A 54066-nucleotide genomic window follows, 5' to 3' on the forward strand; every position below is an offset into this window, starting at 1 on the left:
ACGGTGAGGTCGAGGCCAAAGTCAAAACCGAAGTCGCAAACCTCTGCGCCAGATTCCCTATCTATCCAAACTTGTAAGAATTCAGTCATCCAAGAACAAAACGGCGCCAATCCGGCGCCGTTTTTTTTGTGGTCAGATAAGCCCCTGCCACAACATGAAGATCAGCAACAAAGCAGAAAAGGCCAACAGGTTAAAAGTCAGCCCGCCCAGCATTCCCAGAAACCATCCCATCCTCCGATCCGCCAAATTGATACCCCCCAGATGTTTTTGAACCTCTTCCGAGGCCTGGATCAGTTTTGGATTGTCCAGCACAAGTCGCAGTTTTGGATGGGCCGCCATCTGCTCTGCTTGAGCCAGGACCATTGCCTGTTTGTATATCCGGCGCGGCAGTTGCCTTTTGGCCTTTTTGACCGAGGCGGTCAGCGTTTTGTCGCGCACACCCAACTTGTCACGCAACAGCTGTATGGTCTGCGCAATTTGGGTTTGTATATCTGTGTCTTGCGGCATGCTGCGGCCTCCTGAGCTGACAGTTTACCCATGTGGAACAGGAGCCACAATGGGGCTGGCCGTTTCAGATTGCGGCGGGTATCACGGCTATATGCTGAACACGATCATACATGGTGAACCTACCGACAAGCCCCCTTTGCTGATCGCCCATGGCCTATATGGCTCGGCCCGGAACTGGGGGGTCATCGCCCGCCGGCTATCTGACGAGCGGCAAGTTGTGGCGGTTGATATGCGCAACCACGCAAACAGCATGTGGACGCATGACCATGGGTATTCCGATCTAGCAAATGATCTGGCCGAAGTTATCGACCAGTTCGGCGGACAGGCAGATGTCGTCGGACATTCGATGGGCGGCAAGGCATCCATGACTTTAGCCCTGCTGCACAGCGCAAAGCTGCGCAAACTGGTGGTGGCAGACATCGCCCCGGTGGCCTATAGCCACAGTCAGATTCAGTTTATTGAAGCGATGCGCGCGGTGGACCTTTCCCGGGTCGAGCGTCGCTCGGACGCTGAACAACAACTGGCCGACAACGGAGTCGAAAAAGCCCTTCAGAGCTTTTTCACGCAGTCACTCGACATCAACGGACAGCGTTGGCTTTTGAACCTGGATACTTTGGCCTCTGAAATGCCCAAGATCATGGGCTTTCCTGAAATAGACGCATCCTGGGGTGGTCAAACACTGTTTTTGTCCGGGGGGGAGTCCGACTATGTGCTGCCTGAACATCGCTCAGTGATCCGCGGAATGTTCCCTTCGGCACGTTTTGCAAAAATACCTGGTGCAGGACATTGGTTGCATGCGGAAAAACCGCGTGAGTTCGAGGCCGCCGTCAGGACGTTCCTCAACGCCTGACCTGACCTTTCGACCGATCACAGCTCGGGTTCTGGCGTTTCCTATTGGCTAGGCGACTTCGCCCCCGCCATTCACCCAATCGACCAAGCCACCCAGGTTATAGACCTGCTCATACCCCATGTCCTGCAACAGTTTTCCCGCAAGGGCAGCGCGGCCACCCGAGGCACAATACAAGACAATTGGGCGATCTTTGCGAAGCTCTGGATCATGTGATTGCAGAGTGTCATCGGCCCGAAATTCCAACATACCGCGCGGGATATGATGTGACCCCGAAGCACGCCCTGTCTGCTGCAATTCCGCTGCATCGCGGATGTCCAGAAGCAGGCCACCTCGCTCCAGGATCTCGACCGCTTTGGCTCTCTGGATTCGCTCGACGGTGGAGTTCGCAGCTTCCATCATTTGTTTTACGGTCAACGGCATATGGTGTCTCCTGAAGAAATTTACGGGATGCTAACATGCAGGAACTGGAAGGTGTAGCCTGACAGGCCCTCACCTTAGACTGGATAGATATTGGACATTTAATGCAGGACACCGATTTTTGCGCTGGACCAATCCCGGTATTCAATTCCCGCCGAACCCGAACCAAAGCAAATCGGGAGAGGTTCCGCTGCATCGAGACTTGAAAATCAATCAGGGTGGCAGAGGTGGTGCGGGCGGTGGGACTCGAACCCACACGGGCATACGCCCTTCAGATTTTAAGTCTGATATGTCTACCATTCCATCACGCCCGCACAGCGCGTTGGGCCAGTTTTTAGGCTGAAAGCACCAGTAAGGCCATAAGGCTATGAACACAATGCGTTTCGCCGATGCAACCTGCGGAAATTCAATCGCCGCCTTTGACCACCACCCCATTTACGCAGGCCATCAGAAAAAGTCCTCGGAGAAACTCTTCGTTGCGCAAAGCGCCTGCGCTGTCCCAAACATTCTGACTTTAGAAAAATCAAGGAACAAAAGGAATCTTAGAGTGAAATGGTGCCCCCACACGGCATTTATACCTTGCACCATTATACCCCACGACATTCCACCTTATTAGAAAAAGACAGACACCCTAAGACTTTAGCTATTCCGTTATGTGTCAGGATATAGCAGGATACCGCAGACAATAAGGTGGATAGAAGGGTGGACGGATGGCGCGGCCTATCCATAAACTTTCGGCCGCAGCGGTGAAGGCAGCAGGCCCCGGTAAGCACAACGATGGTGCCGGATTGTGGTTACACAAGCGCCAAGATGGCGGCGGGCAATGGTTCCTCAGGATCACGGTACACGGTCGCAGGCGTGAAATGGGCCTTGGGTCCATTGCAGATGTATCGCTCAAAGAAGCAAGAGAACACGCGGAACAGTGGCGCGCCTTTGCCCGGAAGGGTCTTGATCCAATCAAAGAACGCGAAAAACAACGGCGTGAGGCTGAACGCAATCTACATTGTTTGGCGGATGTCGCATTGGACGCGTTCGAAAGTCGGAAGGCCGAACTCAAGGGCGACGGTAAAGCTGGGCGCTGGTTTTCTCCTCTAGAACTTCATATCTTACCCAAGCTGGGTAAGATCCCCATCTCAGGTATCGATCAGATCGACATACGGGACGCCCTGAAGCCCATCTGGCATTCCAAAGGGGAAACCGCCCGGAAAGCCATTAATCGCCTCAGCATTGTTCTCAGGCACGCTGCGGCGCTAGGGTTGGACGTAGATTTGCAAGCCACCGAAAAAGCCAAAGCGCTTCTTGGTAAATCTAGGCATACGCCACAACACATTGCTGCCATGCCGTGGATTGACGTTCCAGAATTCTACAGAACCCTAGAAGTGCCCACGACAACCAATCTGGCCCTGCGGATGCTGATCCTGACGGCAGCCCGCTCAGGTCCACTCCGGTATATGAGATACGATCAGATCGAAGATGACATTTGGACAATCCCTGCGCATCAGATGAAGGGTCGGCTAGGCCAAACGGCGGATTTTCGCGTGCCTTTGTCCGGCGAAGCCCTGCGCGTAGTTGAACTCACCAAATCCTTCGACCGTGATGGTTTTCTCTTCCCCGGCCTTCGCAAAGGCGTGATTTCCGACATGACCATGGGTCAACACATGCGGAATGCAGGGTTGCCCTACAGACCACATGGATTTCGGTCCAGCCTTCGCGATTGGATGGCCGAACGAACCAATGTCCCACGCGAGATAGCAGAGACCTGCCTCGGCCATGTCGCTGGAAGTCAAGTCGAGCGAGCGTATCGCAGGACAGATTATCTAGAACAACGTCGACTGATCATGAACGAATGGGCTCATAATGTGATCGGCGAGGAAGAAAGCATCCATGAAGATTTCTGAACCGTCCGCCCGAATGTTAGCTGCTCCGCCGGATGAAGCATCCGCTAGGCTACTATCAGAGTTCAAGAAGGCCGCCGTGCGAGGCGATCCGACCGCCTTGTACCAGGCAATAATCTTGTGCGGTGACAATCAGCTTTCCATGCCAGATTGGCTCACAGATCACCTCCTCAAACTCATCGCCGACTATCATCTGGGAAAGAAGCCGAGTTGGAAAGGGGCGGGAAAACGGCCATTGATCGTTATCAGACGCCGATTTGAAAACGAAGTTCGGCGACGTGCTGTAATCGCAGTCAGGGCCTGGATTAAGGACAAGAACAAGTATCAAGAGATGCCCACGGAGTGCATTCGGGCATGGTACCGACAGGACTACCTCCATTGCAAATTCAAAAACGACGGCGACGTCCTGGATTTCGCGTCTTTCGGACTGCAAGGTATCAAATTGCAAGCCGATGGCCCTACTATGAAATGCAGCGCTCGCACGTTAAGGCGCGCGATGGAAGACAAGAACGCCAGTCATTTGCCTAGGCTATCCGGAAGGATTGCCAGCATCTTTGGCCTCACTGATCCCGACGACTTGTTCGGTTTTGACGAACCCATCAAGCCCAATCTCAAGTAGTCTCGCGCGCTCAGTGAACTTGAGTGCACTGCGCAAATTCACTTGAGTTCACGAGCGTACACTTGAGTGCACCAATTTGCGCGTCGATTTTTGGCCAAAAATTGTTTTTTTACCGGCGTTTTTGGCCACACTATTTGCTGCTACGGATGTCTCCACACTTCAAGGAGACCCAACATGCCTTTCGCGCCAAACCGCTACATCACACTCGACCAACTGAGCGATAAGCTGGGGGGACGGTCTCGTTCCAGCATTTACCGTGACTTGGAGAATGGAAATATCCCGAACCCCATCCGGATTGGCGCTAGGCTCTATTGGTGCGAAGAAGAAGTTGACGACTTTCTTAAGACACGCCGTTTTGGTTCGATCTGATGCCAGTCACGAACACCACAAAAACGCCGCCAGCATTGGGCGCAGACCCGATCGCACTGAAACAGATTGGACTATGCAAGGCGCATGGAGTCGTTTTTCCACTTTCCAGTGGAAGCGACGCGAAGAACGAAGCGTTGTGCGCCACGCTAGGGAAGGCGATCAAGCGCGAAAAGAAACTCCTAACCACGTGTGAACTTAAGTTCACTCAGGGGATGACTGCGTTCAACCAAACTGGAAAAACCTTTTTGTCCGACAAGCGGTGCCTGCTGGTCGCCTTGTTCGAAGACAATGCAAGACGACCTCTGAAAAACAGGAAGTCGCTTGAGGAACTGATCGAGTTGACCCAACAGTTCGACATCCTCAAGAACCTTGGCGAACCCGCGCGTGTTTGGCAACAACCCAAGTCATCTGGCAAGGGTTTCCGGGTTATCTGTTCATTTGGCCCGATTGCCCGTGCGGCGCAACGCATGGTCAAAAAACTGCTGAAACTGGCATATGCGCCGCAAGGCTTCCAGTTCGCTGACCTGACCTTCTCCGAAAAGGTCCAGCACGCAATGACCGTCATCGAAAAGAATGGATATGCCCATGTAACAGAAATCGACATCACGGATTTCTTCCCTAACTTCACGGAAGAAGCCCTGATCGCAGCCTTACCCCTCCCCAAAGAGGCAATAAGGCAAATCGTGCTGGCAAAAAGCGCAAGCTGGGGTCCACATCCCTTATACGCTAAGTACGGATATATATCATCCCCTCCAGGTGTACCACAGGGCAGTGCGTCCTCGGCAGCCTTGGCAGATTGGTGCATTGCCAACATGCCGCTGGAGAAGTTGGTCGGCTCAGTTGTGATAAATCATGCCGACAACTTCTTCGCTTTTTCCGTCTCACCGGATGCTGCTGAAGACGTATCCAAAGCCTTGAGTTCCGGCGTCGCCGGGCTGCCGGGAGGGGACTTTCACGGCGAGGTCGAACAGTTCGCTACGGTCAAAGAGGGCTTCCGCATGCTCGGTTGTAATGTCTTCATGTCGAAGGCTGGTGAACTCGAAGCCGAACCTACCCAGACGAACTTGAACGAATTCGCTACCCGGGTCAGGAGACAGCGCCAGCGCGTTTATGGAAGACTGACGGCGGCAACCGATAACAAGTCGCCCCTTCTTCGAATCAATGGATTGCAGGACTTCCTCAGGCTGGAAAGTATGATCCAAGGCTGGCTGCAAGCATTCGCTTTCTGCGGGCCGATGATCCCGAACGTGCAGGATCACTATGAATACGATTTATTCAAACTTCGGAACACGTTCGAAATTGCCGATGGTGAACTCAACGCCGTGAAAGACGCTTCCACAGAAATCGCTGTCAAATGGTATAGTGGAACATGACGTCAGAACGCGAAACCCGAAATCTGCCGGAGGCCCGAATAGCTGGGATCAGCTTTCTTGGGTTTGATGTGGGAGGTTTCGGCCAAGCTATTAGTTTGCGGAGATATTCCCAATATTTGGACCTTAGTGCACCGGGGGTCTGGGGTATCGTCTTTGCTTGCCGCTGGCGACTGGAATATCGGTGAACTTGAGTTGACCTTGAGGCGCATAGCGCCGAAAATCTTGTGTCGCGTTTAGCCTCTCTCATAGTTTTGCCGGGCGCGGCCGCTCACCAATATCGCCCACAATACCCTTTTCGGATAAGGACGGCGGCAAGATCGCGTCCATCGCTGATCTGGCAGCTTCCGATTTTCCGGTCGTAGCTGGTCCGCCCGTTCAAGTGGCAGGTGAGCCGTTGGTCGGCAACAAGCGTCCGCTGGCGCCGCGTTGCTCATGTTCTAAGGCATGGTGATGACGACGCGTGAGTTCACCAAGTATGGCGTCTTCGGCGCTTCCAAGAAGCTGAGGGACCGGGGCTGAGTAGTATGAACTTTGCATTGCTGGCAGCATTGAGGGTTCTCAAAAAGATGTGACGAGTTGAAGGCATTTGGACCCAAGCATTTGCGCCGCTGCGCGCGACAGTGTTAGTGAACTTGAGTTCACTCGTCCCGATGTACTTACATTAATCACAGCATAAAAAGCGGCCATTCATCCAACCCGCAGCGAATGACTACTCCGAGCCCAAACTAACGGATGCTGCGACACGCACGAAAGGCGGCTTACAAGCGCGGTATGCGATGCGATTAAGAACTCTGATCAATAGGTCAAAGAAACAACATGATCGATCAAGAGCAATGAAAAAGAGTTCTTGCTACTTATGATAAGCTGATTAACCAGCGAGGGTTGCCGGGTGTATTTGTGAAACCCGTACGCGCGGATTGGTGTGGTCACGAAATGGCGGATCGTGACAAAAAAATCGCCCTATTGATCATCAAGGAGCTTCAGATGAGATTTGCAGCGTCACATCTGCACGAACCAAAGATCCTGATACAGGGGTGCGGTGCAAAGATTTATCCCGGTGAAGCCATAGAACGGACCTCTAGTCTGACTGATCAGTCATAGATTTCTACCGACAGCGCATCCATCGCATATGAGGTTTCGATATTTGCCTGGCCGTCCACGTAATTGAGTGACTGGGACCTGCTCAGTGCCCGCATTTCCCCGCTTATCCAGACTGGTTTATATAACTCGTCGATTTCGAAGCCTTGTTCGTATCGCACATAAACCATCTGATTGGCTGGAGGTGGTGGTGTGTGAATGCAGGCTCCAACTGTCGGAACCAGAAGGAATTCGACCGCCTTCTGGTCGACAATATCCAGGGGAAGGAGATAGCCGGGAAGGCGCACGTTCTCCCCCAAAAGGTCAAGGTTCGGTTCGCGCGCGGCAATCAACCGTTGGTTCATCACAATTTCGCGTTGTTCAAACAACCAATCTGGGTCAAGGCCTTGAGATACGAGGTCTTCGCGGATCTGAAACGCTTCGGCGCGCTTCTCGTCATCCGCAGTGTCCGCATGCAGAATCTCAATCCGATAAAGCATGGCCAACGCATTGACCTGAGAATATTCTAGGGTGGCAAAAGGATCGTGGTAAGGCCGCTCTTCAGGAAGGAGATCCTGCCAACTTATGTTGCGCGGATCCGCCGCTAGAAGAGGCCCCGCAATCGCAAAGGCGAATAAGATATTCAGAAAATGCGCAATGGTCTTCATTTCAGCGGATCCTTTTATTCAAAGCCGCACCGACAGTCCGTCTGATAGCGTCATACGGTACACCCTTAACGCAGGTATAATACTGGCAAGAAGACCAGAGCAGAAAACGAGGGCTATGAGAAGAACCTCGCGAAAACTCGGCAGGCCAACACCGATGCGAAGCCCAAAATTTGCGGCAAGAATCGGATCTATCACGAGCGTGAGAGCGCTGAGCGCGATTACTCCAAGCACGATGCCGGCCGACAACAATAAAACGGCTTCAAGCAAGATCAGGGAAAAGACGCCGGCTGGTGTTGCGCCCACGGATCGAAGGATCGTAAATTCACGCCGCCGGTTGTCGAGCGAAGCAGACAACATGACCACCATGCCGATCATTCCAGCCACAGCCACAGCGCCTGCCATCAGACGCAGCGCAGTCTCGGCCGTACTGGTAATCGACCAAAGCTGCAACAGCGCAACATTAGGAAGAACAGCGGTCAGTGCCTCGTCGCGATGGTCTGCCAGTTGCCGTTGAACTGAAAGCACCGCCGTTTTCTCCTCCAGCCCGGCAAAAATCGCGTTGATGGTCCCCGGTTCATGATCATGGCCATCGTGATCGTGCCCGTCAGAGGTCGTGACAGTTTGCCCCTCGTCTTCATGGCCGCTTCCGTGAGCATGACGGTCGTCATGTTCCTGATGCCCTTCTTCGTGCTCGTCAGGCTCGTCTAACTCCACATGGTCATGGTCTTCGTGTTCTCCGGCGACTTCTGGTGCTTCGATCAAAACGAATGGGTCCGCAACCTCTGATGCAGGTTCTTCGTGCAAGGCGTCAAAACCCTCGAGTGAGACAAAAACCATTCTGTCGACGGCCGTCCCGGTATGCTCCAGCACGCCGGTCACTGTGAATGGCGCTTCGTCGTGCACATCAAAGGCGACTTCCCCTGAGCCATGGGCATTCACGATTTCAGTACCTGACGTGTACCCGAAAGCCTGAGCAACTTCTGCTCCAATCACTGCACCATCTGGAGATTTAAACGGAACACCTTCAGCAAATATCAGTTGCCGGCCGCCACTATGACGAAAGTGGTCAAAATATTGCTCGGACGTTCCGATCACGGGATATCCACGGTGGTTGTCACCCATCATGATTGGCACTGTCCAGCTTATCTGGGGCAGATCTTCGATCATCTCGTAGCTGTCCCAGCTGATACCAGCGCCAGTTGTGCCGACACCAAAAACCGTTGCCATCAGGATCTGCACATCGTTTCCGCGTGCCGCAATGATCAGATCGATCCCTGATGCAGAATTGGCAAAACCCGCTCGTGCCTCTGTTCGCAGTCGTTCAACCCCAACAATCAAAGCCACGCTCAAGGCAATGCTAAGAACAGTTAACGCAGCGATAAAGCGGCGATTGAGAAGGCTTTTATAACAAAGATTAAACATCACGTTTTGCCCGCGTTCAGCATCGGCAAGTCAACGCTCCGATCGAAGTGTTTTTCCAGGCTGCGATCATGGCTGACAAATAACAAACTCGCCCCTGATGCTTTGCATTCCTTCAACAACAACTGGACAAACGTATCTTTCGCTTCCTCATCCAAAGCCGAGGTGGGTTCATCCGCCAAAACTACTTCAGGCGCCCCTATCAGAGCACGCGCCGCCGCAACGCGTTGTTGCTGCCCAACACTCAGTGCGCTGGCAGGTCGATTGATGAGCTCAGTATCTTTAAGACCCAGCTCACTTAGCAACCGTGTGGCGGTAGCCTTGGGGTCTGGCCCCGACCGATTGCGCCGTTGCGCTGAAAACCGGCAGGGCAGCAACGTGTTTTCAAGCGCACTGAGCCAAGGCAAGAGATTGAAGACCTGGAAGACAATCCCCAATTGATCCACGCGAAAACGGTCACGATCACCTCCGGCCAAAGCCCCGACATCCGTGCCTGCAACGCGAACCGCGCTTTGCGGTACATCGATCACGCCAGCAATTGCCGAAAGCAATGTGGTCTTTCCGCTGCCACTGGGGCCTTTCATAAACACACTTTCCCCGGCCTCAAGATCGAAGCTATCGACTGAGAGAACCGGGTCAGGTTGACCGGGCCACCGAAACACCAAGGATTTGAGCTCTACAGTTTTCATTGATGACACAGATGCTTTGGCTTGGTTTTTCAAAGATAATTGAGCTTCTTGGTGACCCAGAAAAGGATCTCTGCCAAAACACCAATGGCTCCGGCCTCGTCTGTCTTGACCAAAGCTGTTCCTGACGTTCCAAATTGCAAGTAATTTATGTCTGCATCTGCAGGTAGTTCAACCAATACGATGTAGCTGGATATCCCGGTTAGTTCGCGCAATGAGGGAAGGCCTGACCTTAGATCAACAGTACCTTCGACAGTTCCGACCGGAAAATCGGAAATACGGCCGGTAATTTCTCCGCCGGGTTCCGTTCTAAATGCAAGCCGGATTTCGTCACCGACCGAAACATTGGCACGACTGGATTGGGGCAGAGTAGCAATTACTGCAAAGTCTCCGGGTTCGACAAAGGTTATTGCCCCTTGTAGCGGAGTGGCGCGGTTACCTGGTCGTAGTGATACAGCCGTGACAACGCCGTTTCCCGGCGCTTTTACAACTGTTTGCTCTAAATCCCAAAGAGCTTGCGCAAGTGTCTGTTCGGCCTCCACAACACCTGCGTCACGCCCGTCGATCTTCGCGGCGATACGCCGCTCAAGGCTTGTCTTCCGGGCTTCTGCTGCGCGGATATTCGCGGTCAACTGGTCGATGGTTGAGACAGCCTCTTGCAGTTGGAACGTGGTTGATGCCCCGCGTTCTTCCAAACGGATGATGTCATCACGACGCTGAATTCCGAAAGTCAGCTGAGCAGTCAGGGATTCAATCTCGGCCTCGGCAGCTGATAAATCTGATAACAGTTGATCGGCAGATGACTTTGCAGTTTCCAAGACAGCTTCGAGCCGGGAAACCTCGGCTTGGAAAACCTCATTATCTATCCGGAATAGGGTCTCGCCCTTTGCGACTTCCTGGTTTGGCTCCACAACGACTTCTGTAACCGTGCCCGCCACGTTCGGAGCAATATTCGTTGAAACACCCTGAATGGATACCGGGCCAGTCGGAGTTGTGTGGTTCAGCGCACCGATGACCACCAGAGCGATAACACCGGCTACACAGTAAACCAGAGTTTTCCAGAATCCATTCCAGGGGAGAAGGTGAAACTTGGAAAAGACCAGCCAGACTATTCCAAAGTAGAGGCCAAGTACGATTAACAAGACTTCATTCCTTCGTGATGTTTCCGGAAAGTTCGAACGACCACCCAAACTTACGAGTGATCGCCCTGTTTGTCATGATGACTTAGTTGTCACCTTGCTCTTCCAACACTTTGCGGTTGGCTTCACGATGGCGCCACGCCGCGCCCATACTCTCTTTCAGATTTTCGGGAAGCGCTTCCAGAGGAACAACAAGGTCGTCATCAACTGGCCACTCTGTCAGCAGCTCAGGATGATATCCCTCGGGATAGTACAGCTTAGGATCGATCTCCATATCGCGCACGTAGGGTTCTTGAATGTCTTCGCGCCGATGGGGTGGCTTCGGCACGATCAATTGACCGTTGCTAAAGTCAAACTGCGGCGCACGTGAGTTTGGAAACTCGGGCAATATGCCTTCGCGAACCCATATCTGATCTTTGGTGACGTTCACAACGATCCCGTCAGGCGCTCCAAAGTGATAGGGCCCTTTCCAGTGCTCTCGGATTTCCGCCACGGTTTCCTCGATCTGATAGGGGTCATAGCTCATGTGAGTGTTCATCAGAAGTCTGGGTTGCACCAGGTTGGCAATGTAGCCGGCCGCATAGCTGGGCGTGTGATGAGTGTCGACGGTATACCGCCCGAGGAAAGGCGGTACGCCTTGAACTCCGGATGAGATTTCGATGATTTCCTGCTGCTGTTCCGTTACGAAGACATCGCAGCCTTTGGCGAAAGGAATGTCGATCATGTTGGGTCGACCGTCACCTGTCCAGATAAAGCACATGCCATTCCAGTCCATCCGGTATCCGGACGCACCGTCCTTGGCATGGCTTCTTTGCCAGTGTGTGACTTTGACCCCGTCTTCATCATAGATCACGCCGCCATTGTCACGGAAATCAAATTCGTTGACTTCGATGTCCCAACCTTTGCCAACGGGAAAGACGCTGAACGCATCCCGGTGCCAGCCGGTCATCATTTTCATGCCTTCTACCATCGTTGCGGTGCCATACTCTTTGGTGCGGCCGGATGGACCGTGGACCGTCAACTGCTCGTGCCATCCACCTGCCCAGGTTCCGAACATCCACAGGTATGGCAGCCCACCAAAGTGGTCTACGTGCAGGTGCGTGATGAATACATCGGTAATTTCATTCAGTGCATATCCACTGGCAATGATGTTCGCTGGTGAGCCCTCACCAATGTCAAACATGAAAATCTTACCGTTACCCAGCTCAACAAGAATCGCCGTGTTCATTTGTCCAGGGCGAATGAACGGAGCAGATCCCATGAAGATAATTCTCATCTCGTTGGGCTGTACATCTTCGGTGCGTGGGAACCAGTTTGCCGCACTTTTCAACCACGGTTGAGGAGAGATGCCCTCAAAGGTCAGACCCTCTTTCCAACGTCCCATTGGGACGCCGCCAGTCAGTGCAGCCTCAATATCTTCTTGGGATGAGGGCTCCTGTACCGGAGGAGCCTGACCGAACGCATTTGTGGCGAACAATGTCGCTGCGACGGCGAGTGCGCTGAGTGACTTAATTGACTTCCTCTGTCTGTCTTGCATCATATTTTCAGTCCTTTGTTCGAGCCTGGGTGAATATGGGAACCACTTCTGAAATGGCTTTCGGGACAATCTCTGAATTAGTGAATCGAGAGAGATGCTCGGCGATTTCCTCGGCCAGCCCGTCTAGGCTTTCGGTGACAGGATCGATCAGACATGGTGACGTCTGCTCATTGACCTTCCGGACCCTCTCCAACTCGGTTGAGAGCAACTCGAAGTCACCGCAAAGTGCCTCGAATCCACGATGGTTCTTTCGCATGACTCGGATGCGGCTGATTTGGTCCGGAAAAGCGAGCTCTAGTAAGTTGATGTCCGTCATTGCCCTGGCGCCTAGTCCATCTCTGGGCACCAGGCTGAGGGCACATCGCGCAACGCGGAAGGGTTACACCGTGAAATTAGGGTGACATTCAAATATTCATTTGACAGTATGGAGTTGAAAATACAGAGAAACTTGAAGTTTCAGATGCCCGACAGAGAATTGACCCTTGATCCGGAACGTCACGCGACCCGTGTGAAGTACGCGCTGGACCAGGTATTGGCGAGTGACATATTTGGCAAGGCGGAACGCCTTCGGAATTTTCTGAGCTACGTTGTCGAAGAGGCCATTGCGGGTAGATCCGAGGCTATTCTTGGCAAAACAATCGCTCAGGATGTTTACTTCAAGAGTTTTGCCCGTGATGACGGCCACATCAACGTTGTTCGTGTGGATGCGGGGCGGTTACGGCGGAAACTTCAGCAGTACTATGAAACTGCAGGTGCTGGAGACGATCTGCGCATTCACATTGATAGCGGCGGCTACGCGCCTTGGTTCGAGGACCGCTCTGGAACAATTCAGAGCAATGTCGATCATACGCCATTCAGGCCAGGATTACCTTGGCGGATTGGTATCCCTGCTGTCACCATAGCGATCATTGCTCTTGCTTACGTCTTGGGCGGGCGCATGGAACAGGTTGTCGACCTCAACCCAAAGACATCCGCGCGCTCACTTGAGCGACAGGCTCTATCCGCTAAATCACCCGCTGCAGTACAGGCGTCAAATTACTGCGATCAAGCTCGGGGCCTGCTGTTTCCAATCGCAACTATCGATAACCAGATCCTGGCCAGCGACATATTTAGAATGGCAATAAATGAGGCTCCCGATTTTTACTGTGGATATGCCGGATTGGCCCATAGTCTGGGAACCCAGGCTCTACTAACGCGAGGCGAGGAAGAGCGTGACGCGCTGAAACTGTATTCAGGACAAATGGCACAGAAAGCTGTGGATATTGCGCCCTCAAACGGCTGGAGCCAATCGGCAATGGCATGGGTGTCTTACGTTTCTGGCGACTATGACAGCGCATTGGAGTATTCAGCACTCGCGCAGTCGCTTCGACCCAATGACGGAAACGTTCTGGACTTTCGCGGCGTGATACTACTGGTTATGGGCCGCTTTGAAGAAGCGTATGACGTCAGCGACCCAAGCCACCCGAGAGAGATAGGAAGTCATCGGTTTGCCCACAGGAACATTCACGCGGTTGCCAGTTTCCACATCGGTGAGTTTAGGGAAGCAATCGCATCTTTGAAATTTGCGAGTGACAATGGGGACCCGGTCAGCGCGCTCTCTTTGGTTTATTTGGCGGCTGCCCATCAGAGTTTGGGTGAATTCGAGGAAGCAAAGGCAACACTAAAACAACTTAAACAGTCCTGGCCAGAGTTCAGGCCAGATCTTGTACTAGCTGTGTTTTATTCCAGTCCAGATTTATCAGAAGAGGTGATTTCAGCCTTAACGGATGCGGGATGGCGGTTTTAAGATATACCCTTTCGAGCCATGGTTGGAGACAGGCCCACGTACGTAAAGTGTGTTTTACCGCCAACACAAGCGAACATACCTTGGTAGTGTTAATGTACGCCGTAAGCGGTCATCGGAATTTGTTGTAGCTAACGGCGGAATTGTCCGCAGAGCCGACCCTCTGTCGATTTGGTTGGGCGTCCGCTTCGAGCCCAAAGTGACGGCTACAGAGGGACAGGTTGAATGTCCGCTAAAGATGTTTAGCACATGTAGAAGGCTCTGAAAATCAATTCACCGTAACATTCACAGGGGCGAGGTCGCGCAGGGTGGCCGAGGTAGGCCACCACCCTGCGCTATACTCAGTTCAGAGTATTCTTGTAGATCACGCCATCTTTCATGATCAGTCGCATCGTCGGGATGTCACGAGGACGCGGTTCGGCGTCGTACCATTTCTCGTTGCCGCCGATGACACTGATGTCTTCAAGAGGGTTTCCATCGACAATGAGAACGTCGGCGTAAGCGCCTTCGACAATCACACCAAGAGGACCTTCGAGGTAAGGGTTGGCTTTTCCCGAGTATGCCAGAAGCTCCCCTGCCGAAGAGGTTGCCGCAACAAGCATCGCGTGGTTTCCAAATAGGTGGGCATGGAACCATTTCTCATAGTCCAGCTGGGTTCGCAGCAACTCTCCCGTGGCAAACACGACGTCGGACTGAAAGGCCATCTTAGGACGGATCGCCTTGACGTTCTCGACGAAGTCCTTGGATTGATCGGTCGCAAGTGCCAGCTTGTCCTGATTTGCCTTGGTTTGCAGGCCGGGATTTTGTTCCAGATAGGGCGAGATACCGGTCATCTGCGAAACAAGGAAAACGTCATTGTCTTTCATGAGCTGCAGCGTCTCGGGGCTGGCGAAAAACCCGTGCTCGATGCTTTTTACGCCGGCCTCGACGGCCCGCACGATCCCTTCATCCGAAAAAACATGAACGCCGACATATGTGTCCCAATCGGCGGCAACGCGTACTGCTGCGTCAAGTTCTTCGGGCTGGTATTGCAGAGTGTGCAGCGGATCCAGGATCGAGGCGACGCCGCCCCCGGCCATCAGCTTGATCTGCGTTGCCCCCTGGGACAGGTTCTGCCGTACGGCTGTCATGACGCCATCCACACCATCAGCGACATATGTGATGCCGAGCCGTTGCGCGCTGCTGTCATTGGCATAGGGCGGCAGGTTCGGGTTTCGCTGTGACGCGTTGCGAAAATCACCATGCCCCGAGGTTTGCGACACAAAGGCGCCACTCGGGTATATGCGCGGCCCTTCAACCAGCCCCGCGTCAACAGTTTTCTTCAGACCGGAACCTCCGCCACCCATTTCGCGGACGCTGGTAAACCCGCTGTAGAGATACTCGTTGGCCATATGCGCAGCCCGAGGACCGATTTCGTCCCACGCGCCACCCTCCATGCCGCCAACACCACCGGGCATGTTCATGTAGAGGTGCGTGTGCGCATCAATCAGCCCAGGCATCAAAGTGCGTCCATCGCAGTCAATCTGGTTTGCCCCTTTTGCCTCAAGCGACGTATCGCCGACAGCCGAAATCAGATTGCCTTCAATCAGAATATTTTGCCCTTCAATCAAGGTTTCGGTGAGACCATCAAACACCGCACAGTTCGTGAATAGAACCAGTGCCGGTGAAGCCTCTTCCTGAGCGAGCGACGACGTAGCCGTTGCTGTCGCGAGCAAAACCCCCGCAACAGATTGTAGAGTAATTTTCATTTCCATCTCCCATTGGATCAGCCCCCCGCTCGGGGCGTTTGAACTGAGAGACAGTATAACGAGTGACGGAACTCTCGCCTGTCTTCGAGGTGCGCGAAGGACAGTATTTTGCCCCATAGGGACAATTTTGAGCAATTTTTTTCCCTTTTAATTGTTCTGCGTCGCTAGAATGAAACTGAACATCAAAGCGAACCCTGGATCGATGAAGCACACTTTACCACTCGTAAAACTGAGCGTTTTGCGCCCCTTCGCCATGGAACTCCGCGAATGCGGCATTGAGCCGGAACCAGTGTTCGAGAGCGTCGGATTAACTGAGAGTGCAATCTTTGAGGCTGACCTCTCAGTTCACGTCATGGTCATCCACCAGTTTGTCGAGAACGCCGCCAAGTCTGCCGAAGATCCCTTTTTTGGGGCCCGCGTTGGAAGCAAACTCGATGTTCAGGGTTGGACGATACTTGAGGACGCTGAGGCGCGCGCGACAACGGTTGGAGACTTCCTGTCGATCTTTATCGCGCGGTCCAACGAGATTGCCAGTTCTGTCACAGAACATCTTAATATAGTCGGCCAAACTGCAGTTTTTGGAGAGACGCGATCTTTTGCACCCCAAATTCTGCCCGCTCAGAACGACGCATTCATGGTGGCGCTCGGCTTGGCCGTTCTCCGGCGGGCTCTACGCAACCGGCTGGACCCATCGAAAGTAACAGTTACTGTAAGCGACCCCAAGGTTCTACCATCGGAATTCGACCTGATGCACCCAATGAAGGGGAACAGAATGGGGTTCAGTATTCACTTTCCGTCGTCTTGGTTGTCCCTAAAACTGGATCCTGCGTCATCCAGTTTAGCCACGGAGGAAAAATCCGGCACGGCTGCCGACGGGTTTGTTCAATCTTTTAGGCAAATGCTCCGGGCGCACATCGAACAGATTGACCTTAGCGCTTCAAAATGTGCGGCTCTCGCATCGATGAGCCAGCACAAGCTGAAACGACGACTAGCTGAGAACGGGACCAATATTACCAACGAGATAAGCTTCGTGAGGCAGCAATACGCAAGAGAGGTTCTAGTCACGACCAGTAGGTCGGTTTCCGATATCGCTACAGCGCTGGGGTTCACGGATGCCGCCAATTTCGCTCGAGCCTTCCGCCGCGCAAACGGCATGACGCCAACCGCTTTTAGAAAATTGCAGGAAGTCGAGAACGGCGAAAAAACTGAGTTGCTCGCCGAACCGGACACTTAACCTGGCGGGTTCAACGGCGGCTTCGTCCGCCTAGCAGTCGTTCAATCCAGGCGATACGAAAGTCCGCATTCTTTCTTCAGCCAGAATGTAAAGTCGGTGAACTTGAGTTCGCTTCACCTAATTGAGCTGAACTGATTTTGCGTCAAGTCGTTCGCTAGGCGAGCTCAGCATCCGTCTTCGTGGATAGAATGCGATAGACTGAGGCTCGCCCGATCCCAAGTCTCTTGGCTATCTCCGTGGCTCCTGAGCCCGCTCCGTGCAATTCCAAAACTTCTTTAGACCGAGCCATGGCAGTTGGCTTTCGTCCTTTGTATTTCCCGGCGGCCTTCGCCTTGGCGATGCCCTCTCTTTGACGCTCCAACATAATCTCGCGTTCGAACTCGGCGATGCCGCCTAAGACTGTCAGCATCAGCTTACCAGTCGGTGTGCCTGTGTCGGTGCCCATACCCAAGATGCGGAGTGTTGCACCCTTGGTTGTCAGCTTATCCAGTATCTCCAAGAGGTGCGGCACTGATCGCGCTAGCCGGTCCAACCGGGTAACGATCAGCGTGTCGCCTTCGCGCACATAATCTAACGCTTCAGCGAGCCTTTCTCGCGCTCTTACATCCACGGATGATACCTGCTCCTCAAACAATTTTTCGCAACCAGCAGTCTCAAGTTCGTCACGTTGCGCTTCCAGACCGGCTTTTTGGTCTAGTGTCGAAGTTCGGGCATAGCCGATCAGCATTTTGGCGCTCCTGTCTCATATGGCTCTTAAACAATATGGAGCATTTGTCTCAAAAATCAATAAACATCCTAATGAGACACCCTTTCCACAGATCATTCCTGCCTCACTAGGGCAAGCCCTATTGGACAAGTTTCGACGTCAGCGGCCCATTGCTGTAATCGGGACACGCCGCACCTCGCAACCGTTGCAAGCCCACAGCGGATATTCGCTGACCACGACAATTATTAAAACAAGGTAAATACCCGTAGGGCTTAGTTAACTTGTCTGTCAAACAGAGACAGTTGCTTTCGTGGCAGCCAATGGAATGGCAAACCTATATCCCAATCACAAGCCCGAGCTCTCATCTCTGAAAGCAATTCGTCAGACAGCCGATTGCTCGTAAAGCTATGCACTTCATAAGACAGTATCTCTTGGTCAGAGATTTTCCCAAACTGATCTTTGACGAATTTAGAAAGCCGTGGTCCGGCCAGTATTTCATCAGACATGCTAAGCGTCCGTAAAGTACGAACTAGGGCCCCAACGGTATTCGGATTATCCTCAAGCACAAGCTCCAAGTATTTATCAGACAAATCCGTAAAGTAATTTTGTCCGTGATGAAGCGACCCAAAACGCCAGTCGTATAGAATTGCATCCCAGTTAAAGAATGTTGTTTCAAGGAGAGAAAGGGGTCCGCGAGCTTCAACCACACCCGTTGAAAACGCCCAAGTTCGAGCGACTTCCCAAACGTCGAAATTCCACCTTCCGAAACGAACACGATGCCCGCCAAACTTGTTCTGGATCGCTTCATGCCGACCCAAGATTTCCATGAAGGCTTCGTTGTCATGCACCTGTACAACGGTATCCACATCGCTGCTGAAATGCGGAGCACCGAGTAGAGAAATGTCTCTAAGCGCTCCGCCGAAGACAAAAACATCCGCACAAACCGACACTTCGTCGATGAAGCGAGCAACGGCTCTACGTTCGGCCATTGGCTCATCGAAGAAACGCCGTATGCGCTTCTTGGCCGCCTTCTGGTCAAGTGCAGGTTTCATCCATCTCCTCAGCAGCGAAGCTCTCGAAGTTCTCGCTCAAAGCTTAGTGCGAAGCTGTCGGTCATACCAGAGACCATGTCTGCAAGCAATTGGCACCGACGATAACCAAGCGGAAGTTTTTCGTTTGGGCTTTCGAAAACCCGCCTATAGTTTTCCGAGATACGCCCATATGCATATTTCTCGTAGGGTGATCCGGGATGCCCCTTGGTCTCTTTTTGCGGATCACCCCGGCTAACAATAGCAGGCCAAAGCATGTCCATGATTGAATGAATAACCTTGTGACCTTCTAGTTCCAGTTCGAGAACGCTTCTGTGCTTGTAGGCATTGGCGAATGCAAAATCTTTGAGCTTATCGCAAAGTAACGCAGCACTTGATACAGCGACGAGATCGTCTTTCAATCCGCCTGCCTCGATTTCAGATTGCTTCTCGATGAAAGCTTCGATTACGGAAGAAACCATGGCGCCGATGGCGAAAACCCTGAACATCTGAGTGGAAAGATCATTCACTTCACTCGGCGATAGTTTCGCGTCTCTGTGCTTTTTGTGCTGTGCTTCTGCCCGCTTGCAAACATCCTTGATCACTTCATCTGTTTCTGGATCGCCGTTAGCCCCAGCTTCAAGATGGCTGATCAAATCTCTGTAAGAAACCAGTCCTTTCTTAACCGCATCTTCTACATCCAAAACAGAGTAAGCAATGTCATCGCTGGCCTCCATTATGTACGTCAATGGGTGGCGCAGCCCTTCTCTAAGCCCAGTTTCCTTCCAGATGTCGGCCACAACATCCAGCTCGGAGTGAAAACAGCCGAACTTCTTAGTAGCGATTTTGGACTTGTCCTGATTTTCCGAGGTCCCAGGATACTTCATAAGAGCAGCCAAAGCGCCACAGGTTAGATTTAGTCCAAAATTATCATTCATAATTTGGAGTTTGGTGAGCACGCGAAGTGCTTGGGCATTGCCTTCGAACTTTTTAAAGTCGAGCTGCATGCGCTGCTTTACATTGGCAGGAAGTATCAAGTTCTCGCAGTTGAGGAACTTGAATGCTGTTTCCTCGTTCTTTTTGAACCAATCACCAATGGCATACTCGCCTTGATGCCCAAACGGCGGGTTGCCTATGTCGTGCGCGAGGCCAACAGTAGCAAGAATTGCGGGTAGATCGCGTTGGAACTCGCCTGAAACAAAACTAGTTTCAGATCGGTGGGCAAGGGCAACACCGATACTCCGCGCGATATTCGATACTTCGTGAGAATGGGTGAGGCGTGTTCTTACACTATCATTTTTTTCGAGCGGAAACACCTGTGTCTTGTCGGCCAAGCGTCGAACAGGAGTACTAAAAAGAACCCGGTCGTAGTCACGTTCAATTTCCGTGCGATCACCACCCGCATTCAGGGGTTGTCCTTCGTCACCGTGCATGTCCTTACGGCGGGTCGCGGACATCAATTTCTTCCAATCCATTACTTTCTCCTGAATGTTTTGTGGCCTTCGATTTTTGATCAAAGGAAATGAAATGTTTTTTGTGGCGCTAAGCAGATCGTGTCAGTTCGTTTGATCATTTGGGGCTTTCGTCGCCTTCCGCCTGTTGCAGTAAGAACTTCAACGTCCGGCGAATTTATCAATGCACTGTTGAGATCGTCAGAGTGAGCGGGTGTTTGGTTGTATGTTTGGTCGAAGAAGTCTGCGACCGATACTGAGGCTTCGGGAATGCAGTCTGTGATAAACTTTGGAATATCGGTCAAGAGCTCTTCCCTTGCCCCCCTGCGTGAGTTCGCATCGAACAAGTATAAAGAGGTGTCTTCGATTGAATTATACCTCAGCATCTGTAAGCCTGACCGACCGACATGGGCTTGCGAGTTTTTCTTCCGGTGCAAGATGTCGTTGTAAACCTGCCTGGCCCGAAAAGAATTTGCAAAATGCACGAGCCAATACTCCCAGCCGCCCTGATTGTTAATCGAAAATGGGCTGACAAAGTTTGCTAGTGATTGAAACTCCTCGAACACAACCTTTTCGACTGCTGCGAGCCATTCCTTCTTGCTTTTGTGAAGCGAGATTTCTGAAATCTGGCCATCGAATATTCTCTTATCTTGCCTTCTGGCAGGGCTAATGAATGCCAAAAAGGATTTGATGGAAAAAGTGAGAAACACTTCAGAAGAGCGGGTCAGGGAGAGAGCAGTCCTAAGATGCGCTTCAGACACATCAGCATGACCATATTGATCAAGATTAAATATGGTATTTCGAACCTTTGAGGCGAGAACTTTTTGCGAGATGCTTGGAAGGTTCTGCCCGAAATCACCTTCAAAGTAGTCAACATGAAATGTTGCGTCATGATGTTCAGACTGATGCTCCTCCAAGAAGCCATTGACACTGCCCCGCAACACATGAATGGCAACTGGAGATATGTCATTAAAATACATGAAAAACTCAAAGGAGATGGGTTTGAAGCCATCAATTTTCCTTCGAAGGTTGATCTCAGCACTGACTGCTTTCAGCGTTTGCAGCACTACCAAAGGTGAACCTAGGGTACCGCAGTCGTAAGCCCCAGCTCCGCAAAACCCATCCACAAAGGACAGCCTAAACCGCTCTTGTTGAGGCAGACTGCACCGAACACGAACGTACTCGTGGATGTACTCTTTGATTATCTCAAGCTTGATCTTTGAGTGAGGCCCGATTTTCGCGCCGTTTTCCCAATCATACTCTCTCTTAACCATATCGGCGGCTCTCCGAAAACCTTATGGAGACGCCACAGTTGCTGGCATTTCTTCCCAAACCTTACCTCGAAATAGCCTTCCATTGGCTTTCTTAGAGCGTTTCTTGTTGTCTTTTCCCCAAGTGCCCCACTGCTTAAAGAAAAATGCTGTCCCGTAACGCTGGCAAAGCGAATAGATCTCCTCAATCCATTCTTCCTTGATAGGGCGCGCTTGAGCCCCACTCTCTCCGCCAACAATTGCCCAGTGAATGTCGGTCAGATCAACCTGTCCTACAGGTGCTATCAGAGGCTCAAAAGAAATAAACCGAATAGCTGCAGGGATTTTTGAAAGGGCATAAACTCTTTCTGATGTTTCAAAATTTTCGACACTCGTGCCCAACCAAACATTTGGAAGCACAGTCTTCATGTGGTCCTTCGTAAACTCAAGCATTCGCTCAGGTCGTTTAGTCAAGATTTGATATTGATGGTGTGGTGTCCGCTCCATCGTGCGCCAAACTCTTTCGGCAAACTCGAAAGGCACCCTCTCATGAAAGAGATCGCTCATGGAATTTACAAAAACTTTTCGCGGTTTTCTCCACTTCAGAGGAGCTTCCAAGGACTTCTCGTCCAGATTTATAGCGCCTGTCCAAACGGTCTTTTTGCCTGAACGTCGTGCAAGCCCTTGGTACTTCTCCATCCCCATGGCTTCCAGTCGGAGAGCCATATGCATCGCGTAACAATTCGTACAACCACTTGATGCAGCTGTGCACCCCGCAACAGGGTTCCAAGTTGTGTCAGTCCATTCGATATCTGACAAAACAATCTCCGTGCTCAAACAGCTCTTGATTTCAACAGGCAAAAACACCTCAGCGTGGCAAGCCTGATGTCCGTTTTGAGACTGGCCACCAGCAGCTTGGACTGCAGCTCAAATGTAACGACCTCGACACAATGGAAAACAAAGCAGTGCCTCACCGCCACACCATCGTAGAATGGCAAAAAAGTTGCAAGTTTGTTCTCACGCAGACGAATGAGAAAGCCCCTTGCGAAACACTTTTCAGAAAAAGATTTCAAGTACACCCTTATCGCAAAGCTGTCGTGTGTGTGTTTTGTTTTTCTCTTTCGAGCTCGGTGCTCCGACCAATGGCTCCTCTTCTCTTCGTCCGTCAGGAGCAATACTTTGCAAAATTTAGTTTTTGCACGACACCGGCCATTGAGCCAGACTTTTGCGACCGCCACATTCCGCCTGTCAATGTAGAAAGAACCCGCAAAATCGCTTGCTCAAAGGTGGACGGATAGGTGGATTGAAGAAAGTCAATCACATGCAAATCCAAGATATATTTATCTTTTTTTGAAATTAGTGGTGCCCCCACACGGACTCGAACCGCGGACCTACTGATTACAAATCAGTTGCTCTACCAGCTGAGCTATAGGGGCACTTGGTGTCGATTAATGCCTCTTGTTACGGACTTCAAGACAGAATTTTGCCGCCGCTTAACGATTTTCTGTATTCATGGCACTGGGTCTGGCCCAGAGAATTTACTCCGCCTGGTTTGACTGTGCGGAGTACAGCCTGTAACCCAGCAGATAATGTGCACGAACGCGAGGGTAAAAACCGAATATGCAGGTTGCAATCCACGCAGGTGCTGCGTTCACCGATGAAGGTCTCGTATTGCGGTCCCTTCAACGCAACACCGGCGCGTTGCATCAAAATGGTGCGTCCGTATTTGGCCCGCGCCGTTATCGGCAAATTTTCGAACCCGCCTTTGCTGCCATTGAAAACCAGGATGAAATCGGTGCCGCAATGGAAATGCTTCGGGCTGGGTTGCGATCGGCTCCGAAGGTCGATCGTTTGATTTACTCATGCGCCAGCTTTGCAGGCGATGTTGGAAATGCGCTGGACGACGGGCAGCTATACCCAAATGCGGGACGCCGAATGGAGTTGCTTGAAAAGTCCTTTCCTGACCACGAAATTGAGCTTTGTATGGGTTTTTTAAGCCCTGGCAGATTTATTCCCAAAGCTTTGATGTCGCTACCTGAACAGAGTCGCCTCGACAAAATGCGAAGTACCGATATCAGCTGCCTCAGCTGGATCAGCATGGTCGAGGACATCAGAGATCTTGCGCCCAATGTCAAAATCACACTCTGGAGCAACGAGGACGCACCACTGATCTGGGGAGATATAATCCGTGCAATCGCGGCCCTTCCCTCGGACAACACGCTGGTTGATGAGTTTGATTTACTGCTGTCACTTCTAGACGATTCAGGCAAATCCAAAGGTCTGGCATTGATTGATCAAAGCCTGGAACAGGACGAACATTTGCGTGACGACCTTGCCACGGTTTTGGAGGAACACGCCAAAACCGAGCTCACAACAGAAGAGCTTGATCTGCCAGATTGGAGCATGGAAATCGTCGACGCGTTTGCAGAATTATATGCGCAGGACATGGACCGACTTGAGTCCATGCCCGGAGTGCAGGTTCTAAGACCTTGAGTCTATAGCGGGAAAGCAGCCGTTACATTCCCAGCGCTTCTTTGTACATTTCCAACACCGCCTCTTCCTCGGCAATGTCGTCTTTGTCACGTTTGCGCAATGCGATCACTTTCCGCATGACCTTGGTGTCGTAGCCCCGCGCTTTTGCCTCGGCCATCACTTCTTTTTGTTGCTCCGCCAAATCTTTCTTTTCCGCATCCAGACGCTCGATCCGTTCGATGAACTGGCGCAGCTCACCCGCGGTTACACGGTAATTCGCGGCGGCCTGATCTTCGGTATTCTCTTCCATCTAAGTCTCTCCCAGAGGCTGGTTTGTCATGCTGAAAAGGTGGGCAACAAGCGGGATACATCGGTGCGAGCCAAGCCGCAAGCATGCAAAAAACCAGTCTCGCTTGTGCGGGCCAGCGCGATCAGTTAAGCGCTCAGGTCAGACGTTGAAAGATGGAAAACGATGTTCGAATTCATCACCTGGGGCGGTGCCGCCCTGTCACTTATCGGTCTGGCTGGGCTGGTTTGGTGCATTCTGCACGTAATGAAAGCGCGCAAATCCGGCCTGTCTGATGATGAACTGCGCGCCGTTGTTCAACGGGTGCTGCCCTGGAACATGGGCGCGCTCTTTTTGTCGGTGATAGGTCTTATGCTGGTTATACTTGGAATCTCGTTCGGTTGACTGCGGCCATCAAACCGGCAGATTGTCGAAACGCGCTTCCATAACGTCCTCGCACAGGGCCGCATCCAGGCGGCGCAGGCGCGCAGGAACCTCAACACCCTGCAGACGCATCTTCTCGATGACCTTTGTGACACTGGGCTGAAGGGCAAGGCGGGTATCAACACTGGCGCCCTTCAGTTTTTTCTCAAGTTGTTCGGCTTCGGAATACAAATCGATCCTCGGCATATCCATCCTCCCAAATGTCATCAGTTACCTATAGTTTAGTAACGGTTTTAAGACTTACATCACTCGGTTATTCTATCGCGCGAAAATTCGCCCGACCGCCCCCAAACATCGGCGCGCTTTCGCAGGATGCCAGAATTTTAGCCCAACTTTGCCGCTTTTGCCTTGACCGGCATCAAATCACCAAATGTTGATTGCTTCACATTCCGTTATTAATATATGACTAAGACCTAACCGGCGGAGGAAACCATGACGCCCAAAGTGAAAGCATTTTTTGACGCAGAGACATTCACGGTGTCTTATCTGGTTCAGGATCCTGAAGGCGATGCCTGCGCGATCATAGATAGTGTTCTGGATTTCGATCACGCATCCGGCCGGACCAATACGCGATCTGCGGATGAGATCATCAGATATGTCCAATCCAATTCGTTGCGAACCGAATGGATTCTGGAAAGCCATGTCCATGCCGACCACCTTTCAGCAGCCCCCTATTTGCAGCAGAAACTCGGAGGCAAGATTGGCATCGGTGATCAAATCGTCGCCATCCAGGAAACTTTCGGGAAAATTTTCAACGAGGGTACCGAGTTTCAGCGCGATGGTAGCCAGTTCGACGCCTTGTTCCGCGACGGCGACGGATTTCATGTCGGTCAAATGAGAGGTGACGTCTTGCACACCCCCGGGCATACGCCCGCCTGCATGACCTATGTCATCGGCGACGCGGCATTTGTCGGAGACACGCTGTTCATGCCGGATTTTGGCACTGCGCGATGCGACTTTCCCGGCGGATCGTCCGGAGATTTGTACAACTCGATCCAGAGGATCCTTTCACTGCCGGATGCGACACGCATCTTTGTCGGGCATGACTACAAAGCTCCTGGGCGGGACGAGTTTGCGTGGGAAACAACTGTTGAAGAGCAAAAATCCTTGAACGTGCATATCGGGCAAGGTCGACCTATCGAGGAATTCGTTGAAATGCGCGACGCCCGCGATGCCACTTTGGCCATGCCGCGGCTGATCCTGCCCTCTTTACAAGTCAATATGCGGGCGGGTCAGATGCCGCCTGAGGATGAGAATGGCGACGTGTTCCTGAAACTACCAGTGAACAAACTTTAGACGGCTAGAGCCGAACTTCTTGGGGGAACAAATCAGTGTATTCAGAATGGATATGGGGACTGGTAGGCGGCCTGTTGATTGGTCTTGGCGCAGCAGTTTACCTGCTTGGAAACGGTCGTGTAATGGGGGCGAGCGGTATCCTGGGAGGGCTTGTCGATCGCTCTGACCGCTCGGCCGAGCGGCTGTATTTCCTCGCTGGGATGATTGGGACGCCGTTGATGCTAAGCCTGTTTTTGTCGCCGGGGCCGCAGACAAACCTGACCTCGAATTTGACGGTTGTGATCGGGGCTGGGCTGCTTGTCGGTATCGGGACACGAATTGCCAACGGGTGCACCTCTGGACATGGGGTGTGCGGCATTTCCCGGTTTTCGGTGCGCGGGATCGTGGCAACGATCCTTTACATTGCGGCCGGGGCAGTGACGCTGGCCTTGTTTCGCCATGTCTGGGGGTTGATCTGATGCGCAATCTGATATCGCTTCTTTCGGGCTCTTTGTTCGGAGCAGGCCTGTTGATTTCCGGCATGACTGACACAACCAAGGTGCAGGGGTGGCTGGATATTTTCGGCAACTGGGATCCGACACTCGCATTTGTGATGGGGGGAGCCATTGTACCCATGATGATCGCATGGAGGCTGGTTCCAGATCGCAAACCGCTGTCGGGTGGGAATTTCCCGACAATGGTGCAGCATGAACTGGATCGCCGCCTTGTCATCGGATCGGTCATGTTTGGCATGGGATGGGGATTAGCGGGACTGTGTCCCGGTCCAGCCATCGCGTCTCTTACGTATGGCGGGACCGGAGGCGTTGTGTTTCTGGTTTCCATGCTCGCAGGGATGTATGCAGCTCCTGCCGTAAGTGCTAAACTGGACAGAACCGTAAACGCGACCTAAGCAGTAGCCATGGAGATTCGACCGATAACCCCCCGCTATGCCGTCTCGCCGCAAATTTCGGTCGAGGATGTTCCCACTATTGTCGAGGCAGGCTTTGTCAAAGTGATCTGCAACCGGCCGAACAGCGAAGTTCCCGAGGATCTCCAGTCAGATGCTATCGGACAGGCCGTGCGTGCTGCCGGGTTGGAATACGAAGTGCTAGAGCTGACGCATCAGACCATGACGCCCGAAAACGTCTCCTTGCAACGTGACCTCGCAGAATCCTGTGCCGGTCCGGTTCTCGCATATTGTGCATCGGGCACGCGTTGTTCTGTGATCTGGGCATTGGGGCAGTGCGAAAGCATGAGCACCGAAGACATCCTTCAGGCGACGACCAAGGCAGGCTATGCGTTGGACAACCTGCGTCCAACCTTGGAAGAAATACGCAGATCAGTGACTTGAGCGTCTGCTAACTGCCTTTCAGCGCGCTTTCATCCCCTGATAAACCAGCCAGTTGAGATATCTCGGCAACCATGTGTTCCGAATTCTCGAGGTTCAATTCTGTCCCCTCTTGGCCCAGCGCGCCGGGGGAAAATGGCATTATTTCCTGCCCGTGTTCGGTTGGCCCCTCTTCGTGTATACTGGCTGAACTCGCCTCAAGGAACTCATTTGCTTCGGGCTGGGAAAATGTCTGAGTTTGGTAGGTTTCGTTCAGGCGCACCGCACGCAATCCTCCGCATTGGCCGAGCCGTCCGATCGCGGCCCGGCTGCGGTCGATCGCCACAATCTCGGTACGATCCAGCCGCGCCCCGATCAATGGCAACACATCCCCCACCACCAGTTCTGTCAGCGTCGCCAGGGACAAGGGCATCCGGCAGACCACCGTATTCAAATCTGCCCTCAACACGCCCGATGCCTGATCAAGCCTGCCCTCTGGCTCATCATGAATCACCTCCGTCTCGGCCGTTTCAGCCGGTCGGATGGGCAACAGTACTGAAAGCTGACCTTGTCTCAGCCCACCGCCAAGTTCGACTGTCAGTTCAAAAACTCGGTATTCCTCTTCCACCATCGCCAGGGTCAAAGTTCGCAGATCCGCAAGGCGCGAAGCATATTCAAAACCGATCAGGCACATGCGGTCACTCGCCGTTTCGACAAGTGATGCCGCGCGGGACAGCCCCTCTTCGATCCAAGGGGACACCATGGCCGCGTCCGTATCGGTGAACCCCCGCGCAGAAGGCGCTCCCGGCATCACCTCGCCTATTGTCTGAGCCTGCACGACAGCCGACACTAACCCTATATCCATGCAGATCGCAGCCAAGCTGCTGTCAGAGCCTGAAAAGAGCAGCAATATCCATTCCTCATCCAAAGACTGTGTCAGCCCACCTGGTGGCCGACAGGATTGTTTGGCGCCGATTACCGACAACGGCAGCTGCAAACGATCTTCTGCCGCGCGAGCAAAAGCCAGACGCAGCGCACGTAGGATCGAGCGAGGCTTGTCACCCTTTTCCTCCTGACTGATCGAAAGCTTGCGCGCCAGAGCCGCGCTGACAGATTGCGTCATGCCTAAAACCGCTGATTGTTCCTGCATTCTCTTTCAGGTCTAACCCGGCGATAGTTACCAACCTGTTTATACAGCCGTCACTGCGCAGCCTGTCGGTAGGCCTGTGGCAGCCTGACCCGGAACGCAGCCCCACCATGGCCGGGCAAGTAGCTGATATCGCCCCCCAGTCTTTGCATAATCTCACGGCAGATCGCTAATCCCAGCCCCGCACCACCTGCCTTGTCGCCTCCGACGCGGGCAAATTTCTCAAAAACCATCTGCCGGGCATCCGGGGGAATGCCGGTGCCGTTATCAGCAAAATCAATGACGACTTGTCCGCCGACATCATGCGCGGAAATGGTCAGAACCGGTTCTTTGGCATCACAATATTTCTGAGCGTTCGAAATCAGGTTGATAAACACCTGCCCCAGACGGTCCAAATCCGTATGCAGGAGAACGCGTTCGGAGGTTTTCGACCGCCGGACGGTTAGTTTCTGGCTGGTTCCAGCCAAGGCACTGGACACAGCACGATCCAAAACCGACCGCAGGGTGTCACCGCTCTTGTTCAAATTGACTCGCCCACTTTCCAGAACGCTCAGGTCCAGCAAGTCATCCAGCAGCCGTGTCAACCGAAGCGCCTCGTCATGGATGATGGCAGCGTAACGCGTTCTTTCTTCGCTGGTCAGACCTTCGGTATCCCGCATGATCTCGGAAAATGCTCGGATCGAGGTCATGGGGGTTCGCAATTCGTGGCTGACTTGGCTGAGGAACCCGTCCTTCTGTTCGGAAATTTGCGTCAGCTTGGTGTTCGCCTCACGCAGTTGGCGCGCCGTACGGCTGAGTTCAGCGGATTTCGCTTCCAGTTGGCTGGAGTATTCCAACATCTGCGCGGATTCGTCGGCCACGGCGAGCAAATCCTCGACCGAAACGGAGGAACCACCAACAATCTGCCCGATCATCGCATGCGCTGTCGCCGCCCCGACCGAGCCGCTGAGTTCACGTTCCAACCGCTCCAAAAACCCAGGCGTAGGTTCGGGCAGGCTGGAACGCCCACCCTGCTGTTCCGCCTGCGCCTGAAAGAACTCTTGCGCCGGACCTGCGCCCAAAATGCGCTGGGTCATGATCATCAGGTCTTCGCTTTGCGCTACCGATCCGGTCCAACCGCGCAGCGCAACCGAATGGTCGAATACGTTGACGAATTGCGCCCCCTGCAAACGTTCGAGCGGGCTTGGAAAACTCAGCAAAGAGGCCGCGCAAAATGCCAGCGTGTTCAGCGACAGCGACCACAACACAGCGTGCACCATCGGGTCCATTCCGTCGATCCCGAACAAGGCCTGCGGGCGCAACCAGCCCCATCCGAACGGTCCGTTCTGCAGGACACTATCCGACATAATCGCGCTGCCCATGCCGGGCAACAACAGCGTGTAGATCCACAACAAGAACCCGACCGTCAGTCCGATCAGAGCCCCTGTTCGCGTCGCCCCGCGCCAGAACAGCCCGCCAACCAGCGAAGGCAAAATCTGGGAAATCCCGGCAAAGGCCACCAGACCAATCGAGGCCAGCGCGGCCCCGCCGCCGGAAATGCGGTAATACGAGAACCCAAGCACCATGATCACGGCGATTGAAATCCGCCGGGACAGCAAAACCACATTGCGGACATCACCGGATACGGCGCCAGCGCCCTCCTGCCGGCTAAACCAGATCGGCATCACGACGTGATTTGACACCATGGTCGATAGGGCCATTGCCGTGACAATCACCATCGATGTGGCGGATGAAAAGCCGCCAATAAAGGACAGCATCGCCAGCCATTCATTGCCCTGCGACAGGGGCACCGTCAGCACGAACAGATCCGGATTCGATCCTTCGGGCAAAAGGTCCAATCCTACGACCGCGATTGGCACGACAAAGAGACTCATCAACAGCAGATACAGGGGGAAGGCCCATGCGGCTGTCCTCAGATGCCCTTCATCGGCGTTCTCCACCACCATCACCTGAAACATCCTCGGCAGACACACAAAGGCCGCAGCCGATAAAAATATAAACGTGGTCCAGCGTCCGGCATTCACATTCCACTGCCCGATCTCAGAGGCATCGATGCGGTCCATCATCGGACCGACTCCTCCGGCTATACCCCAGACAACGAAAATGCCCACGGCCAGCAGCGCAAAAAGTTTAACGACAGATTCCAATGCGATGGCCGTGACAACGCCATGATGGCGTTCGTTGGCATCCAGATTGCGGGTACCGAACAGAATGGCGAACACTGCCAGCCCCGCCGCAACCCAGAACACACTGGACCCTTCGCGGTAAAGACCGCTTGGGTCGGCCTCGGCAAAGATTGAGAATGACAGCGTAATGGATTGAAGTTGCAGCGCAATATAGGGCGTCCCGCCCAACACGGCCAGAATTGTGACGCAAATCGCCAGAGTGTTCGACTTGCCATAGCGAGACGAAATCAGGTCGGCGATTGAGGTCACCCTCTGGCTGCGGCCAACCCGAACCAGCTTGCGCAATCCCCACCACCAACAGATCATGACCAACGTGGGTCCCAGATAGATCGTTACGAACTCCAGCCCCGACCGGGCGGCGTTCCCTACCGCGCCATAAAAAGTCCAGGCGGTACAATAGATCGACAGCGACAGCGTGTAGATCAACGGAGATCGCAGCCACGCCCCCCTGCCCGCCGCGGCCATTCTGTCGGCGGCAAATGCGACGCTGAACAACAGCACCACATAGCCCAAACAAACCAGGATCAGCACGTTCAGCGTTGCCATCAGTCTTGACCTGGCTCGGAATCATCGCCGGTTGATATGCGTCTTGCGGCGAACCCAAAGAGAACGCTGGCAACGATCAAAACCGCCCAGCATGTGAAGATATAGAGAATCGCAGAAGACAGCGGCACTCCGTCCGCTGCATCGCCCCCACGCGGCCACAGCAACGGAATCGCAATCAGCGCGCCCCCCAATATAGGCAATAAACGGGCGGCGTCGGTTAGCCTGCGTCGGCGGTAACTTTGGCGCTCAAGAAACAGCGACGGCCGCGCACCAGATGGTTGGCGGTCGTCCTGCATGCTCATGACCGCGAGGCCTGCGCGTGCAAATCGCGGACGGCGGTCAGAACTTCTGCATTGGAAAACGGCTTTGTCATGAACCGGCTGACCCCTGCATTCTCGGCCATCTCACGATCTTTCGATTGGCCACGAGCCGTTAGCATCAGAACCGGAAGATTTCGCAGTTCTTCGAGTTCGCGCAAGTCGCGCAAAATCTCCATCCCGCTTTTGCCCGGCAGCATCACATCCAGAATCACAAGATCGGGCTTCGCGCCCTGAATCACCAGCAGCGCATCCGTCCCTTCAGCATGCGTTTCAACCTGCCATCCCTCGCGGGTCAGCAAAAACCGAATGGCTTCAGCAATGTTCGGCTCATCCTCGATCAACAGAACCTTTCGGCTCATATATTTCATTCCTCCCCGAGACGGGCTGCACCACTGTCAACCTGTCCGAAACAGCTTATGCGCAGTGTCACGAAACTGTCAAAAACCTTCGCTCAGAATCGAGGGCTCTCGGCGCGATTCACAGTCCTTATTGGGGCAGACCCGGCAACTTGGGCCAACATGGGCAACCGCCTGACTGCCCTGAGGGCTTTCTTCGACGGATCGAACCAGCATGACAGAACGATAAACCGGCGCATCATCATAGCCGGAAATGGATTGCGGCCAGGCATAGGCATAACAATCGAATTCCGCGGCCGTTCGCCCCAACTGAACGATCCGTTTTCGGATCGGAACCAGCGGCCGGTTCAGCGCCTGAAACAGCGGCCACAGAGGACACGCCTCGCCGAACCTGGGCATGGCAAAACCGGGCACCGATTTGCTGAACAAAATGCTGCCTGAGGCATCACATATCACCAGCCCGGTCGGGCGCGACAAATACCCTTTGGGCAAGGCGGCCAGCCGCCTCAGCACGGTGGCGATGTCGACTGAATACTCTGTTGCCAAAAGCAAAGGATCTGTAACTCCCCGATCCAAAGCCCCTTTGAGCGCATCCAGAGGCAAAAGCCGAGCGTCGGATTCGTAGACGTCCAGAATATCCCGCGCCACTTTTCGCGCGGCAGAGGAATCAATCTCATTCAGATTAACATCCGCGCTTCCCCCTCCGGTTTCGATTTCCGGGAAATGGTGATCATGCCTGTCAAAAAATGCTTCGACATCTTCCAGAGGGACGCCGCGACGATCCTCGGCCCCCTCGGAATCATCCAGATAGGCCACCAGCGATTTGGAGCTATCGGCCAGCCGTTCGGCATCCTGGTGCAGGTTCCGGTGGAATCGGTCTTGCCACTCGGGTTCAATCTCTTGCGTTTCAGCAAGAATGGCAGCGGTGGAACGAATCGCGGCGGCTGTCGAAAGGACCTCGTGCATGGATGCTGCCAGATGCGGATCGTGCGTCAAACGATCCGACAGGGTTTCAATCGTTCGCTCTAACGACACCACTCGGCTGTGCATTTGCGCCAAAACGCCCGCCCACCCTGGAAACCTACTTGCGAACTCCTCAAGCCCGTCCACTTCGGCTTTCTGGCCAACAGCATCTGCCGCAGCCTCGCGCAGCGCAGAAATCAGCGTCGCCTCGATCCCCTGGGTTAGCACCGAAGGCTCAACGGTCAGGGCCGCAGCGATATCCACCAGCAGCTTTCCTCCGATCCTGCGGCGGTTATGCTCGATCAGGTTCAGATAGGATGCCGAGATTCCAACCTGCCGTGCAAGCTGGGCCTGACGCAATCCTGCGATCTGCCGCCTTTCGCGAATACGGCTGCCTGTTAACGTGTCCCGCAAAATTTTCCTCTTTTTCCGCTGGCTCCTTTGGTCAACCTCAGAAGCATTTTCAAAACTATTATTTAAATATAAGTCTTTAGCAATTAATTTTCTTGAGCAATTTACTTTCTTCACAAACGCATCCCGCAGTTCCAAACACCCGGACCACGGTGTAACCCATTTGCATATTTCGAAAATCACAGGCCTTCCCCTTCTATTTTCGGAAAAACACCTGCACCATGGACATATGAGCGACCCAGCCTTTGAATATGCGCCGATCGGATTGGTCGAGTTGGAGAACCGCGTGATCCGCCGGTGCAATCTGCAGTTCGCACGCACTTTCGGCGGTGAAGAGGCCGATTACCGCAACATGCCCCTGCTACACCTCTACCCTTCTGTCGCAGATTGGGAACGTATCGGCGCACGGAGCCTGCAAATCATGCGCGACACCGGATATTACACGGATGAAAGGGTCATGCGTCGCCGTGATAGCGACTTATTCTGGTGCCGCGCGCGCGGACGTTCGCTAACACCTGAAGATCCTTTCCGCCATGGCATCTGGAGTTTTTCGGATATTTCCGAGGAACGCCCTTTGGTCGAGCTAACCAGCCGTGAGCGCGAGGTTGCCATTCTGTCCTGCAAGGGCTTGTCGGCCAAGGAAATCGGTGCGGAACTGAACCTGAGCTATCGTACAATCGAAGCCTACCGTGCGCGGCTGCTTGAAAAATTCGGGGCACGTAAACTGCCTGAACTGGTTGCGAAACTCTCCGGAATGCCGCTGTAGCGCTGTTTACCACTGGTAATCTTCAGCAAAACCCCCATCTGACAGGCCGAGACTGTGCTTTTCATGGCCGTACGCTTAGCTTATAACGCTGCGTAATCAGACCAAAGCCCGCGCGAAACAGACGGGCCAAAGGGGAACCGTCGAGGACACTCATGACAGATACCAAACACGAAGCGGATGTGGCGTTTATCAAGGCACTGGCCGAACTGCTGCGGGAAAACGACCTGACCGAGTTGCAGGTAAAGCGCGATTATGGCGAAGATGACAGCCTGAACGTACGCGTTAGCCGCATGTCACCCGTCGCCGCTCCGGTCCAGGTTGCGGTCCCGGCGGCCGCGCCAGCCGCAGCCCCGGCAGCCGCACCTGCAGCAGCTGAAGCACCCACAGCAAGTGACGATCCAGCCAGCCATCCGGGCGCTGTGACTTCGCCCATGGTCGGCACCGTGTACATGCAGCCCGAGCCGGGTGCGCCGTCCTTCATCTCCGTCGGTGCCAGTGTTTCCGAAGGCGACACGCTGCTGATCGTCGAAGCGATGAAAACCATGAACCACATCCACGCGCCAAAATCCGGCACTATCAAGCGTATTTTGGTGGGTGATGGCGATGCTGTGGAATTCGGCACTCCTCTGGTCATTGTTGAGTAAGGCGGCCCCATGTTCGACAAGATCCTGATTGCCAACCGAGGCGAGATCGCCCTGCGCGTCATCCGCGCCGCACGCGAGATGGGGATTAAGACAGTCGCCGTCCATTCAACCGCAGACAGTGACGCGATGCATGTACGCATGGCGGACGAATCGGTCTGCATCGGCCCCCCGCCCAGCCCACAAAGCTATCTGTCGGTGCCTGCGATCATCTCAGCCTGCGAGATCACTGGCGCTCAGGCGATCCACCCAGGCTACGGCTTTTTGTCTGAAAATGCCGAGTTTGTGCAGATCGTCGAAGATCACGACATCACCTTCATTGGACCCACCGCTGAGCATATCCGCGTGATGGGTGACAAGATCACCGCCAAGGACACGATGAAGGCCTTGGGCGTTCCCTGTGTGCCTGGTTCAGATGGTGGCGTGCCGGATCTGGCCGCAGCCAAGCGGATCGGTGAAGAATTCGGCTATCCTGTAATCATCAAGGCCACCGCCGGTGGCGGCGGACGCGGCATGAAAGTCGCGATGAGTGCGGATGAGATGGAAAGCGCCTTTATGACCGCGCGCGCCGAAGGCAAAGCCGCCTTTGGTAATGACGAGGTCTATATTGAGAAATACCTGACCACGCCGCGCCACATCGAGATTCAGGTCTTTGGCGATGGCAAGGGCCAAGCGGTTCATCTGGGCGAGCGCGACTGTTCCCTGCAGCGCCGCCACCAAAAGGTATTCGAAGAGGCACCCGGCCCCTGCATCACCCCCGAAGAACGCGCAAGGATCGGTAAGGTCTGTGCCGATGCGGTTGCCAAGATCAACTATATCGGTGCAGGTACGATCGAATTTCTGTACGAAAATGGCGACTTCTATTTCATCGAGATGAACACCCGCCTACAGGTCGAACACCCGGTCACTGAGGGCATCTTTGGCGTAGATCTGGTGCGCGAACAAATCCGCGTTGCCGCTGGTCAGCCAATGTCATTCGGTCAGGATGATCTGAAAATCAATGGTCACGCCATCGAGGTTCGGATCAACGCCGAGAAATTGCCAAACTTCTCGCCCTGCCCCGGAAAAATCTCGGCCTATCATGCGCCGGGCGGTTTGGGTGTGCGGATGGATTCAGCGTTGTATGACGGGTACACGATCCCGCCCTACTACGACTCACTGATCGCCAAACTGATCGTGCAGGGCCGCGACCGGCCCGAAGCACTGGCCCGTCTCGAACGCGCATTGGGTGAGTTGATCGTGGACGGAATCGACACGACGGTTCCCTTGTTCCACGCACTTCTGCAAGAAAGTGACGTCCAAAGCGGTGATTATAACATCCACTGGCTGGAGCACTGGCTTGCGGAGAATATGGCCGACTAACTCTGCTGGGTCGGAAGGTTATCGCTTTCCGACCCTGAGGCGCCTGGCATGAGCCTTTCCCCGGAATTACTGCTCCATGGATATTCCATCGGTATCTTCCCGATGGCTGAACATCGCGATGATCCGGACCTGTTCTGGGTTGATCCTAAGTTTCGCGGCATCTTCCCTCTGGACGGATTTCACATCTCACGCAGCTTGGCCCGCAGGATTCGGAACTGTGGGTACACGGTGTCAATCAACAGGGATTTTCCCGGAGTTGTTGATGGCTGCGCTGATCGCACGGATACCTGGATCAATCAGGAACTTCGCACCCTTTACCAAAAGCTGAACCAATCCGGTCACGCCCATTCACTGGAAATCTGGGACGGCCCGAATTTGGTTGGGGGCGTTTATGGCGTTACTCTTGGCGCTGCCTTCTTTGGCGAAAGCATGTTTTCCCGACGCAAGGATGCCTCAAAAATTGCACTGGCTTATTTGGTCGACCGGTTGCGGTCCTGCGGGTTCAAACTGTTCGATACACAGTTTTTAACCGCGCATCTCGCCTCGCTCGGTGCGATTGAGGTGCCACGGGCACAGTATCGGAACGCGCTGGAAGAGGCAGTGACTATTGCAGCAGATTTCTCTGCTGATCTCGATCAATCGCCGGATGGCGTGATACAGCGGATCACCCAGACGTCATAGCGCGAATGATCAAGCGCATTCAGGGCTGGCGAGGTGGCAATCATCCACCCATCAAAGAGCTGATCCGTTCCGCCTTGTTCCCAAATGGTCAGGTAGGCAAACGCGTCCCCTGTTGGGTTATCTGCAGGATAGCGGCAATCACCCAGTGCGACATCCAGCCCAAAGACTGTCTTGGATTGGCCGTTTTGCAGTTCGACATCAACGGTCTGGCCATTGACCTTATCCAGCCCTCTGAGCATTGCACCCGGTCCGGATTGAACCTTTTGCTGTGCCGCTACCCCAGAGGCTGCCAGTATTGCCGCGATCAGAGCATATCGCTTCATTCGCCGCCATCTCCGGCGACGAACTTAACCAAAAGCGAAATCAGGCTGACTGCGCCCTGTGTATCCTCGACCTGATCGCCCGGCTCAAAGTTAAAGAGCGATCCGCCTGGCATGACTTCTACAAAGTTACCACCCAGCAACCCTTCGGATGAGATCACGATAGCACTGTCATCGGGGACCAGAATTCCATCAGAAATCGCAAAAGTCGTGTCCGCCCGATAGGTTTCCGGGTTCAGGGCCACTCCTGTCACGGTGCCGATTTTGACCCCGGCAAGCCGCACGTCCGTTCCGACGCCGACGCCTTCGAGCGAGCGGAAAGAGGCGTTAAGCTCATAACCAGAACCGCCCTGGGACAGGCCTGTCGACTGGCTCGCATAGACGCCAAACGCTATTGCCCCGGCCAGGACGGCGCCTCCGACCAAAACTTCTGAAACTTTGTAAGATGACATTGCTCGCCTCGTCTTATTCCGGGTTCCAGGCCTCATAATCCGAACGCTCGACCGGATCCGGGCGGCGCAAAGACCCCGCCGGTGCATAAGCAAGCGCGGTTCCTGTCAGGTTTTCCTGATGCGGTTTTTCCCAGGATTTATGTGCCAGAGGTTTGTCGGTTGGCGGTTCGTCCCAGGTGCGGTGCAACCAACCGTGCCAATCGGGATCAACCCTGCTGGCCTCGGCCTCGCCGTTGAAGATCACCCAACGCCTGCTGTCATCCGCGGTACGATAAAACATATTGCCTTCATTATCTTCACCGACTTTCACGCCTTTGCGCGCGGTGTAAATCTGGGTGTTCAGGGTGGCCCCGTTCCACCAGGTCACGGCGCGCAAAAGACTGTTCAGGATTCCCATCGGCTGCCTCCGGCATTTTTGTCTCTGCAGATATGGACCAAAGGTCCGCCAAGGTCCAGTGCTAGGGTAACGTTGCGCATCAATCCGGCAAAACTGCGGTCACTTCAATCTCGATGCGGTCCTCTGGCGTGATCAGGTTGCATTCGGTCACTGTCGCCGCTGGCGGGTTTTCACCAAATGCCTCAACCAGCAAGGGCCAGCACAGTTCGAATTCCGACATGTCCGGAAGGTAGTAGTTTACCCGAACCACATGCGCCAAATTTGATCCAGCCTCATCCAAGGCCTTTTCAATCGCCTGCAGAGCGGATTTGCACTGTCCGACGATATCATTGGGAATGATTTTGCCTTGTGCGCAGGTTCCGGCAACAAAGACAAAACCGTTTGCAACCACTGCCCGGCAATAGCCGACTTTGGCCTCATATTGGCCGCCCGAGGAAATTCGCCTTATCGTCATCCTGCCCTCCCAAACACAAAATGGCGCGGGATCACCGCGCCATCTGTTGTAATTCAAATTCAGTGATTACCCGGCCGAAGCTGATTCCGCCGCATCCGCATAGATGATCAGCGGCTGCTTGTCCGAGGATACAGCCTCTTCATTGACGACAACTTCGGTCACGTTCTTCATGCCAGGCAATTCGAACATCGTGTCCAGAAGGATGTCTTCAAGGATCGAGCGCAGCCCGCGTGCACCGGTCTTCCGTTCAATGGCGCGTTTGGCGATAGCCTTGAGCGCATCGTCGGTAAAGCCCAGCTCGGCATCTTCCAGTTCGAACAGACGCTGATACTGTTTGACCAGCGCGTTCTTGGGTTTGGTCAGAATGGTGACCAGCGCATCCTCGTCGAGATCTTCAAGCGTGGCCAGAACTGGCAGACGTCCGACAAATTCCGGGATCAGACCGAATTTCAGCAGGTCTTCAGGCTCCAGCTCTTTGAAAATCTCACCCACGCCGCGGTCATCATTGTCCCGCACATCGGCACCAAAGCCCATGGCCGAGCCTTTGCCGCGCTGTGCGATAATTCTATCCAGACCCGCAAAGGCACCACCGCAGATGAACAGGATATTCGTCGTGTCCACTTGCAGGAATTCCTGCTGCGGATGCTTGCGTCCACCTTGCGGCGGAACACTGGCGACTGTGCCTTCCATCAGCTTCAGCAGCGCCTGCTGCACGCCCTCGCCCGACACGTCGCGCGTAATCGAGGGATTCTCGGATTTGCGCGTGATCTTGTCGACCTCATCGATGTAAACGATGCCGCGCTGCGCACGTTCGACATTGTATTCGCTGGCCTGCAACAACTTGAGGATGATATTTTCGACATCCTCGCCCACATAACCGGCTTCGGTCAGCGTGGTCGCATCGGCCATGGTAAAGGGCACATCCAGAATGCGCGCCAGAGTTTGCGCCAACAACGTCTTGCCGCAGCCTGTCGGGCCGATCAACAGGATGTTGGATTTGGCCAGCTCGATATCGCTGCCGGCCTTCTGAGAGTGATTCAATCGTTTATAGTGGTTGTGAACCGCCACTGACAGAACCCGCTTGGCCGTAGCCTGACCGATCACATAATCGTCCAGAACTTCGCAGATGTCTTTCGGCGTCGGCACTCCGTCAGAAGATTTCAGCCCGTTGGCTTTCGTCTCTTCGCGGATGATGTCCATACACAGCTCGACGCATTCATCACAGATGAACACGGTCGGACCTGCAATCAGCTTACGCACCTCATGCTGGCTTTTGCCACAGAAGCTGCAGTAGAGCGTGTTTTTGCCGTCACCGCCTGAATTCGTCGCCATGATCTACCTTTCGGGCTCCATCCTATGCCCCTTGCGGGGCCGCGCTTGCGCCTGTTCGTGCAGCTTAGGCCAGCACTGTGGCGGCTACAATCTCAAAATACCCCCCGTATCGGCGACACGAGGGGTCTGGGCTTAGCCCTCTTCGCCGCTCATCTTGGCGCGGTTTTCAACGATCTCGTCGATGTGACCCCATTCCTTAGCCTCTTCCGGGCTCATGAAGTTGTCACGGTCCAGCGCCTTTTCAACAGCCTTTTTGGTCTGTCCAGTATGGCGTACATAGATATCATACAGGCGATCCTTCAGCTTTTGCGTCTCAGCTGCGTGGATCATGATATCGCTTGCCTGCCCCTGATATCCGCCACTGGGCTGGTGCACCATGATGCGGCTGTTCGGCAGGGAAAAGCGCATGCCCTTCTCACCACCGGCCAGCAGAACCGACCCCATCGAGGCCGCTTGACCGATCACCAATGTGGAACATTTCGGTTTGATATACTGCATTGTGTCGTAAATCGACAAACCGCTGGTGACCACGCCACCCGGCGAGTTGATGTAGATCGAGATTTCCTTGTTCGGGTTCTCCGCCTCAAGGTGCAGCAGCTGAGCAACCACAAGATGGCTCATCCCGTCGTGGATCGGGCCGTTGATAAAGATGATCCGCTCTTTCAGAAGGCGCGAGAAGATATCATATGCGCGCTCACCCCTGCTGGTCTGCTCAACGACCATTGGGACAAGCGTGTTCATGTATGTGTCAACGGGATCGAACATAAGAAACCTGCCTGCTTTGCTATGGATCGGGACACTACCCGAAAATCTGTTACCTGAGTCTTAGTATCGCCACAGTGGGGCTGCAAGGGGTGCAGGAAACTTCATGCCCTGCAAATGCAAATAGATATTCAGCGGTGACTAAAGCGATACGCTCTTCAAAGTCGAAATCTGCGTCGAACTCTCACAAGTTCCCCTTTTCCCCTCACCTCATTTTGATTCATGCATATGAGAGTAAATGTTCATAACTAGCTGACTTGCGACCTTCTCCAGGCAGCAACACAAACAGGCGCCCAAAGTGTGGGCTGGTAAGGAAACAGAGGATGGCCCTTCCACAACTTTCACAGGAAACATCTCCGGAAAATTTCGACAAAATGGTTGAGAACGCAACGCATGCTGCAAATTTTCTCAAGGCCATCAGCCACGAAGGGCGTCTCATGATCCTGTGCCACCTGGTATCGGGAGAAAAGTCAGTAACAGAACTGGAAGAGCTGCTTTCGGCGCGGCAAGCCGCTGTTTCGCAACAACTGTCGCGGTTGCGACTTGAAGGGTTGGTGACGCCTCGCCGCGAAGGCAAGGCGATCTTTTATAGACTTGCCGATGAACGGCCACGCCGGATGTTAGAGGTTGTCTACGAACTCTTTTGCAACGAAGAATAAGAGCAATCCGCTGTCCCGGCTACTTACGACTTACTTTTGGAACAGTCTTGATAGCCGGCGGACATGGCCATTAGCAAACTATCATAGTGCGAAATTCCCGTGTCAAAACTCACGCCTACGGGATCCAATTCAAAGATCGTGGCCCCGGTTCCTTCGATCGCTGTCCGCACCAGCCTTTTGTCAAATTGCGGCTCGGAAAAGGCACAAACAATTCCTTCATGCTCAACCTTTTCACGCAAAGCCGCCAATCGCGCCGGCCCGGGAGAGGACGCATCGCCAAGACTGACTGCGCCGGATGACTCCAGCCCAAATCGCTTTTCGAAATACTGATAGGCATCATGAAACGTTATGAATGACAGCGTCTGCATATCTGTCAGATCTGTCATAATTTTTTCTTTCAGTTCAACCAGTTCCCGATCAGCGGTCGCCGCGTTCTGCTGATAAGCATCGGCGTTTTCAGGGTCCGCCTCTGAGAGCGTTGCGGCAATTACCTGAACCCAGATACGTGCATTTTCGGGATCCAGCCAGGCGTGGGGGTCAACCCCTTCGTGATCATGGCCATGGTCGTCTGCATGGCCCGCATGGTCGTCGTGATCGTCATGACCCGCATGATCGTCGTGATCCGCGTGATCGTCGTGGCCATCATGATCCGCACGGTCATCATGGTCATCATGGTCATCATGATCGGTCGCATCCCGGAATTCATAGAGAATTGTTCCATCCGCATCCAACAAAGAGACATGCAGCGCATCCGGCGACAGCGCGCCCAAGGGTTTAACCAGCCAAGGGGTCAGCTCTTCTCCAGTCCAGAATACGATCTCGGCGGATTGCAAAGACCGCGCCTCAGAAGGCCGCATCGCGTGATCATGCGGAGACGCGCCGGGTGGAATGATCAAGCTGGGCTCACCCACGCCGTCCATCACCCGGGCGACCAGCGAATGGACAGGCGCAATATCGACGGCCACGCTTGGCGCCTCGGCGATTGCCTGGCCCGCAAACGCAAGTGAGCACACATATAGTGTAGATCGGAACATTTTCCCTCCAAATTGATATGTTATTACATTCGTTGGGTGCTTGTTAATCCGGACGTTATTACATATCAAGTTCAAAATCATTGGAGCCCCGTCATGAGCACCGTTGGATTCAGACAACACGATCACGCCCACTGCGTTCACACTGCGCTGTCTCAGGCCGAAAACAAGTGCAGAACAAAGCGCCTGCAATTCACCACTGTCCGACGCCGTGTTCTTGAGATCCTGTTGGAAAAGCACCGGGCAATGGGCGCATATGACATTCTGGCTGTGCTAGCTGCAGAAGGGCTCGGGTCGCAACCTCCGGTCGCGTATCGTGCACTGGATTTCCTTGTGCAAAACGGGTTCGTGCATCGTATCGAGCAACTGAATGCCTATACAGCCTGCGCCCACCCGACCCATGACCATGTCCCCGCGTTTCTGATCTGCAGGTCCTGCAAAGCGGTGGCTGAAACGGAAACCGAGCTGACACAGGGCCGATTGGGCGCTGCGGCGAACACCTCGGGGTTTCAAATCGAACGAGTAGTGGTCGAGGCCGAGGGCCTATGTCCCGAATGTGTAGGGTCGGCGGCATGAATACCCCCGTTATTTCATTGAAAAACATGTCCATTCGGATCGACGGCCGCACGATCCTTGAACATGTGAATGCGGCAGTTTCCGAAGCAGAGATCGTGACCATTGTGGGGCCCAACGGATCTGGTAAGTCGACTCTTTTACGGGCGATCATTGGGGCCATTACCCCATCAGAAGGCCAGGTAAGCCGCGCACCCGGCCTGCGCATCGGTTATGTCCCGCAAAAACTGGCTTTGGACGCCGCTTTACCGATGACCGTGCAACGTTTCCTGGGCTTACCCAAACGGATCTCGGCCCGCAAAGCGCTGGATGCACTAGAACGAGCGGGCGTCCCGGATCTGCGCAACCGGCAAATGACCCAGCTTTCGGGCGGTCAATTTCAACGAGTTCTGCTGGCGCGCGCACTCCTTGATGATCCTCAGGTCTTGCTTTTGGATGAAGCGACGCAAGGCCTGGACCAACCGGGTGCAGCTGCCTTCTATCAACGCATTGAGCAGGTCAGACGCGACCTTGGTTGCGCGATCGTGATGGTCAGTCACGATCTGCACGTTGTCATGGCGGCCTCGGACCGGGTGCTGTGCCTGAACGGGCATATCTGTTGTGAAGGGTCACCTCATACCGTCGCAGACGCGCCCGAATACCGGGCTCTGTTTGGCAGCGGAACCAAGGGCATGATGGCCCTCTACCAACATCAACACAGCCATTTGCACGACCATGACCACCACCACGACCAGGAAACAACCAACTGATGTTAGACGATTTTATGGTCCGCGCCGCGCTGGCTGGTATCGGCGTTGCACTCGCGGCGGCCCCATTGGGGTGCTTTGTGGTATGGCGCCGGATGGCTTATCTGGGCGAGGCCACAGCGCACGCGGCTGTTCTGGGTGTGGCGCTGTCTCTGGCGTTTTCGCTTCCGATGCTACCGTCGATAGTGGCGGCTGCGCTTGCCATGGGGCTTACCGTCACGCTTTTACGCGGCAAGGGGCTGGCGATGGACACGCTGCTCGGCGTTATCGCGCATACCGCACTGGCCGCCGGGCTGGTCACTGTCGCCTTGCTGTCCGACGTCCGGCTGGATCTGAATGCTTTTCTGTTTGGTGACATCCTGGCCGTCACCAAGGGCGATCTGGCGACCATTTGGGGCGGCGGCGCATTGATCCTGGCGGTCATGATCTGGCGCTGGTCGGCCCTGCTTGTGGCCACCCTGAACCCGGACATGGCCTATGCCTCGGGCATTGACCCAAAGCGCGAGGAAATGTGGCTGACGCTGACCATGGCTCTGGCCGTTGCCGTGGCAATCAAAGTGGTAGGGGTTCTGTTGATTGCCGCCCTGCTCGTCATCCCGGCAGCCGGCGCGCGGTCTTTGGTGAAAACACCTGAAAATATGGCGTTCGGGGCCGCCATCATCGGATCAGCTGCCGCCCTTGTCGGGCTGTGCGGTGCGTATCTTGCCGACACTCCGGCCGGGCCGAGCATCGTCTGCGCCGCAGCTGTGATCTTTCTGGTAACCGCCGCCATCGGGCCGCTTTTTCGTAAAGAATAGATTGCCGGTTCAAAACTCTGGTTCACCATTAGCAAAACTGATACGAAAATCGGGATTTATACAAAAGGAGAGACCTATGATCCGAGCCGCACTTATTGGACTGGCCCTTTGCACACTCGCCGCATGTGAAACCGCTAAAGGCGCCGGTAAAGATATTGAAAAAGCAGGTGACGCAATTCAGGGCGCAGCCACCGAGGTTCAGGAAAACATCTGATTCTTTTCGGAATGTAGCGATCAAGATCGGGCGACATACAAGATATGGTTGCCCTCTGCACCCACACCCGCTATCCTTGCGGACACAGGTGCATAGACGCGGCATTGCATTTCTGACACGATCACGGGGTTCTTGCTTAAACGCAAGAACCCCGTTCCCCTTTTAGGGGGAATTAAATCGCTGCCTGTATGAATCCGGGGCCCGGAAAAAGGAAAAGGCGTCAGGTGCGCAGACGCGGTCTTTGCACGTGCCCAAAGGACACCCCTGACGCCTTACCGGTTCGACACGCCCGAGGGACGTCCCGATCCAGTTGCTTTGTCCCCCTAAGGGGCCACAGCCGCTGAACAGAGCCCGAGGGCCCCGCACAGCACGCATTAACCTTCTGAGAGCTTGATCACCTGTTTCAAACTTGACGCCCAAATCAGCGGATCACGCACCGGTAAGTCTTTGCAGTAGAAAAAAATCCTAAGATTTCCCTTTACCGCAGCGACCCCCTTGGCCTTTGCGTCCCACCCAGGATCCTAAGAACCTCTGCGGTAACCTGACTGTTACATCGCGGTCATAATCGGGCAAGAAAATAGCACTGCAGCATAAAAAATAGTCGGGGATAAACTGTTGATATCTCGCTGGAGAGTGATGTGGATAACTCTAGATTTTACGTTCTTGCGCAGAGTTGCGATTGGACAAGTGAAATTGCGTGCTTGGCCCGGGATTTTGGACTCTTTCTGCAGGCGCAAACGGGCTGCACGACCCTTCTGGGGGTTTTGGTGAGCGATTGCGCCGATCCGATCCCTGATATTTCGAATCAAACCCGCCTTGAACGGGTCGCTCTTTGGCCACGGCCTCCGAGGACCGAGGCATTTTCTGACCAATCAGGGCCACCTGCCCGCATTTTGCGCTGAAAGCCTGTTCTGAATTTGAGAAGCGCTCCGACCCGGTTGGGTTACCTACTAAGCGCTGCGGCAATTCGCAGCCAGTACCCCCTAAATTCCAACCGGACCAGAGACGCTTCAGTTCACCTGGAGACCAGAGACGAGCCCGGAACTCGTTCGATCGCGCAGGCTACGCAAATTCAAAATTACATACAGCCCAAGGATCTTGCGCCAGCCCACGCAGCCAACCTAAATGAAGGGGCATTTACCGCTTCGATAGTTGAATTTGCTGTCACTGGCTCACCTCCTGTGCTGGGCCTTTCGCTGGCCTTTTATACAGATTGGGTGGCTGAGGGCCGGTTGCAACTTACCTAAAGGAAGCTTCATGAAGGCTTTAAAAAAGCCTAACCAGATTGTCGCGCTTAGGCCCAGGCCAGCGCGGTGCCGATCACGACCAGGGAAATGCCAAACACTTCGCGATGCGAGAAGTTTTCGCCAAACAGAAAGAATGAGGCGATGGCGATCAGAACGACCTCGGCCCCCAGAATGCCAGTATAGATTATGCCCAACCGTTCGTCGCGCAGCGCGGCGAGTTCGAGCGTCGCCCCGGCCAGCAGGGTCGCGACGATCAGCAGGCCAAGCCCCAGGCCTGGGATTTTCCACCAGAACTTCATCGCGACCATGGCAACAGAATAGAGACCCGCTGACCCGAGGGCAATGAAGGGGATCATGGATGTGGACATCTGCGCCTCCTGCTAGGGTTCCGCAGGGTAAACTCTAGCAGGCCAGCCGGGATGCGGCTGTGAGGTTGGTCACAATGGGTCGAACAGGCCTTATCCCGCGATCTTTCGGGTCACCAGATACGAAACCGGAAACGCCGCAATAAAGCCAGCTCCGGCAGCGATCAGGATAGGGTATAGCGTCGTATACCCCATCGACAGAACCGCAATGACAGCGGACCCGGCAAAGGTGGAACCAAGGAAGATATGTACGATCAACATCAGGGGAAGCATGGGGGCCTCATATCAGGGACTCAGGTTCCGCTGATCCTAGGATCGAGCACGCCTGCGGTCTTTGATCTGGGTCAGGGTGAGCGGCGTCTTGGAATTCGTCCAGTGGAGTGAGAAAGCTCCCCGGAAAACATCCGGGGGATGGTTTCACTTTCGAACGGGCGGAGCCGTCAGGCCCGAACGGGCGGAGCCCTGCGGCGTCCCACGCAGCGCTACGGATGATCAACAGAAGTGAAGGCCGCGACCGACCCGAGGGGAGGCGCAAACGCGCCGCCCGTTTTGCCGGAGGCAAACCTCGGTTTGACGGGGGCGGGTCGGCGCGGCCCGGCGGTGTCGCCGGGCGCGTGGGTTGAATATTTCGCGTAATATCTTGAATCTATTCGAAGAAACCTGAATGATCATTGATCAAATTTGAACAACCCATGTCATGAAAGTCAAAATCCTGCATCCGGTAGTGTCCCGGACCGCGCCGAACCCAAGTTGCAATGTGCTTTCTAGCTATGTCGTCATTGTACTCAGAGACGCCCATATTCGTTCCAAAAAACTCACAATCAACCCCCTTCTCCGGCTTTAGGTAATCCATGTTCAGCCCGAGGAATGAGAACCCTAAAAAGAAAATCGAGTTAGCTTCAACCAAACGCTCGTGTACTCTTGCACGCACATCTTCATCGCCACCTTCCGTAAATACGCGGAGAGATGATGCAGCGTTCAAAATGTCCTGAACATGACTAAGCTGCCCGTAGCCGGATTTTGAGAGGCTGGGATGAAGCTCACCAAGAGAACCATACGGATGGAGAACTCTCAAGTTTTCATCGCAGAACTTTTGGGCCTCATCACCCGTAAGATCAAACGCAGTTTGAACAGCTAAGAAGAAGAAGCGATAAATTACTCTATCATAGTTAAAGGAAACAAATGTTGTTCTCTTTAGCTTGTCTGCCAAACCCTCAATACTTCCAACCGTGCACAGCGCGCTAAACAACGCCCCGAGCCACGTCTGAGAAGTTTTTGCGAAACTAAAGCGCTCGTATGTATTCTGGGGCTCAAAAAATAGCTTTGACTGTTGTTCTGCGGCGAGAAGCTCCCTAGCGATCAGTACTTTTCCGAGTTTGACACGGACTTGGTTAGACGCATGAACATGAAGGTAATTGTCGATTGAAGGAAACAACAGCACGCCATTCGAAACCTGCTGCAGTTCAAAATCAATATCTGCCTCTTTATGCTCGGCACCTATTCTCCAAACAGCCTCTCTAAGGTTATTGTCGCCGCCTACGAGCCTTGCACCTCTAGAAAAGTTGTCCGGCTTTGAACTCTTAGAGATTCGTTTTTTCAAGGTTTCGCCGACGGGAAGCCCGAATTCGTAACTCGCCCCAGCTCCAACAATAAATACAATTTGGGTGTCACTATCCATTTTAGAAGAGCGCTTTCTTTTTATCGTTTCATCCAAAATCCAAAATATAAAAATGCTACTCTGCGTGGGCACGCAGTTGGCTGCGCCAACCGCTTTCGCCCACCCGCCTTAAAAATGGCCAGCTTTTAGCTGTCCATTTTTAAGGCGCTAATAAACGCCTCCTGAGGGATATCGACCTTCCCGAACTGGCGCATCTTCTTCTTACCCGCCTTCTGCTTATCCAGCAGTTTGCGTTTCCGCGTGGCGTCGCCTCCGTAGCATTTGGCGGTCACGTCCTTGCGCAGCGCCGAGAGGGTCTCGCGGGCGATGACCTTGCCTCCGATGGCGGCCTGGATCGGGATTTTGAACATGTGGCGCGGGATCAGGTCCTTGAGCTTTTCGCACATCGCCCGGCCCCGCATCTCGGCCCGGTCACGGTGAACCATGGTCGACAGCGCGTCGACCGGCTCGTCATTCACCAGCACCGACATCTTGACCAGCGCGTCTTCGGTATAGCCGGTCATCTGATAGTCAAACGAGGCATAGCCTTTGGTCACCGATTTCAGGCGGTCGTAGAAGTCAAAGACGACCTCATTCAGCGGCAGGTCATAGACGACCATCGCGCGGCTGCCCGCATAGGTCAGGTCCATCTGGATGCCACGGCGGTCCTGGCACAGTTTCAGCACGTCGCCCAGGAATTCGTCCGGCACAAGGATGGTCGCCTTGATGCGCGGCTCTTCGATATGGTCGACCTTTGAGGGGTCGGGCATGTCGGCGGGGTTGTGCAGCTCGATCATTTCGCCGTCTTTCATGAAGACGTGATAGATCACCGAAGGCGCGGTGGTGATCAGCTCGATATCATACTCGCGCTCAATCCGGTCGCGAATGACCTCAAGGTGCAGCAGGCCAAGGAAGCCGCAACGGAAGCCAAAGCCCAGCGCGGCAGAGGTTTCCATTTCAAAGCTGAAGCTGGCGTCATTCAGCGCCAGTTTGTCGATCGCGTCGCGCAGGTCTTCGAATTCGGAACTGTCGACGGGGAAGAGGCCACAGAACACCACCGGCTGCGCGGGTTTAAAGCCGTCCAGCGCGATTTCTGCGCCATTGCGGTCATTGGTGATCGTGTCACCGACGCGGGTGTCGCGGACCTGTTTGATCGAGGCTGTGAGAAAGCCGATCTCACCGGGGCCGAGGCTGTCGACCATCTCCATCTCAGGCCGGAAAACGCCGACGCGGTCGACATGGTGCAGGGTGTTGTTCGACATGAACTTGACGCGCATGCCCTTTTTCAGGGTGCCGTCCATGATGCGGACAAGAACGATGACGCCGAGATAGGCGTCGTACCAGCTATCGACCAGCATCGCCTTGAGCGGTGCATCCAGATTACCCTTGGGGGCCGGCAGATGGGTGACGATGGCCTCCAACGTCTCATGGATGCCCTGCCCGGTCTTGGCGCTGACCTGAATCGCCTCAGACGCGTCGATGCCGATCACATCCTCGATCTGTTCGGCCACGCGGTCGCAATCGGACGCAGGCAGGTCGATCTTGTTCAACACCGGCACGATGTCATGATCGGCGTCGATGGCTTGATACACGTTGGCCAGCGTCTGCGCCTCGACCCCTTGGGTCGAGTCCACAACCAGCAGCGAGCCTTCGACCGCGCGCATCGACCGGCTGACCTCATAGGCAAAGTCCACGTGGCCGGGGGTGTCGATCAGGTTCAGCACGTACTGCTCGCCATTGTCAGCGGTATAGTCGATGCGGACCGTGTTGGCCTTGATGGTGATGCCGCGCTCGCGCTCGATATCCATGCTGTCGAGCAGCTGTTCCTTCATGTCACGATCCTTGACCGTACCGGTCTCTTGGATGAGCCGGTCAGCAAGGGTGGATTTGCCATGGTCGATATGCGCGACGATGGAGAAATTGCGGATGTGAGCGAGGTCTGTCATGGGTTGGGGATATGCGTCGGAAATGGGCTGCGGTCAAGGTAGGACGAGACCCGACGAAACCCTTTAGTTGCTAGGCTTCGATCCGATCAGACCAGCCCATTTCTAACCAGTTCAGCATTCATCCAATGCGTCTCACTTTGCACATGACCTTCACGTACGTACTTCGCGAGATGAGTGGGCATGTTTTCTTCCTCGAATGCTGCTGTTGTGCGAACGACAAACCCCTCTTGTGTGTCTAGATCTAGGGCTGCAATTACATCAGCGACGACCTGAGCTGAGAGCCGTCCCCGATACAGTTCGGAAACAGGGCTGATTCCAAGTTTTGTAAAGCGTGACAGCGTCGCATCCCATGGCTGAACGACGCCAGCTTTGATCCACGCGAATCCCAAAAAATAAGTCGGCAATTCCAAATACGCGATGGAATGACGTGCGAATAGATATTCGCCAACAATGCGCTCATCCTAAGTAAGTTGCGGTGCGATACCAGCTGCGAAAGCCTTCACCCAGTCTCGCGACGGGTGATATCTTGCGTCGATGCTGCGAGGGTGGCAGCCTTGGCTGTGAATTGTCGTATTCTCGCCGTCCATCTTTTCGGTAAAGACGACTTCGTCCGCTGATGCCAACTCATCAACACTCGACATGATCTTGTCATCGCTTGTAGCACCGGGAGATTGCGGCAAGTGGAATGTACGCCCGTATTTCTTTAGCATTTTGGTCTCACGATATAGTTCTAAGCGAAGTCAGGCCAGAAAACGCGACATCAATTATGTGCGCAATCACTTTTTCGCAGCACATGATTGATCCGAAATCCACTTTGATTCATACTCCGCCACAGACCAAGAGGGGCATCAGACCCGTCCGGGCAGGCAAAAACGAGGCAAGAGCATGAAACAGTTCCTCCTAATCGCATTTTGTGCGGCATCGCTGACGGCGATGGCTCCGGCACCCAGCGAGGCTGCGCAGATCAAACGGGCGTGTCTGGCGTCTGATCGGTCGGCGGCGACGCGGGCGCGGTGCAGCTGCATTCAGCGCGTCGCGGATCAGGCGTTGACGCGTGGTGATCAGAAGACCGTCGCCAAGTGGTTCACCGACCCCCATCAGGCGCAGGAGTTGAAGATGTCGCAGACTTCGCGCGATGATGCGCTGTGGGATCGGTATAAGAACTTTGGCCAGATGGCGCAGGCAATCTGCAACTAAGCCGGTCACGCTGCTTGACCTGATGCGCACTGCACCTCAGATATGGCGCAGCGAAAGGTGTATCAGATGGTAATGAAAGGGCTGACCCTGCGGGGCCTTGAGGTGTTCGAGGCTTTGGCGCGGACAGGATCGGTGGCACAGGCCGCCGAGATCACGGGGCTCAGCCAGCCGTCGGTTTCTCAGCAGTTGCGCAATCTGGAAAAGGCATTGGGCACTGATCTGGTCGATCACGGGCGACGACCAATGCGTTTAACGCAAGCCGGCCGCAGCTTTCTGGCGCGGGCCGAGGTCGTGCTGGCCGAACTGCAAATGGCCCAAAGCGAACTGACCGTGATGGATCTGGGGCATCTGACCACCCTCTCCATCGGTTTGATAGACGATTTCGACAACGATCTGACCCCGCGGCTGGCGACTTTGCTGGCCGACAGCCTGACCCGGTCGAAATTCAAACTGATCACGTTGCCCAGCCTAAACCTGTTCGCCGAGCTAGAGGCGCAGAGGCTGCATATGGCTGTATCCGCGCATTCCGGAGAGGTCCTGAAGGGTGTGATTGAATACCCTCTGGTTCAGGACCCTTTCATTCTGGTGACCCCAAAGGGTGTGGGGAATTCAATACAGGACCTGCCCTTTCTGCGATACGCCCGAGATCAGCTGATCAGCCGCCAGATCGAGGCGCATCTGGCGCGCCAGCAAATGGAGTTCGAGGAACGGTTTGAAATCGGCTCGCACCAGGCGCTGATGGCAATGGTCGCACAGGGGCTTGGCTGGGCGATCACAACACCACTGGGATATATGCGTGCGACCCGGTTTCATGACGGGATGGAGGCGCATCCGGTCCCGTTCGGTGACTTCGCCCGCACAATTTCGCTGTTCACCCGCTCTGACTGGTCGGACCAAGTACCCAAAGAGGTTGCAGACATGATCCGACGGCTGATGCGGACCCAGATTGTTGATCCGGCAGTCGCGCAGGTGCCGTGGCTGGGCGGGCAGTTGAAGGTGATGAGTTAGTGTAGGGCACCGCAGATATTGGAAGCATAATTACCAACGCGCCGTGTGTTTCTGCCACCATCTTCATACAGAACTGAACTAGGGTTAGCTTTGCGAACCGAAGCAACCGCTCGACGAATCTCTGCTACAGCAATCGCAAACCTGTGATAGCAAATTGGAATGGCAACGATATCAACACAGACGAGACCAACTATTCCCTATCCGCTTGCGGTTGCGGGCGTTCTTTTCGCCTCAATTTGTTTCGGGTTGGTTCCCTTTTTTAGCCGAGGGCTGACCGAGCAAGGCGTCGCGCCTTATGCCGTCGCGTTCTATCGCTACATCGTTACGGCAATTCTGCTGCTGCCTGTTCTTATTATACACCGAAACGCTTGGCGCGAGATTGCTTGGGGGCTTTCGGCAGGCGCTGTAATGGGCCTTGGATGGATTGGATATGTGACGGCGCTGGAGACATTACCCGCATCGACTGTGGGCGTTCTCTATATGACCTATCCGGTTTTCACGCTGATCATTGCCTGGGCTTTGTTCGCCGATACTCCCACAAGGCGCGCATTGTTCGCCTCGGGCCTCATTACGTTGGCGGCACTCATTGCAGGATCGCCCGCATCCGTTCCTATACAGCACATACCAACGCTTCTGATGTCGCTAGCAGCCCCAATCGGGTTCGGCTTCGGAATATGTGTCTTGGTTCACAGGTTGTCCCGCATCGCACCGCTTGCGCGCATTGCTTCGGTTTCCTTGGGATCGGTTCTCGGGCTGTTGCCGCTGATGTTGAACGCCGATGTTGCCAAGTTGCTCCCGCAGGGGCATTCCGACTGGATTTTGATCGTCGGAATTGGCCTGGTCACAGCGCTTGTGCCACAGCTCATTTATACGATCTGCTCGCCGTTGATCGGCGCTTCTCAAACTGCGGTCGTCGGCAGCATTGAATTGCCGACGATGTTTGCTGTGGGCTTTCTTGCCTTTGGCGAAGCAATCACAACACCACAGGCCGTAGCCTGCGCTTTGGTTTTGGGTGCGATTGCAATCACCAGAAGCCGGACGACACGCACCTTATCCACTGTGATTGCGAAAGAACCAAACAGGTGAGCTTGGCCCCGATGCAGGCGTCGATTGATTTTACACCTGAATGTCGAAGACATCAAAGCATCTACAACTAAGCCCTCAGATGTGCGTCAAGACCTGCGACGGCCTTTTCGATCAAATCCAGCGTGCCCTCGAAATCACGGGTGTAATACGGATCGGGCACATGATCCGCGCCTGTCTCAGTAGCGAAATCAGTCAGCAAGCGAACCGGAGTTTTGTTGCCACGGGGACGCAAGTTTTCGATATTGGTAAGGTTCTCTGCATCCATTCCGATGATCAGATCAAAGCGGTCAAAATCTTCGGCCACGAATTTGCGCGCGCGCAGATCGCTGATGTCGATACTACGGGCATGAGCAGCCTGCTGCATTGGGCCATAAGGCGGGTCTCCGATGTGCCAGCCAGAGGTTCCGGCGCTGTCGGTGGCATGATGCGGCGCACGGGCGCGAAAGGCACCTTCGGCGGCCGGAGACCGGCAGATATTGCCCAAACAGACGAAAAGGATACGGTGTGTCATACAACCGGGTGTAACGCGTGAGGCGGAAATGGAAAAGATCGTCATTCTGACCGGTGCCGGGATTTCCGCCGAAAGCGGGCTGGGCACATTCCGCGACGAAGGAGGTCTGTGGGCGCAGCACAGGATCGAGGATGTCGCCACGCCCGATGGCTTTGCCCGCAATCCGGCGGTGGTGCAAAAGTTCTACAACGCGCGCCGTGTGCAGGCTGCACAGGCGCAACCCAATCCGGCCCATACCGCGCTGACCCATCTGCAACGCAACTGGCCCGGCGAGGTTATCATCGTGACCCAGAATGTCGACGGCCTCCACGAAGCCGCAGGATCCGAGAATGTGATCCATATGCACGGCACCCTCGCTGGGGCCTTATGCACC

61 protein-coding genes, 2 tRNA genes and 1 pseudogene (1 of these 64 only partly in view) are annotated in these 54066 nt (G+C 54.2%); 28 read left to right on the forward strand and 36 right to left on the reverse strand.

The window, feature by feature from the left end; genetic code table 11:
• Positions 1-132: 132 nt before the first annotated feature.
• Entirely contained in the window at positions 133-507 is a 375-nt protein-coding gene (locus AC2FHW_RS15655; RefSeq protein ID WP_142638198.1) for a hypothetical protein, read from the reverse strand.
• A gap of 49 nt (positions 508-556) precedes the next feature.
• Here AC2FHW_RS15655 and AC2FHW_RS15660 point away from each other — a divergent pair, with 49 nt between their 5' ends.
• Positions 557-1357 (forward strand): alpha/beta fold hydrolase, encoded by an 801-nt coding sequence (locus tag AC2FHW_RS15660; RefSeq protein ID WP_399171133.1) that lies wholly within the window; start codon positions 557-559, stop codon positions 1355-1357.
• 48 nt (positions 1358-1405) lie between these two features.
• On the opposite strand, the gene AC2FHW_RS15665 is transcribed toward AC2FHW_RS15660, so the two are convergent.
• The gene (locus AC2FHW_RS15665) at positions 1406-1777 is read right to left on the reverse strand and encodes a rhodanese-like domain-containing protein (RefSeq protein WP_142638196.1); all 372 of its coding nucleotides are present in this window, start codon (positions 1775-1777) and stop codon (positions 1406-1408) included.
• Between the two features lie 225 nt (positions 1778-2002).
• Positions 2003-2088: transfer RNA gene (locus AC2FHW_RS15670), tRNA-Leu, on the reverse strand.
• 396 nt (positions 2089-2484) lie between these two features.
• Here AC2FHW_RS15670 and AC2FHW_RS15675 point away from each other — a divergent pair.
• The 4 genes from AC2FHW_RS15675 to AC2FHW_RS15690 all read left to right on the forward strand — a co-directional run bounded on the left by AC2FHW_RS15675 (position 2485) and on the right by AC2FHW_RS15690 (position 6030).
• On the forward strand, positions 2485-3672 hold the full coding sequence (locus AC2FHW_RS15675) for a tyrosine-type recombinase/integrase (RefSeq protein WP_496822192.1): 1188 nt from the start codon (positions 2485-2487) through the stop codon (positions 3670-3672).
• Entirely contained in the window at positions 3659-4288 is a 630-nt protein-coding gene (locus AC2FHW_RS15680) for a hypothetical protein (RefSeq protein ID WP_496822193.1), read from the forward strand. Before AC2FHW_RS15675 ends, AC2FHW_RS15680 begins: the two co-directional genes overlap by 14 nt.
• A gap of 174 nt (positions 4289-4462) precedes the next feature.
• On the forward strand, positions 4463-4657 hold the full coding sequence (locus tag AC2FHW_RS15685; protein ID WP_496822194.1) for a helix-turn-helix transcriptional regulator: 195 nt from the start codon (positions 4463-4465) through the stop codon (positions 4655-4657).
• Positions 4657-6030 (forward strand): RNA-dependent RNA polymerase family protein, encoded by a 1374-nt coding sequence (locus AC2FHW_RS15690; RefSeq protein ID WP_496822196.1) that lies wholly within the window; start codon positions 4657-4659, stop codon positions 6028-6030. Before AC2FHW_RS15685 ends, AC2FHW_RS15690 begins: the two co-directional genes overlap by 1 nt.
• Positions 6031-7121: 1091 nt before the next feature.
• On the opposite strand, the gene AC2FHW_RS15695 is transcribed toward AC2FHW_RS15690, so the two are convergent.
• The 6 genes from AC2FHW_RS15695 to AC2FHW_RS15720 all read right to left on the reverse strand — a co-directional run bounded on the left by AC2FHW_RS15695 (position 7122) and on the right by AC2FHW_RS15720 (position 12872).
• The gene (locus AC2FHW_RS15695; protein WP_271950326.1) at positions 7122-7775 is read right to left on the reverse strand and encodes a DUF3299 domain-containing protein; all 654 of its coding nucleotides are present in this window, start codon (positions 7773-7775) and stop codon (positions 7122-7124) included.
• 18 nt (positions 7776-7793) lie between these two features.
• The gene (locus AC2FHW_RS15700) at positions 7794-9197 is read right to left on the reverse strand and encodes an ABC transporter permease (RefSeq protein ID WP_271950328.1); all 1404 of its coding nucleotides are present in this window, start codon (positions 9195-9197) and stop codon (positions 7794-7796) included.
• Positions 9197-9883 carry an ABC transporter ATP-binding protein gene (locus AC2FHW_RS15705; RefSeq protein ID WP_271950330.1) on the reverse strand — a complete coding sequence of 229 codons (687 nt, stop codon included), beginning with the start codon at positions 9881-9883 and terminating at the stop codon, positions 9197-9199. The genes AC2FHW_RS15700 and AC2FHW_RS15705 overlap by 1 nt, the downstream gene beginning before the upstream one ends.
• A 29-nt stretch (positions 9884-9912) precedes the next feature.
• Positions 9913-11022, reverse strand: a complete 1110-nt coding sequence (locus AC2FHW_RS15710) for an HlyD family secretion protein (RefSeq protein ID WP_271950332.1) — start codon at positions 11020-11022, stop codon at positions 9913-9915.
• Positions 11023-11104: 82 nt separating this feature from the next.
• Positions 11105-12559, reverse strand: a complete 1455-nt coding sequence (gene gntH / locus AC2FHW_RS15715; RefSeq protein WP_271950334.1) for a guanitoxin biosynthesis MBL fold metallo-hydrolase GntH — start codon at positions 12557-12559, stop codon at positions 11105-11107.
• Between the two features lie 4 nt (positions 12560-12563).
• Positions 12564-12872 (reverse strand): hypothetical protein, encoded by a 309-nt coding sequence (locus tag AC2FHW_RS15720; RefSeq protein ID WP_271950336.1) that lies wholly within the window; start codon positions 12870-12872, stop codon positions 12564-12566.
• A gap of 144 nt (positions 12873-13016) precedes the next feature.
• Between AC2FHW_RS15720 and AC2FHW_RS15725 the strand changes: the two genes are divergently transcribed.
• The gene (locus tag AC2FHW_RS15725; protein ID WP_496822198.1) at positions 13017-14342 is read left to right on the forward strand and encodes a tetratricopeptide repeat protein; all 1326 of its coding nucleotides are present in this window, start codon (positions 13017-13019) and stop codon (positions 14340-14342) included.
• 338 nt (positions 14343-14680) lie between these two features.
• Here the strand turns inward: AC2FHW_RS15725 and AC2FHW_RS15730 are convergent, their stop codons facing one another.
• Entirely contained in the window at positions 14681-16087 is a 1407-nt protein-coding gene (locus AC2FHW_RS15730; protein WP_271950340.1) for a metal-dependent hydrolase family protein, read from the reverse strand.
• Between the two features lie 169 nt (positions 16088-16256).
• On the opposite strand from AC2FHW_RS15730, the gene AC2FHW_RS15735 reads away from it, so the two are divergent.
• Positions 16257-17321 (forward strand): AraC family transcriptional regulator, encoded by a 1065-nt coding sequence (locus tag AC2FHW_RS15735; protein ID WP_271950342.1) that lies wholly within the window; start codon positions 16257-16259, stop codon positions 17319-17321.
• Positions 17322-17475: 154 nt separating this feature from the next.
• Here the strand turns inward: AC2FHW_RS15735 and AC2FHW_RS15740 are convergent, their stop codons facing one another.
• The 5 genes from AC2FHW_RS15740 to AC2FHW_RS15760 all read right to left on the reverse strand — a co-directional run bounded on the left by AC2FHW_RS15740 (position 17476) and on the right by AC2FHW_RS15760 (position 22623).
• Positions 17476-18048 carry a recombinase family protein gene (locus AC2FHW_RS15740; protein ID WP_496822200.1) on the reverse strand — a complete coding sequence of 191 codons (573 nt, stop codon included), beginning with the start codon at positions 18046-18048 and terminating at the stop codon, positions 17476-17478.
• 251 nt (positions 18049-18299) lie between these two features.
• A complete protein-coding gene (locus tag AC2FHW_RS15745; RefSeq protein WP_496822202.1) occupies positions 18300-19079 on the reverse strand; it encodes a hypothetical protein in 780 nt (259 codons plus the stop codon).
• 8 nt (positions 19080-19087) lie between these two features.
• A complete protein-coding gene (gene dgt / locus AC2FHW_RS15750) occupies positions 19088-20530 on the reverse strand; it encodes a dGTP triphosphohydrolase (protein ID WP_496822203.1) in 1443 nt (480 codons plus the stop codon).
• Positions 20531-20568: 38 nt separating this feature from the next.
• Positions 20569-21780, reverse strand: coding sequence for a three-Cys-motif partner protein TcmP (locus AC2FHW_RS15755; protein ID WP_496822205.1), 1212 nt, complete (start codon positions 21778-21780; stop codon positions 20569-20571).
• A 21-nt stretch (positions 21781-21801) separates the two neighbouring features.
• The gene (locus AC2FHW_RS15760; RefSeq protein WP_496822206.1) at positions 21802-22623 is read right to left on the reverse strand and encodes a phage Gp37/Gp68 family protein; all 822 of its coding nucleotides are present in this window, start codon (positions 22621-22623) and stop codon (positions 21802-21804) included.
• An 83-nt stretch (positions 22624-22706) separates the two neighbouring features.
• Here AC2FHW_RS15760 and AC2FHW_RS15765 point away from each other — a divergent pair, with 83 nt between their 5' ends.
• The gene (locus tag AC2FHW_RS15765) at positions 22707-23054 is read left to right on the forward strand and encodes a hypothetical protein (protein ID WP_496822207.1); all 348 of its coding nucleotides are present in this window, start codon (positions 22707-22709) and stop codon (positions 23052-23054) included.
• 62 nt (positions 23055-23116) lie between these two features.
• On the opposite strand, the gene AC2FHW_RS15770 is transcribed toward AC2FHW_RS15765, so the two are convergent.
• A tRNA-Thr gene (locus AC2FHW_RS15770) sits at positions 23117-23192 on the reverse strand.
• Between the two features lie 499 nt (positions 23193-23691).
• Here AC2FHW_RS15770 and AC2FHW_RS15775 point away from each other — a divergent pair.
• Positions 23692-24249: a hypothetical protein gene (locus AC2FHW_RS15775; protein WP_496707551.1), complete on the forward strand. Its 558-nt coding sequence runs from the start codon at positions 23692-23694 to the stop codon at positions 24247-24249.
• 22 nt (positions 24250-24271) lie between these two features.
• Here the strand turns inward: AC2FHW_RS15775 and AC2FHW_RS15780 are convergent, their stop codons facing one another.
• Positions 24272-24538, reverse strand: coding sequence for a DUF2312 domain-containing protein (locus tag AC2FHW_RS15780; RefSeq protein WP_142638157.1), 267 nt, complete (start codon positions 24536-24538; stop codon positions 24272-24274).
• 162 nt (positions 24539-24700) lie between these two features.
• On the opposite strand from AC2FHW_RS15780, the gene AC2FHW_RS15785 reads away from it, so the two are divergent.
• Positions 24701-24919 carry a carboxymuconolactone decarboxylase family protein gene (locus tag AC2FHW_RS15785; protein ID WP_142638212.1) on the forward strand — a complete coding sequence of 73 codons (219 nt, stop codon included), beginning with the start codon at positions 24701-24703 and terminating at the stop codon, positions 24917-24919.
• Positions 24920-24928: 9 nt separating this feature from the next.
• On the opposite strand, the gene AC2FHW_RS15790 is transcribed toward AC2FHW_RS15785, so the two are convergent.
• The gene (locus AC2FHW_RS15790; RefSeq protein ID WP_142638155.1) at positions 24929-25144 is read right to left on the reverse strand and encodes a hypothetical protein; all 216 of its coding nucleotides are present in this window, start codon (positions 25142-25144) and stop codon (positions 24929-24931) included.
• A 246-nt stretch (positions 25145-25390) separates the two neighbouring features.
• On the opposite strand from AC2FHW_RS15790, the gene AC2FHW_RS15795 reads away from it, so the two are divergent.
• From AC2FHW_RS15795 to AC2FHW_RS15810, 4 genes are read left to right on the forward strand one after another with little or no spacing between them, the layout of a single operon-like run.
• Positions 25391-26254, forward strand: a complete 864-nt coding sequence (locus AC2FHW_RS15795) for an MBL fold metallo-hydrolase (protein ID WP_142638153.1) — start codon at positions 25391-25393, stop codon at positions 26252-26254.
• A gap of 35 nt (positions 26255-26289) precedes the next feature.
• Positions 26290-26712 (forward strand): YeeE/YedE family protein, encoded by a 423-nt coding sequence (locus tag AC2FHW_RS15800; RefSeq protein WP_142638151.1) that lies wholly within the window; start codon positions 26290-26292, stop codon positions 26710-26712.
• Positions 26712-27143, forward strand: a complete 432-nt coding sequence (locus AC2FHW_RS15805; protein WP_271950365.1) for a DUF6691 family protein — start codon at positions 26712-26714, stop codon at positions 27141-27143. The genes AC2FHW_RS15800 and AC2FHW_RS15805 overlap by 1 nt, the downstream gene beginning before the upstream one ends.
• A 9-nt stretch (positions 27144-27152) precedes the next feature.
• Complete coding sequence (locus tag AC2FHW_RS15810) at positions 27153-27584, forward strand: protein tyrosine phosphatase family protein (protein WP_142638147.1); 432 nt, start codon at positions 27153-27155, stop codon at positions 27582-27584.
• 7 nt (positions 27585-27591) lie between these two features.
• Here the strand turns inward: AC2FHW_RS15810 and AC2FHW_RS15815 are convergent, their stop codons facing one another.
• The 5 genes from AC2FHW_RS15815 to AC2FHW_RS15835 all read right to left on the reverse strand — a co-directional run bounded on the left by AC2FHW_RS15815 (position 27592) and on the right by AC2FHW_RS15835 (position 33495).
• Entirely contained in the window at positions 27592-28683 is a 1092-nt protein-coding gene (locus AC2FHW_RS15815; protein WP_271950367.1) for a FliM/FliN family flagellar motor C-terminal domain-containing protein, read from the reverse strand.
• A 77-nt stretch (positions 28684-28760) separates the two neighbouring features.
• Positions 28761-31439 carry an ATP-binding protein gene (locus tag AC2FHW_RS15820; RefSeq protein WP_496690132.1) on the reverse strand — a complete coding sequence of 893 codons (2679 nt, stop codon included), beginning with the start codon at positions 31437-31439 and terminating at the stop codon, positions 28761-28763.
• Positions 31439-31735, reverse strand: coding sequence for a hypothetical protein (locus AC2FHW_RS15825; protein WP_496678364.1), 297 nt, complete (start codon positions 31733-31735; stop codon positions 31439-31441). The genes AC2FHW_RS15820 and AC2FHW_RS15825 overlap by 1 nt, the downstream gene beginning before the upstream one ends.
• Positions 31736-31737: 2 nt before the next feature.
• Positions 31738-32118 carry a response regulator transcription factor gene (locus tag AC2FHW_RS15830; RefSeq protein WP_142638139.1) on the reverse strand — a complete coding sequence of 127 codons (381 nt, stop codon included), beginning with the start codon at positions 32116-32118 and terminating at the stop codon, positions 31738-31740.
• 78 nt (positions 32119-32196) lie between these two features.
• Complete coding sequence (locus tag AC2FHW_RS15835; protein ID WP_281995802.1) at positions 32197-33495, reverse strand: helix-turn-helix domain-containing protein; 1299 nt, start codon at positions 33493-33495, stop codon at positions 32197-32199.
• A 223-nt stretch (positions 33496-33718) separates the two neighbouring features.
• Here AC2FHW_RS15835 and AC2FHW_RS15840 point away from each other — a divergent pair, with 223 nt between their 5' ends.
• The 4 genes from AC2FHW_RS15840 (at position 33719) to aat (ending at position 36939) form a co-directional block, all read left to right on the forward strand.
• Positions 33719-34255, forward strand: coding sequence for a helix-turn-helix domain-containing protein (locus AC2FHW_RS15840; protein WP_142638135.1), 537 nt, complete (start codon positions 33719-33721; stop codon positions 34253-34255).
• Positions 34256-34407: 152 nt separating this feature from the next.
• A complete protein-coding gene (accB, locus tag AC2FHW_RS15845; protein WP_142638133.1) occupies positions 34408-34899 on the forward strand; it encodes an acetyl-CoA carboxylase biotin carboxyl carrier protein in 492 nt (163 codons plus the stop codon).
• A 9-nt stretch (positions 34900-34908) separates the two neighbouring features.
• The gene (gene accC, locus AC2FHW_RS15850; protein ID WP_271950374.1) at positions 34909-36258 is read left to right on the forward strand and encodes an acetyl-CoA carboxylase biotin carboxylase subunit; all 1350 of its coding nucleotides are present in this window, start codon (positions 34909-34911) and stop codon (positions 36256-36258) included.
• A gap of 48 nt (positions 36259-36306) precedes the next feature.
• Entirely contained in the window at positions 36307-36939 is a 633-nt protein-coding gene (gene aat / locus AC2FHW_RS15855) for a leucyl/phenylalanyl-tRNA--protein transferase (protein ID WP_142638129.1), read from the forward strand.
• On the opposite strand, the gene AC2FHW_RS15860 is transcribed toward aat, so the two are convergent.
• The 6 genes from AC2FHW_RS15860 to AC2FHW_RS15885 form a co-directional block, all read right to left on the reverse strand.
• Positions 36894-37262: a DUF2155 domain-containing protein gene (locus AC2FHW_RS15860; protein WP_142638127.1), complete on the reverse strand. Its 369-nt coding sequence runs from the start codon at positions 37260-37262 to the stop codon at positions 36894-36896. The genes aat and AC2FHW_RS15860 overlap by 46 nt on opposite strands.
• Positions 37259-37711: an outer membrane lipid asymmetry maintenance protein MlaD gene (mlaD, locus tag AC2FHW_RS15865; protein ID WP_496703388.1), complete on the reverse strand. Its 453-nt coding sequence runs from the start codon at positions 37709-37711 to the stop codon at positions 37259-37261. Before mlaD ends, AC2FHW_RS15860 begins: the two co-directional genes overlap by 4 nt.
• 13 nt (positions 37712-37724) lie before the next feature.
• The gene (locus AC2FHW_RS15870; RefSeq protein WP_271950379.1) at positions 37725-38108 is read right to left on the reverse strand and encodes an NADH:ubiquinone oxidoreductase subunit NDUFA12; all 384 of its coding nucleotides are present in this window, start codon (positions 38106-38108) and stop codon (positions 37725-37727) included.
• A gap of 79 nt (positions 38109-38187) precedes the next feature.
• The gene (locus AC2FHW_RS15875) at positions 38188-38562 is read right to left on the reverse strand and encodes a Rid family hydrolase (protein ID WP_271950381.1); all 375 of its coding nucleotides are present in this window, start codon (positions 38560-38562) and stop codon (positions 38188-38190) included.
• Between the two features lie 66 nt (positions 38563-38628).
• Positions 38629-39894, reverse strand: coding sequence for an ATP-dependent Clp protease ATP-binding subunit ClpX (gene clpX / locus AC2FHW_RS15880; protein WP_496678359.1), 1266 nt, complete (start codon positions 39892-39894; stop codon positions 38629-38631).
• 132 nt (positions 39895-40026) lie between these two features.
• Positions 40027-40659: an ATP-dependent Clp protease proteolytic subunit gene (locus AC2FHW_RS15885; RefSeq protein WP_142638117.1), complete on the reverse strand. Its 633-nt coding sequence runs from the start codon at positions 40657-40659 to the stop codon at positions 40027-40029.
• A gap of 320 nt (positions 40660-40979) precedes the next feature.
• Between AC2FHW_RS15885 and AC2FHW_RS15890 the strand changes: the two genes are divergently transcribed.
• Positions 40980-41315, forward strand: coding sequence for an ArsR/SmtB family transcription factor (locus tag AC2FHW_RS15890; RefSeq protein ID WP_142638116.1), 336 nt, complete (start codon positions 40980-40982; stop codon positions 41313-41315).
• A gap of 23 nt (positions 41316-41338) precedes the next feature.
• On the opposite strand, the gene AC2FHW_RS15895 is transcribed toward AC2FHW_RS15890, so the two are convergent.
• On the reverse strand, positions 41339-42349 hold the full coding sequence (locus AC2FHW_RS15895; protein WP_496822210.1) for a zinc ABC transporter substrate-binding protein: 1011 nt from the start codon (positions 42347-42349) through the stop codon (positions 41339-41341).
• 93 nt (positions 42350-42442) lie between these two features.
• Between AC2FHW_RS15895 and AC2FHW_RS15900 the strand changes: the two genes are divergently transcribed.
• From AC2FHW_RS15900 to AC2FHW_RS15915, 4 genes are all read left to right on the forward strand, one after another.
• The gene (locus AC2FHW_RS15900; RefSeq protein WP_142638114.1) at positions 42443-42922 is read left to right on the forward strand and encodes a Fur family transcriptional regulator; all 480 of its coding nucleotides are present in this window, start codon (positions 42443-42445) and stop codon (positions 42920-42922) included.
• Positions 42919-43668 (forward strand): metal ABC transporter ATP-binding protein, encoded by a 750-nt coding sequence (locus AC2FHW_RS15905; protein ID WP_496822212.1) that lies wholly within the window; start codon positions 42919-42921, stop codon positions 43666-43668. Before AC2FHW_RS15900 ends, AC2FHW_RS15905 begins: the two co-directional genes overlap by 4 nt.
• Entirely contained in the window at positions 43668-44462 is a 795-nt protein-coding gene (locus tag AC2FHW_RS15910) for a metal ABC transporter permease (RefSeq protein ID WP_496822213.1), read from the forward strand. Before AC2FHW_RS15905 ends, AC2FHW_RS15910 begins: the two co-directional genes overlap by 1 nt.
• Before the next feature lie 76 nt (positions 44463-44538).
• Positions 44539-44676: an entericidin A/B family lipoprotein gene (locus tag AC2FHW_RS15915; RefSeq protein WP_142638111.1), complete on the forward strand. Its 138-nt coding sequence runs from the start codon at positions 44539-44541 to the stop codon at positions 44674-44676.
• Between the two features lie 1294 nt (positions 44677-45970).
• On the opposite strand, the gene AC2FHW_RS15920 is transcribed toward AC2FHW_RS15915, so the two are convergent.
• Both AC2FHW_RS15920 and AC2FHW_RS15925 read right to left on the reverse strand, forming a co-directional pair.
• Positions 45971-46291 carry a hypothetical protein gene (locus tag AC2FHW_RS15920; protein WP_142638110.1) on the reverse strand — a complete coding sequence of 107 codons (321 nt, stop codon included), beginning with the start codon at positions 46289-46291 and terminating at the stop codon, positions 45971-45973.
• A gap of 90 nt (positions 46292-46381) precedes the next feature.
• The gene (locus AC2FHW_RS15925) at positions 46382-46561 is read right to left on the reverse strand and encodes a CTP synthetase (protein ID WP_142638109.1); all 180 of its coding nucleotides are present in this window, start codon (positions 46559-46561) and stop codon (positions 46382-46384) included.
• Between the two features lie 215 nt (positions 46562-46776).
• On the opposite strand from AC2FHW_RS15925, the gene AC2FHW_RS15930 reads away from it, so the two are divergent.
• Positions 46777-46911, forward strand: a complete 135-nt coding sequence (locus AC2FHW_RS15930) for a hypothetical protein (RefSeq protein ID WP_496822215.1) — start codon at positions 46777-46779, stop codon at positions 46909-46911.
• Positions 46912-46934: 23 nt separating this feature from the next.
• Here AC2FHW_RS15930 and AC2FHW_RS15935 read toward each other — a convergent pair whose 3' ends face one another.
• The 3 genes and pseudogenes from AC2FHW_RS15935 to AC2FHW_RS15945 form a co-directional block, all read right to left on the reverse strand.
• The gene (locus AC2FHW_RS15935; protein ID WP_496822217.1) at positions 46935-47966 is read right to left on the reverse strand and encodes a hypothetical protein; all 1032 of its coding nucleotides are present in this window, start codon (positions 47964-47966) and stop codon (positions 46935-46937) included.
• Between the two features lie 125 nt (positions 47967-48091).
• Positions 48092-49891: a translation elongation factor 4 gene (lepA, locus tag AC2FHW_RS15940; protein ID WP_142638105.1), complete on the reverse strand. Its 1800-nt coding sequence runs from the start codon at positions 49889-49891 to the stop codon at positions 48092-48094.
• Positions 49892-49977: 86 nt separating this feature from the next.
• Positions 49978-50601: pseudogene (locus tag AC2FHW_RS15945) on the reverse strand (RNA ligase family protein).
• Positions 50602-50776: 175 nt separating this feature from the next.
• Here AC2FHW_RS15945 and AC2FHW_RS15950 point away from each other — a divergent pair.
• From AC2FHW_RS15950 to AC2FHW_RS15960, 3 genes are all read left to right on the forward strand, one after another.
• Positions 50777-51088, forward strand: a complete 312-nt coding sequence (locus AC2FHW_RS15950) for a hypothetical protein (protein WP_142638101.1) — start codon at positions 50777-50779, stop codon at positions 51086-51088.
• A 66-nt stretch (positions 51089-51154) separates the two neighbouring features.
• Positions 51155-52096, forward strand: coding sequence for a LysR family transcriptional regulator (locus AC2FHW_RS15955; RefSeq protein ID WP_142638210.1), 942 nt, complete (start codon positions 51155-51157; stop codon positions 52094-52096).
• 159 nt (positions 52097-52255) lie between these two features.
• Positions 52256-53182: a DMT family transporter gene (locus AC2FHW_RS15960; protein ID WP_271950397.1), complete on the forward strand. Its 927-nt coding sequence runs from the start codon at positions 52256-52258 to the stop codon at positions 53180-53182.
• Between the two features lie 67 nt (positions 53183-53249).
• Here the strand turns inward: AC2FHW_RS15960 and AC2FHW_RS15965 are convergent, their stop codons facing one another.
• The gene (locus tag AC2FHW_RS15965) at positions 53250-53693 is read right to left on the reverse strand and encodes a low molecular weight protein-tyrosine-phosphatase (protein WP_142638096.1); all 444 of its coding nucleotides are present in this window, start codon (positions 53691-53693) and stop codon (positions 53250-53252) included.
• A 28-nt stretch (positions 53694-53721) separates the two neighbouring features.
• On the opposite strand from AC2FHW_RS15965, the gene AC2FHW_RS15970 reads away from it, so the two are divergent.
• Positions 53722-54066, forward strand: the start of a protein-coding gene (locus AC2FHW_RS15970) for an NAD-dependent deacylase (protein ID WP_271950400.1). 351 nt of this gene lie beyond the right edge of the window; 345 of the gene's 696 nt are visible here — the first part of the coding sequence; its start codon is at positions 53722-53724; its stop codon lies off the right edge, out of view.

It is taken from the genome of Ruegeria sp. YTSA108, from assembly GCF_059610185.1.

Excerpts from the sequence above, each read along its gene's own strand:
- AC2FHW_RS15775 (WP_496707551.1), top strand. The coding sequence starts at position 23,692 with ATGGAGTTGCTTGAAAAGTCCTTTCCTGACCACGAAATTGAGCTTTGT.
- AC2FHW_RS15920 (WP_142638110.1), bottom strand. The coding sequence starts at position 46,291 with ATGTCCACATCCATGATCCCCTTCATTGCCCTCGGGTCAGCGGGTCTC.
- AC2FHW_RS15655 (WP_142638198.1), bottom strand. The coding sequence starts at position 507 with ATGCCGCAAGACACAGATATACAAACCCAAATTGCGCAGACCATACAG.
- AC2FHW_RS15895 (WP_496822210.1), bottom strand. The coding sequence starts at position 42,349 with ATGTTCCGATCTACACTATATGTGTGCTCACTTGCGTTTGCGGGCCAG.
- AC2FHW_RS15795 (WP_142638153.1), top strand. The coding sequence starts at position 25,391 with ATGACGCCCAAAGTGAAAGCATTTTTTGACGCAGAGACATTCACGGTG.
- AC2FHW_RS15780 (WP_142638157.1), bottom strand. The coding sequence starts at position 24,538 with ATGGAAGAGAATACCGAAGATCAGGCCGCCGCGAATTACCGTGTAACC.
- AC2FHW_RS15830 (WP_142638139.1), bottom strand. The coding sequence starts at position 32,118 with ATGAGCCGAAAGGTTCTGTTGATCGAGGATGAGCCGAACATTGCTGAA.
- AC2FHW_RS15725 (WP_496822198.1), top strand. The coding sequence starts at position 13,017 with ATGCCCGACAGAGAATTGACCCTTGATCCGGAACGTCACGCGACCCGT.
- AC2FHW_RS15860 (WP_142638127.1), bottom strand. The coding sequence starts at position 37,262 with ATGAAGCGATATGCTCTGATCGCGGCAATACTGGCAGCCTCTGGGGTA.
- AC2FHW_RS15915 (WP_142638111.1), top strand. The coding sequence starts at position 44,539 with ATGATCCGAGCCGCACTTATTGGACTGGCCCTTTGCACACTCGCCGCA.
- AC2FHW_RS15745 (WP_496822202.1), bottom strand. The coding sequence starts at position 19,079 with ATGAAACCTGCACTTGACCAGAAGGCGGCCAAGAAGCGCATACGGCGT.
- AC2FHW_RS15665 (WP_142638196.1), bottom strand. The coding sequence starts at position 1,777 with ATGCCGTTGACCGTAAAACAAATGATGGAAGCTGCGAACTCCACCGTC.
- AC2FHW_RS15890 (WP_142638116.1), top strand. The coding sequence starts at position 40,980 with ATGGCCCTTCCACAACTTTCACAGGAAACATCTCCGGAAAATTTCGAC.
- accB (WP_142638133.1), top strand. The coding sequence starts at position 34,408 with ATGACAGATACCAAACACGAAGCGGATGTGGCGTTTATCAAGGCACTG.
- AC2FHW_RS15840 (WP_142638135.1), top strand. The coding sequence starts at position 33,719 with ATGAGCGACCCAGCCTTTGAATATGCGCCGATCGGATTGGTCGAGTTG.
- AC2FHW_RS15755 (WP_496822205.1), bottom strand. The coding sequence starts at position 21,780 with ATGGTTAAGAGAGAGTATGATTGGGAAAACGGCGCGAAAATCGGGCCT.
- AC2FHW_RS15705 (WP_271950330.1), bottom strand. The coding sequence starts at position 9,883 with ATGAAAACTGTAGAGCTCAAATCCTTGGTGTTTCGGTGGCCCGGTCAA.
- AC2FHW_RS15690 (WP_496822196.1), top strand. The coding sequence starts at position 4,657 with ATGCCAGTCACGAACACCACAAAAACGCCGCCAGCATTGGGCGCAGAC.
- AC2FHW_RS15735 (WP_271950342.1), top strand. The coding sequence starts at position 16,257 with ATGAAACTGAACATCAAAGCGAACCCTGGATCGATGAAGCACACTTTA.
- AC2FHW_RS15910 (WP_496822213.1), top strand. The coding sequence starts at position 43,668 with ATGTTAGACGATTTTATGGTCCGCGCCGCGCTGGCTGGTATCGGCGTT.
- AC2FHW_RS15685 (WP_496822194.1), top strand. The coding sequence starts at position 4,463 with ATGCCTTTCGCGCCAAACCGCTACATCACACTCGACCAACTGAGCGAT.
- AC2FHW_RS15805 (WP_271950365.1), top strand. The coding sequence starts at position 26,712 with ATGCGCAATCTGATATCGCTTCTTTCGGGCTCTTTGTTCGGAGCAGGC.
- AC2FHW_RS15825 (WP_496678364.1), bottom strand. The coding sequence starts at position 31,735 with ATGCAGGACGACCGCCAACCATCTGGTGCGCGGCCGTCGCTGTTTCTT.
- AC2FHW_RS15695 (WP_271950326.1), bottom strand. The coding sequence starts at position 7,775 with ATGAAGACCATTGCGCATTTTCTGAATATCTTATTCGCCTTTGCGATT.
- AC2FHW_RS15680 (WP_496822193.1), top strand. The coding sequence starts at position 3,659 with ATGAAGATTTCTGAACCGTCCGCCCGAATGTTAGCTGCTCCGCCGGAT.
- AC2FHW_RS15875 (WP_271950381.1), bottom strand. The coding sequence starts at position 38,562 with ATGACGATAAGGCGAATTTCCTCGGGCGGCCAATATGAGGCCAAAGTC.
- AC2FHW_RS15765 (WP_496822207.1), top strand. The coding sequence starts at position 22,707 with ATGGAAAACAAAGCAGTGCCTCACCGCCACACCATCGTAGAATGGCAA.
- lepA (WP_142638105.1), bottom strand. The coding sequence starts at position 49,891 with ATGACAGACCTCGCTCACATCCGCAATTTCTCCATCGTCGCGCATATC.
- AC2FHW_RS15720 (WP_271950336.1), bottom strand. The coding sequence starts at position 12,872 with ATGACGGACATCAACTTACTAGAGCTCGCTTTTCCGGACCAAATCAGC.
- AC2FHW_RS15820 (WP_496690132.1), bottom strand. The coding sequence starts at position 31,439 with ATGGCAACGCTGAACGTGCTGATCCTGGTTTGTTTGGGCTATGTGGTG.
- AC2FHW_RS15740 (WP_496822200.1), bottom strand. The coding sequence starts at position 18,048 with ATGCTGATCGGCTATGCCCGAACTTCGACACTAGACCAAAAAGCCGGT.
- AC2FHW_RS15905 (WP_496822212.1), top strand. The coding sequence starts at position 42,919 with ATGAATACCCCCGTTATTTCATTGAAAAACATGTCCATTCGGATCGAC.
- AC2FHW_RS15785 (WP_142638212.1), top strand. The coding sequence starts at position 24,701 with ATGTTCGAATTCATCACCTGGGGCGGTGCCGCCCTGTCACTTATCGGT.
- AC2FHW_RS15660 (WP_399171133.1), top strand. The coding sequence starts at position 557 with ATGGGGCTGGCCGTTTCAGATTGCGGCGGGTATCACGGCTATATGCTG.
- AC2FHW_RS15930 (WP_496822215.1), top strand. The coding sequence starts at position 46,777 with ATGATCAACAGAAGTGAAGGCCGCGACCGACCCGAGGGGAGGCGCAAA.
- AC2FHW_RS15700 (WP_271950328.1), bottom strand. The coding sequence starts at position 9,197 with ATGTTTAATCTTTGTTATAAAAGCCTTCTCAATCGCCGCTTTATCGCT.
- AC2FHW_RS15870 (WP_271950379.1), bottom strand. The coding sequence starts at position 38,108 with ATGGGAATCCTGAACAGTCTTTTGCGCGCCGTGACCTGGTGGAACGGG.
- AC2FHW_RS15900 (WP_142638114.1), top strand. The coding sequence starts at position 42,443 with ATGAGCACCGTTGGATTCAGACAACACGATCACGCCCACTGCGTTCAC.
- aat (WP_142638129.1), top strand. The coding sequence starts at position 36,307 with ATGAGCCTTTCCCCGGAATTACTGCTCCATGGATATTCCATCGGTATC.
- mlaD (WP_496703388.1), bottom strand. The coding sequence starts at position 37,711 with ATGTCATCTTACAAAGTTTCAGAAGTTTTGGTCGGAGGCGCCGTCCTG.
- AC2FHW_RS15960 (WP_271950397.1), top strand. The coding sequence starts at position 52,256 with ATGGCAACGATATCAACACAGACGAGACCAACTATTCCCTATCCGCTT.
- gntH (WP_271950334.1), bottom strand. The coding sequence starts at position 12,559 with ATGATGCAAGACAGACAGAGGAAGTCAATTAAGTCACTCAGCGCACTC.
- AC2FHW_RS15935 (WP_496822217.1), bottom strand. The coding sequence starts at position 47,966 with ATGGATAGTGACACCCAAATTGTATTTATTGTTGGAGCTGGGGCGAGT.
- AC2FHW_RS15925 (WP_142638109.1), bottom strand. The coding sequence starts at position 46,561 with ATGCTTCCCCTGATGTTGATCGTACATATCTTCCTTGGTTCCACCTTT.
- AC2FHW_RS15730 (WP_271950340.1), bottom strand. The coding sequence starts at position 16,087 with ATGAAAATTACTCTACAATCTGTTGCGGGGGTTTTGCTCGCGACAGCA.
- clpX (WP_496678359.1), bottom strand. The coding sequence starts at position 39,894 with ATGGCGACGAATTCAGGCGGTGACGGCAAAAACACGCTCTACTGCAGC.
- AC2FHW_RS15675 (WP_496822192.1), top strand. The coding sequence starts at position 2,485 with ATGGCGCGGCCTATCCATAAACTTTCGGCCGCAGCGGTGAAGGCAGCA.
- accC (WP_271950374.1), top strand. The coding sequence starts at position 34,909 with ATGTTCGACAAGATCCTGATTGCCAACCGAGGCGAGATCGCCCTGCGC.
- AC2FHW_RS15790 (WP_142638155.1), bottom strand. The coding sequence starts at position 25,144 with ATGCCGAGGATCGATTTGTATTCCGAAGCCGAACAACTTGAGAAAAAA.
- AC2FHW_RS15955 (WP_142638210.1), top strand. The coding sequence starts at position 51,155 with ATGGTAATGAAAGGGCTGACCCTGCGGGGCCTTGAGGTGTTCGAGGCT.
- AC2FHW_RS15950 (WP_142638101.1), top strand. The coding sequence starts at position 50,777 with ATGAAACAGTTCCTCCTAATCGCATTTTGTGCGGCATCGCTGACGGCG.
- AC2FHW_RS15810 (WP_142638147.1), top strand. The coding sequence starts at position 27,153 with ATGGAGATTCGACCGATAACCCCCCGCTATGCCGTCTCGCCGCAAATT.
- AC2FHW_RS15965 (WP_142638096.1), bottom strand. The coding sequence starts at position 53,693 with ATGACACACCGTATCCTTTTCGTCTGTTTGGGCAATATCTGCCGGTCT.
- AC2FHW_RS15885 (WP_142638117.1), bottom strand. The coding sequence starts at position 40,659 with ATGTTCGATCCCGTTGACACATACATGAACACGCTTGTCCCAATGGTC.
- dgt (WP_496822203.1), bottom strand. The coding sequence starts at position 20,530 with ATGGATTGGAAGAAATTGATGTCCGCGACCCGCCGTAAGGACATGCAC.
- AC2FHW_RS15815 (WP_271950367.1), bottom strand. The coding sequence starts at position 28,683 with ATGACGCAATCTGTCAGCGCGGCTCTGGCGCGCAAGCTTTCGATCAGT.